49 protein-coding genes and 2 pseudogenes (1 of these 51 running past the window's edge) are annotated in these 57,671 nt (G+C 40.1%); 1 reads left to right on the forward strand and 50 read right to left on the reverse strand.

Features of this window, described 5'->3' with window-relative positions:
- Nucleotides 1–122 precede the first annotated feature (122 nt).
- From DW059_RS01820 to DW059_RS01980, 33 genes and pseudogenes are all read right to left on the reverse strand, one after another.
- Nucleotides 123–689, reverse strand: a complete 567-nt coding sequence (locus DW059_RS01820; protein ID WP_117697207.1) for a hypothetical protein — start codon at nt 687–689, stop codon at nt 123–125.
- A gap of 181 nt (nt 690–870) precedes the next feature.
- The gene (locus DW059_RS01825) at nt 871–2,910 is read right to left on the reverse strand and encodes a hypothetical protein (RefSeq protein WP_147326017.1); all 2,040 of its coding nucleotides are present in this window, start codon (nt 2,908–2,910) and stop codon (nt 871–873) included.
- 77 nt (nt 2,911–2,987) lie between these two features.
- Nucleotides 2,988–3,164, reverse strand: a complete 177-nt coding sequence (locus DW059_RS15855; RefSeq protein WP_158551931.1) for a hypothetical protein — start codon at nt 3,162–3,164, stop codon at nt 2,988–2,990.
- Between the two features lie 4 nt (nt 3,165–3,168).
- Complete coding sequence (locus tag DW059_RS01835; protein ID WP_158551964.1) at nt 3,169–5,796, reverse strand: GH36-type glycosyl hydrolase domain-containing protein; 2,628 nt, start codon at nt 5,794–5,796, stop codon at nt 3,169–3,171.
- A 124-nt stretch (nt 5,797–5,920) separates the two neighbouring features.
- The gene (locus DW059_RS01840) at nt 5,921–6,778 is read right to left on the reverse strand and encodes a carbohydrate ABC transporter permease (RefSeq protein ID WP_022243665.1); all 858 of its coding nucleotides are present in this window, start codon (nt 6,776–6,778) and stop codon (nt 5,921–5,923) included.
- Nucleotides 6,779–6,781: 3 nt separating this feature from the next.
- Nucleotides 6,782–7,669, reverse strand: a complete 888-nt coding sequence (locus DW059_RS01845) for a carbohydrate ABC transporter permease (protein WP_117697215.1) — start codon at nt 7,667–7,669, stop codon at nt 6,782–6,784.
- 55 nt (nt 7,670–7,724) lie between these two features.
- A complete protein-coding gene (locus DW059_RS01850; RefSeq protein WP_117697217.1) occupies nt 7,725–9,002 on the reverse strand; it encodes an extracellular solute-binding protein in 1,278 nt (425 codons plus the stop codon).
- 320 nt (nt 9,003–9,322) lie between these two features.
- Nucleotides 9,323–10,264, reverse strand: coding sequence for a helix-turn-helix domain-containing protein (locus DW059_RS01855; RefSeq protein WP_117697219.1), 942 nt, complete (start codon nt 10,262–10,264; stop codon nt 9,323–9,325).
- A gap of 28 nt (nt 10,265–10,292) precedes the next feature.
- Nucleotides 10,293–10,499: an HAD family hydrolase gene (locus DW059_RS16285; protein WP_242986057.1), complete on the reverse strand. Its 207-nt coding sequence runs from the start codon at nt 10,497–10,499 to the stop codon at nt 10,293–10,295.
- Nucleotides 10,476–10,999: pseudogene (locus DW059_RS01860) on the reverse strand (HAD family hydrolase); the annotation flags it as partial. The gene DW059_RS16285 and the pseudogene DW059_RS01860, both read right to left, overlap by 24 nt.
- A 32-nt stretch (nt 11,000–11,031) precedes the next feature.
- Entirely contained in the window at nt 11,032–12,423 is a 1,392-nt protein-coding gene (gene mgtE / locus DW059_RS01865; protein WP_117697221.1) for a magnesium transporter, read from the reverse strand.
- Between the two features lie 729 nt (nt 12,424–13,152).
- Nucleotides 13,153–13,716 carry a helix-turn-helix domain-containing protein gene (locus DW059_RS01875; protein ID WP_022243671.1) on the reverse strand — a complete coding sequence of 188 codons (564 nt, stop codon included), beginning with the start codon at nt 13,714–13,716 and terminating at the stop codon, nt 13,153–13,155.
- 109 nt (nt 13,717–13,825) lie between these two features.
- Nucleotides 13,826–15,009 (reverse strand): annotated as a pseudogene (locus DW059_RS01880) (iron-containing alcohol dehydrogenase).
- Nucleotides 15,010–15,095: 86 nt separating this feature from the next.
- Nucleotides 15,096–16,619 carry an APC family permease gene (locus tag DW059_RS01885; RefSeq protein ID WP_117697225.1) on the reverse strand — a complete coding sequence of 508 codons (1,524 nt, stop codon included), beginning with the start codon at nt 16,617–16,619 and terminating at the stop codon, nt 15,096–15,098.
- A gap of 12 nt (nt 16,620–16,631) precedes the next feature.
- The gene (locus DW059_RS01890) at nt 16,632–17,237 is read right to left on the reverse strand and encodes a cytidylate kinase-like family protein (protein WP_022243674.1); all 606 of its coding nucleotides are present in this window, start codon (nt 17,235–17,237) and stop codon (nt 16,632–16,634) included.
- Nucleotides 17,238–17,451: 214 nt separating this feature from the next.
- Nucleotides 17,452–18,669, reverse strand: coding sequence for an aspartate aminotransferase family protein (locus DW059_RS01895; RefSeq protein ID WP_117697227.1), 1,218 nt, complete (start codon nt 18,667–18,669; stop codon nt 17,452–17,454).
- Nucleotides 18,670–19,111: 442 nt separating this feature from the next.
- Nucleotides 19,112–20,056 carry a GTP-binding protein gene (locus tag DW059_RS01900; RefSeq protein WP_117697229.1) on the reverse strand — a complete coding sequence of 315 codons (945 nt, stop codon included), beginning with the start codon at nt 20,054–20,056 and terminating at the stop codon, nt 19,112–19,114.
- Nucleotides 20,057–20,073: 17 nt separating this feature from the next.
- A complete protein-coding gene (locus DW059_RS01905; RefSeq protein WP_117697231.1) occupies nt 20,074–22,683 on the reverse strand; it encodes an ATP-binding protein in 2,610 nt (869 codons plus the stop codon).
- 245 nt (nt 22,684–22,928) lie between these two features.
- Nucleotides 22,929–23,594, reverse strand: a complete 666-nt coding sequence (locus DW059_RS01910; protein ID WP_117697233.1) for a cytidylate kinase-like family protein — start codon at nt 23,592–23,594, stop codon at nt 22,929–22,931.
- A 15-nt stretch (nt 23,595–23,609) separates the two neighbouring features.
- Complete coding sequence (locus DW059_RS01915; RefSeq protein ID WP_022243679.1) at nt 23,610–24,350, reverse strand: amino acid ABC transporter ATP-binding protein; 741 nt, start codon at nt 24,348–24,350, stop codon at nt 23,610–23,612.
- 11 nt (nt 24,351–24,361) lie between these two features.
- Nucleotides 24,362–25,117 (reverse strand): amino acid ABC transporter permease, encoded by a 756-nt coding sequence (locus DW059_RS01920; RefSeq protein ID WP_022243680.1) that lies wholly within the window; start codon nt 25,115–25,117, stop codon nt 24,362–24,364.
- A gap of 49 nt (nt 25,118–25,166) precedes the next feature.
- Nucleotides 25,167–26,072 carry a transporter substrate-binding domain-containing protein gene (locus DW059_RS01925; protein ID WP_022243681.1) on the reverse strand — a complete coding sequence of 302 codons (906 nt, stop codon included), beginning with the start codon at nt 26,070–26,072 and terminating at the stop codon, nt 25,167–25,169.
- 181 nt (nt 26,073–26,253) lie between these two features.
- The gene (locus DW059_RS01930) at nt 26,254–27,108 is read right to left on the reverse strand and encodes a PucR family transcriptional regulator (protein WP_199534287.1); all 855 of its coding nucleotides are present in this window, start codon (nt 27,106–27,108) and stop codon (nt 26,254–26,256) included.
- Nucleotides 27,078–27,449, reverse strand: coding sequence for a PucR family transcriptional regulator ligand-binding domain-containing protein (locus DW059_RS16065; protein WP_199534288.1), 372 nt, complete (start codon nt 27,447–27,449; stop codon nt 27,078–27,080). Before DW059_RS16065 ends, DW059_RS01930 begins: the two co-directional genes overlap by 31 nt.
- A 107-nt stretch (nt 27,450–27,556) precedes the next feature.
- On the reverse strand, nt 27,557–28,744 hold the full coding sequence (gene tuf / locus DW059_RS01935; RefSeq protein ID WP_117697235.1) for an elongation factor Tu: 1,188 nt from the start codon (nt 28,742–28,744) through the stop codon (nt 27,557–27,559).
- 116 nt (nt 28,745–28,860) lie between these two features.
- Entirely contained in the window at nt 28,861–30,978 is a 2,118-nt protein-coding gene (fusA, locus tag DW059_RS01940; RefSeq protein WP_117697237.1) for an elongation factor G, read from the reverse strand.
- Nucleotides 30,979–31,028: 50 nt separating this feature from the next.
- On the reverse strand, nt 31,029–31,499 hold the full coding sequence (gene rpsG, locus DW059_RS01945) for a 30S ribosomal protein S7 (RefSeq protein ID WP_207659146.1): 471 nt from the start codon (nt 31,497–31,499) through the stop codon (nt 31,029–31,031).
- A gap of 191 nt (nt 31,500–31,690) precedes the next feature.
- A complete protein-coding gene (rpsL, locus tag DW059_RS01950) occupies nt 31,691–32,110 on the reverse strand; it encodes a 30S ribosomal protein S12 (protein ID WP_022242941.1) in 420 nt (139 codons plus the stop codon).
- A gap of 853 nt (nt 32,111–32,963) precedes the next feature.
- Entirely contained in the window at nt 32,964–33,518 is a 555-nt protein-coding gene (locus DW059_RS01960; RefSeq protein WP_117697243.1) for an acyltransferase, read from the reverse strand.
- Between the two features lie 36 nt (nt 33,519–33,554).
- Complete coding sequence (gene sfsA / locus DW059_RS01965) at nt 33,555–34,256, reverse strand: DNA/RNA nuclease SfsA (protein WP_117697245.1); 702 nt, start codon at nt 34,254–34,256, stop codon at nt 33,555–33,557.
- A gap of 28 nt (nt 34,257–34,284) precedes the next feature.
- Nucleotides 34,285–34,773, reverse strand: a complete 489-nt coding sequence (locus DW059_RS01970) for a GNAT family N-acetyltransferase (RefSeq protein WP_117697247.1) — start codon at nt 34,771–34,773, stop codon at nt 34,285–34,287.
- Nucleotides 34,774–35,011: 238 nt separating this feature from the next.
- Nucleotides 35,012–35,776 carry a hypothetical protein gene (locus DW059_RS01975; RefSeq protein ID WP_117697249.1) on the reverse strand — a complete coding sequence of 255 codons (765 nt, stop codon included), beginning with the start codon at nt 35,774–35,776 and terminating at the stop codon, nt 35,012–35,014.
- A gap of 139 nt (nt 35,777–35,915) precedes the next feature.
- The gene (locus DW059_RS01980) at nt 35,916–37,001 is read right to left on the reverse strand and encodes a serine/threonine-protein kinase (RefSeq protein ID WP_117697251.1); all 1,086 of its coding nucleotides are present in this window, start codon (nt 36,999–37,001) and stop codon (nt 35,916–35,918) included.
- A 91-nt stretch (nt 37,002–37,092) separates the two neighbouring features.
- On the opposite strand from DW059_RS01980, the gene DW059_RS01985 reads away from it, so the two are divergent.
- On the forward strand, nt 37,093–37,515 hold the full coding sequence (locus DW059_RS01985) for a hypothetical protein (RefSeq protein ID WP_117697253.1): 423 nt from the start codon (nt 37,093–37,095) through the stop codon (nt 37,513–37,515).
- Nucleotides 37,516–37,517: 2 nt separating this feature from the next.
- Here DW059_RS01985 and DW059_RS01990 read toward each other — a convergent pair whose 3' ends face one another.
- From DW059_RS01990 to rpoC, 17 genes are all read right to left on the reverse strand, one after another.
- Nucleotides 37,518–37,994: a PTS sugar transporter subunit IIA gene (locus tag DW059_RS01990; RefSeq protein ID WP_117697255.1), complete on the reverse strand. Its 477-nt coding sequence runs from the start codon at nt 37,992–37,994 to the stop codon at nt 37,518–37,520.
- Nucleotides 37,994–38,863: a PRD domain-containing protein gene (locus DW059_RS01995; RefSeq protein ID WP_117697257.1), complete on the reverse strand. Its 870-nt coding sequence runs from the start codon at nt 38,861–38,863 to the stop codon at nt 37,994–37,996. Before DW059_RS01995 ends, DW059_RS01990 begins: the two co-directional genes overlap by 1 nt.
- A 39-nt stretch (nt 38,864–38,902) precedes the next feature.
- A complete protein-coding gene (locus tag DW059_RS02000; RefSeq protein WP_117697259.1) occupies nt 38,903–39,853 on the reverse strand; it encodes a nuclear transport factor 2 family protein in 951 nt (316 codons plus the stop codon).
- On the reverse strand, nt 39,837–41,303 hold the full coding sequence (locus DW059_RS02005; RefSeq protein ID WP_117697261.1) for a glycoside hydrolase family 1 protein: 1,467 nt from the start codon (nt 41,301–41,303) through the stop codon (nt 39,837–39,839). The genes DW059_RS02000 and DW059_RS02005 overlap by 17 nt, the downstream gene beginning before the upstream one ends.
- The gene (locus DW059_RS02010) at nt 41,290–42,669 is read right to left on the reverse strand and encodes a PTS transporter subunit EIIC (protein WP_117697263.1); all 1,380 of its coding nucleotides are present in this window, start codon (nt 42,667–42,669) and stop codon (nt 41,290–41,292) included. Before DW059_RS02010 ends, DW059_RS02005 begins: the two co-directional genes overlap by 14 nt.
- Before the next feature lie 306 nt (nt 42,670–42,975).
- Nucleotides 42,976–44,124, reverse strand: a complete 1,149-nt coding sequence (locus tag DW059_RS02015) for a glycerate kinase family protein (RefSeq protein ID WP_117697265.1) — start codon at nt 44,122–44,124, stop codon at nt 42,976–42,978.
- A 92-nt stretch (nt 44,125–44,216) separates the two neighbouring features.
- A complete protein-coding gene (pgmB, locus tag DW059_RS02020) occupies nt 44,217–44,774 on the reverse strand; it encodes a beta-phosphoglucomutase (RefSeq protein ID WP_330408215.1) in 558 nt (185 codons plus the stop codon).
- Nucleotides 44,775–44,778: 4 nt separating this feature from the next.
- Nucleotides 44,779–47,085, reverse strand: coding sequence for a glycosyl hydrolase family 65 protein (locus DW059_RS02025; protein ID WP_117697267.1), 2,307 nt, complete (start codon nt 47,083–47,085; stop codon nt 44,779–44,781).
- Between the two features lie 9 nt (nt 47,086–47,094).
- Nucleotides 47,095–48,141 (reverse strand): Gfo/Idh/MocA family protein, encoded by a 1,047-nt coding sequence (locus DW059_RS02030; protein ID WP_117697269.1) that lies wholly within the window; start codon nt 48,139–48,141, stop codon nt 47,095–47,097.
- 34 nt (nt 48,142–48,175) lie between these two features.
- Entirely contained in the window at nt 48,176–48,967 is a 792-nt protein-coding gene (locus tag DW059_RS02035) for a sugar phosphate isomerase/epimerase family protein (protein WP_117697271.1), read from the reverse strand.
- Between the two features lie 32 nt (nt 48,968–48,999).
- Nucleotides 49,000–50,055: a zinc-dependent alcohol dehydrogenase gene (locus DW059_RS02040; protein ID WP_117697273.1), complete on the reverse strand. Its 1,056-nt coding sequence runs from the start codon at nt 50,053–50,055 to the stop codon at nt 49,000–49,002.
- Nucleotides 50,056–50,078: 23 nt separating this feature from the next.
- Nucleotides 50,079–50,933, reverse strand: coding sequence for a carbohydrate ABC transporter permease (locus DW059_RS02045; protein ID WP_242986059.1), 855 nt, complete (start codon nt 50,931–50,933; stop codon nt 50,079–50,081).
- The gene (locus DW059_RS02050) at nt 50,917–51,798 is read right to left on the reverse strand and encodes a carbohydrate ABC transporter permease (protein WP_117697421.1); all 882 of its coding nucleotides are present in this window, start codon (nt 51,796–51,798) and stop codon (nt 50,917–50,919) included. Before DW059_RS02050 ends, DW059_RS02045 begins: the two co-directional genes overlap by 17 nt.
- Nucleotides 51,799–51,877: 79 nt before the next feature.
- Nucleotides 51,878–53,212 carry an ABC transporter substrate-binding protein gene (locus DW059_RS02055; protein WP_117697275.1) on the reverse strand — a complete coding sequence of 445 codons (1,335 nt, stop codon included), beginning with the start codon at nt 53,210–53,212 and terminating at the stop codon, nt 51,878–51,880.
- The gene (locus DW059_RS02060; RefSeq protein ID WP_117697277.1) at nt 53,209–54,918 is read right to left on the reverse strand and encodes a sugar phosphorylase; all 1,710 of its coding nucleotides are present in this window, start codon (nt 54,916–54,918) and stop codon (nt 53,209–53,211) included. The genes DW059_RS02055 and DW059_RS02060 overlap by 4 nt, the downstream gene beginning before the upstream one ends.
- A 112-nt stretch (nt 54,919–55,030) precedes the next feature.
- A complete protein-coding gene (locus DW059_RS02065; protein WP_242986060.1) occupies nt 55,031–55,996 on the reverse strand; it encodes a LacI family DNA-binding transcriptional regulator in 966 nt (321 codons plus the stop codon).
- Nucleotides 55,997–56,300: 304 nt separating this feature from the next.
- Nucleotides 56,301–57,671, reverse strand: the end of a protein-coding gene (gene rpoC / locus DW059_RS02070) for a DNA-directed RNA polymerase subunit beta' (protein ID WP_117697278.1). 2,301 nt of this gene lie beyond the right edge of the window; the window shows 1,371 of its 3,672 coding nt (coding positions 2,302–3,672); its start codon lies off the right edge, out of view; its stop codon occupies nt 56,301–56,303.

Genomic DNA, 57,671 nt, shown 5'->3' on the forward strand with positions numbered 1-57,671 from the left:
GAGAACCCGCAAAAACATAGAGTTTATGCGGGTTTCCGGCGTTTTCTAATCCCTCAACCGACCTAAAATCATCTTGCGGCAGAGAGAAAAATTCTACTATTTTTTATTTATTTTCTTTCCATTCATTTCTCATTTACTGCTTTTCCCAGATGACGGGTCAGTAAATCAATCAGCCATGTCCTTTCTTCTGCCGACAATTTATCCTGTTTTACAAGAACATTTTCATTCGACAGATTCCTGATGCAGATGTAATTTCCATAGATTTCCCAATCCTTATAAAGTGTCCATGCAGTATTTCCTTCTGAAACTTCTGATTTTAAAAGAATTCCATCTTCACTGAAAGTATACTTCCGATAACCGGATTTTAGTTCTTTATCCATTGCTGTAACAGATTTCTTTAATACCGTCTTCTGCATCAGCTTGCTTCCTCCGCATATCATAAAAAGACTATATGCAGCCAGGAGTGAGCAAAGTACAACAAGCCTTGTATCGCTATTTGTTACTCTCCATATTATAATCAAAATACAAGCTACAATCAGAATTGAAAATTTTATTGCTTCCGCTTTTCTTTTCTTTCGATACTCCTTCGAATTCAAAGCGATTTCAAGCAGCGCGTCCCGCTCTTCTTTTCCGATTTCAATTTCACATTCCAACATCTCTGTTCCCCCATTTCTTTTTTCTAAAAACATTGTAATGAACACTGCTTATTCTGTCAAACACTATCGGTTGTTATCTTTGCTGTTCTGCTTTTGCACGAAACTCTGACTCCTTTTGAAATTCCGGGAGCACTGCTGATACTAATCGGCACGATACCGGCTTCTATAGAAAATGCCTCATAGACGCATAAAATGTCTATGAGGCATAATAACTTTACTCGGCAAATATCTGCTCAATTATTTTATCAAACTCTAATGTGTGATATCTTCTTTTTAATGAATCGAGATTGTAAAGTGCCTGACCATTTATCAGTCCATTACAAGTATCATTATCATCTCCTTTATTTTTTGCTACAGCTCCCGAAAATTCCAAATCATCTGTATCAGAAAGCCATAAGGATGTCAGAAATCCTTCACACTGAATTCCAGGCATTGTATATCCATACATTCTTTGTGGCATAGATAAACCGTGCTGCATTCCTAATGTTACAATTTTTCCCAATATAGCCAGTTTTTTATTTCTGCTATACTCTGCAATTCGCATTAAATCTGGTACGAATTCTACAAATTCATCGTCCACATAGCTACATCCCGGAATAACATCACACCCTGCCCAGCCAGTTGTTCCAAAATCATTCTTTCCAAGAAGTGTATTTTCATCAAACGGAATATCCCAAAGATAAGTCCATGATGCAAGAATCTGTGCTGCTGATTTTGCGCCATACAAATATCGTTCTTTTTTGGTAGTTTCATATGCCAACAACAATGTCCGCATATTATACATTACTCCAACAGCATCTATCTTTACAGACTTTTTATGCGTTGTATCATTTAATCCTCCCAGATATAAAACATCTTCTACATAATGTTCCATAATAAAATCAGCAGCTTTACACAATGCACTTCTATATTTCTCATTACCGGTGTATTCATGTACTAATGCTAATACTTCTCCCGGAAAAATTGTTCCTGACCCCTGCTCTATCACATTACTTCCAAACCATTCTTCCGGATATGTCATTGGAGTACCTTCCATCGTATATGCCCGATACCAGGAGCCATCTGTATTCTGAATTTCAATCATTTTATCACAAAATGCAACCACTACATCCAGCCAGTCTTTATGTAATGTTCCATTTTCCTTTTCCTCCAGAAAACAGAGCATTAAATAATACATAGCCTCCGTCATAGTCCGGCAATAATTTCCTTTTGTTCCTTTTAATTTTTCTGCAATTCCCATCATTGCACCTACGACCTGATTCCCCAGAAATTTTTCTAATTCTTTCCTGTTTTCCGAATACTGAAATGGCATTAATACGCCAGTCCACCAATAAACAAATTCTTCTTTTTCTACACTGTACATTGCATTCGGCAAACCACTTTCTGCAATACAGTGTTCCACAAAAAATTGTATTGTTTTTAATGCCCGTTCCCTATATTCTTCCTTTCCTGTTTCTTCTGCAGCCCGAAGCATTTCATAGCAAACCATAGTCTGATTTCCAGAAAATCCATATTCCAGTACATTCTGATTTCCATATTTTTCTCTTGGTGAGAAATGGCACACATAACCACAAGGATGATTTTTCTTTTCTGGAAAATCTCTAAAGCTATTGTGTAATAAGTCTCTTCTGTATGGTATTGTTTCTTCCAGACTAAATGGATGTCTGATATCATCATTAAGAATTCGTTCCATCTGAAATACGCTCGTCTTCCACGATGCTTCTGTCAGATTTTCAGCTTCTCCAAACTGCAGTATATATGAAACTTCCAATTCTTCTCCCTGTTTTATCTTTCGATATGCAGCCCACTCCGATCCATCTACATTTAAGCAAAATGAATTTCTCTCATAAAATGGATAATCACAACGTAACAAAAATTCTTCCATTCTATTTGCAGATGGTGCAATTCCCAGGGATCCAATATCTGTATTATGAACAAAATGCCTTTCTGCTATCTGTTTTCTGGTTATTGTAGTATCCACCTTTGGAATATCTGCCCGAATTAGTGAAATAAATTGCTTGTCATTTTTTGCAAATCCTGTCACTGACAAATTTGGATTTCTATCATCCTTATAATCCTGCTCAAAAGTTCCAAGATAATCATCCTGTCCATTCTGGTCTGTATCATTCTTATTATAAAAAGCACCCGGTATTACAAATTGATAATCGTCAAAATTTTTTGCATGTTTTGATTTACAATGGAATTCCGTAGATATCCGGATAGCAGTCTCTTTTTCTGCTGAAATACAGGCCACCTTTCTACTCAGTTTTATATTATTTGTATTTTGTTCCCACATATCAATAATATGAAATCTATTTTCTTTATTTACTTCTACGTCTGCTTCTGCAATATGAATGTTTTTTCACTTCTTATAACATCATACTTTGCTTTCTTATTTCTTTCCTTTAAAATCTGAATCTGAACCGGCCACGGTACTTCTATTTTTATTCCGTCCCTTTCTATTAAAACTTCATTTTTTTCTAATCCTACCGGAAATTTAAGTTCCATCACATCATCCCTTCCTTTCCACTAATTCGATACAAATTTGATTTTTTCTACCTGCTATAAGCTTTTCTTCCAGTTCAGCCTGATGTAGCACAACAGAGGTACTATTTATCTGATTCTTCCATACTTCTCCATTTATGCTAAGTTCTCCCAACTGATATTCTCCATAATCCAAATATTTTCTGTTATAAAAAGAAACACATACTTCTTTTTCCGCAAATAATGTGTCTACTGTTAAAACTTCACCGGAATCATACTGCTCCTTTACTAGTTTTGGTTCAATTAATAAGTCTCCAAGCTTTCCCCTCACACCATATACCTGTGTCAGCATTAGAAAAATTGTCCAGCTTCCTGCACCAGTAACATAAGAATACATTCCCCTTCCTCTGCTACTGATATACTCCGGCACACCAGGATATATTTGTGCTATTTGTGTATTTGTAGAAAGTTCATAAATAGATTTTATAATCTGATAACCTTCCCTTACATACCCTCTGCTATATAACGCATAAGCATACATAGTTGTCATATGGCTAAACATGCCACCATTTTCTTTTTCTCCATAAATAAGTGCAAATCCTCTTCCAAAATTCCAGGTATTATCTCCCAATGGTAACGTCAGCCTGATTCCTCCGGTATTTTTATCCGGAAGATAATTATTTACAGCATGGATTGTTTTTTGAACCTGTTCATCCGTCGCCGCCCCTGACATAATAGAAAAGGTCTGGGCTGTCAATCCAAATCGCAATTTTCCATCTCCAAGAATTCCATCAACTGCATTTCCATCATTGTTATAATAACCATTAAAAAAGCCTTCTTTTGATGATAATTCAATCCATTCATTTTCTCGGACCTGCTGCAATAATTGTTTTCCTTTCCAGCGCAACATATCTTTTAATTCTAAAACCGGTATTTTTTTCTTTTTTCCGCTTATTCCAAATCTTATGTGTTCATAATATTTCTTTAATACTTCCACTTCTTTTTGGGGTTCCTTTTCCTTTAATCCCTCAAGCAGTATTTCCATTTCTTCAAATACAGAAATCGTTTTTCGGTCTTCTTTCTCTATTTGAATCTCAAGTAAATCTGCTATATCACATATATTTTTTCCATAAAAAGCCGTAAATGGTATTGTTTCCCCTTTATCCGGAGCCATATCCAACTGATCATTCCAATCTCCATCTTCAAGCTTTATATTCCCGTGTTCTCCAATATTTAAGCTGCAAATTAAATTTTCTAAAAGTAAATGCTCTAATATTGTTCCGGTATAACATTCACCATCCTTTGTCTTTTGACTATTTCCATCTTCTTTTTTCCAATTTGTGTCAATCCTTTTCGCTCTTTCAATTTGTGCATCTTTCCAGTAAGACACTTCTTCATCTAAAATAGAAATATCTCCAGTTTGATTCATATATAACAACAGTGTAAATAATGGCCAGACACCATGATCCATCCAAACTCTGGATATTTTGTTTCTGTCTGCCTGAAAATTGCCCTCACCGTCCAAAATAATAGTTGCATTACTTCCATCCAGTCTGACACCTTTCATGTTATGAACAAAAACACTTCGAACCCGCATTGGATTTTGTAATAATAATGTCAGATAATCCTGCCACAAATCTCTCCACCCGCGACCACCTCTTCCATAATCATGATATGGAAGAAATGAACAACCATATATTTTTCTTAAAACAGGCTGTATACTTACCCACCTTAACCAGCCATCAAACTTATCTGAATTGCCTTGAAATTTTATCTTGTCAGCTTCTCCATTCCAATGCTCTTCATTTTGTTTCCACGCAGCTTCAACCTTTTCTTTACTGTTATACTTTTCAAACTCCTTGTTAAAATTTTCTTTTTCAGTAATTCCAGCGCAGATAATATATTCTTTTTTCTCGCCTGGTGCTAACCGTACCTTTGCAAAACGCATTGCGCCAATGCATTCCATACCATCTTTCCGATATGTCATATCATGTTCTGGTATACTATTTTCTACTACTGTTCCAGGCCAGTCCAATGTTCCTCCCTTTCCAATAAACTCCTCTACTGTAGGGAACATTTCTACTGCTGCCTGCCCGCTTTCATCTGATCCATATACAAAATAACTTGTATCATTCGGTTCATGACCTCTTTCATCATGGTGTATCGTTGGCTTTACAACAATCCCGTTTTCTTCCAATGTTATCCTCTGCATCAGTGATGTTGCATGTCTATGATCTCTTAAATTATCTGCCGATCGTCCAAAAATAGGAAATGCCGCTGTTGGCACAAATTCCAGAATTTCTGACCCGTAATTTTCCAGAATAACCCTGTTAATTTCTACTACATCCTCATTTGCCGGACAAAACGTTGTAAAAATACAGTTTAATTTCAATTCAGGGATTGCATAATACAAGCTGTGATATAGCAAACCGCACTCTATTTTATTCCATTTTTCTTCATCTTTAAAGCAATGCTCCGCTCTCTGTCTTGCAGAATTTCCCACCACAGAAAATGCTCCCTGCTCTTTTGTATAAACCCAGAAATTTCTTCCAGAACGATTATTATGTAAGTCCTCTACTGAAACTGGCAGATACAAAAATTCATTTTGATTCTTTTTGGCATCTCCATTTAAGCAGGGTGTCACCGATGCTTTCATTCCAGCCTCATTGCATATAGGAAAGTATAATTGATTTACTTCCCGGGCATTTTCACAAACAAAAGTCCCTTTTTTGTCAATAAAATTCCACTTAAATCCGTGTTCCATTCTTTACTCCTTTTTCTTAACCCTTAACCGCTCCTGCCGTTAATCCTCCTACAATATATCTTTGGAAAATTAGTGCTAATACCATTGGTACAACTGTAGCCAGCAATCCTGCAGTCATCATCATTCCATAATCAATTCCATACTTTGTTCCAAACTCTGATACCGCAACCGTTAATGTCTTCGAAGTTTTTGATGTAGTAAAAATTAATGCATACAGAAATTCATCCCATGCCATAAGGAATGCAAGAACACCTACTGCAACATATCCCGGCAATGCTGTCGGCATAATAATTTTCCAAAACACCTGATTCCAACTACAACCATCTACCCGTCCTGCTTCTTCAAGTTCAAATGGAACCGATTTAAAATATCCGTTCAAGACCCAGATTACATAGGCAAGAACTGCATTTGTATTAATTAATATTAATGTTCCCAAATGATCCAGCAACCCCATCCGGCTAATCATGATATAATACGGTATTACCAATGCAATTGGTGGTAGCAGCTGAAAAAACATTACTCCAAATAACATTGGTTTTTTCATTCGAAAGCGTAATCTTGCAAACGCATAGGATGCCACTGCACCTAATACAAGACTAATTACTGTTGTTGTACCCGCAACAATGCAACTGTTTTTTATTGCCATTCGGAATACTTCAACTTGTTTTGTTGGATTTTTATCCCACAATAACATTTTGTATCGTTCCCAGGTAATTGATGTAGGCAGTATTTTGTCACTACTTAACAATTCATTTTCTGATATGATACTGGATATAAACATCCAGATAATTGGCAATAGCGTCCAAAGAACCAATAATATCACTGCCAAATATAATAATATCCTTCCTATTCTTCTCTTTACCGTTCGATTCATATCTTAATCCTCCGTTTTTCCTGCTTTCAGGTAAAGAAGGCTCAATAACAATATAACAACTGCTATAATTACGCATATTGCCGAACCTTTACCATAATGTAAGTAATCAAAGATTTCATGATACGCATAAAAGCTTACTACCTGTGTACTGTCATTTGGTCCACCTGACGTCAACGAATATACAATATCAAAAACTCGAATCGTCTGAATTGTACGCAAAACAAGAACCACTATATACATTGGCCTTAATGCAGGAAAATACACTACTTTAAATCTCTGCCATGCATTTGCCCCGTCTATAATTGATGCCTCCTTTACATCATTAGACACGGTCTGGAGTCCTGCAAGCAGCATAATGATAACAAGTGGAAGCATCTTCCATGTATCTGATAATATAATCATATTAATTGCAAGCTTACCACTTCCAAGCCAGACTATATTTTCATCTATCAAATGTAATTTTAATAATACTTTATTCAAAATTCCTGCGTTCGCATTAAAAATCCATTTCCACAAATTTGCATTTACAATCGTTGGCACTGCCCATGGAATCAGAATAATTCCACGCACAAAGCCTCTTCCCTTAAAATTTTGATTCAGCAATAATGCTGTAAGTGTTCCCAATATAATCTGAATTATCACTGATACAACTGAAAAATATAAAGTAATTTTTAAAGAATTCCAAAATGCATGGGTACTCATAACTTCTGCATAATTCTTTAATCCAACAAATTTCGTTGCAAGACTACCTGGATTTACATCATTTAAGCTGAACCACAATGTAAACAAAACAGGAAATAATCCTAATCCCATGATAATCAGCATGGCCGGAGTAATCATTCCATAAGCAGTTCTTGCTTGTGATATACTTGATTTATTCTTCCTCTTCATATTCTTACCCTCATATTAAAAATGGCAGGCAGTTTACCTACCTGCCATTCTCTATTTAATTCACAAAACTTTCTGATACTTCTTCTGCCTGATTTAGTGCATCCTCTATTGAAGTTGAACCTGACAGTGCTGCTGAAAATAATGGTTGTACTGTATTAGACCACTCACTATAATCAGCAAGCTGAGGTCTTGGATGTGCTGTTGCAAACTGCGGATAAAACTTAGCCAGCTCTTCATGTTCAGCCACCAGATTCTCATCTTTATATAATGCATCAATTGTCGGCAGTACATTATAATTCTCATAAGCATATTTCTGAATATCCTCACTCGTAAATAACTCAATATATTTATATGCATACTCCGGATATTTTGAGGTAGATAATACTCCGAAGCCACCGCCACCAGTCACTGAAGCACTTTCTGCTTTATCAGTTCCAGGCATTAAACATACATCTACATTTCCTGCAACAGTAGAATTTTCCGGATTATTTGCATATCCATACACATAAGCCCAATTCATAACAAATGCTGTGTCTCCCGCCATGAACGGATCCAAACAATCTCTGTCCGTATAGGTAATTGATGCCGGATCTGCCCATCCATCCTGCATAGAATCATACATGAACTGTACTGCATTATTTGCACTTTCACTGTTAACGTCAAATGAACCGTCTTCTTTCTGCCACGTTCCACCAAAACTGTATATCATGGTTGTCAAATCGCAAATTAAACCTTCTGCCTGGGATGCTCCCCATGCAATACCATACTTGCAAATGCCTTTATCCATCATATCCTGAGACATTTCTTTTAATTCATCCCATGTTTTTGGTGGCTCCTCATATCCAGCATCCGCTAACATCTGCTTATTATAAAACATCCATTTTCCACCATTTGCAAACGGAATTGCTTCTGTTTTTCCATTATAAATCATCTGATTTAACGAACTCTCAATCAAACTGTTTTTTACATCTTCATCCATATATTCACTTAAGTCTATGGTTACTCCCTTACTTTCAAATTCTGCAACCCATGGAATATCTACATAGCAAACATCCGCATTGCCTCCACCGGTCCATGTTGTAGTAATTTTTTCGTGTGTACTATCATAGGACTGACAAATCAGATTTACTTTTACACCATACATTTCTTCGTACTTCTTTCCAGCATACTCATAAAGTCCTTCTTCGTCGGTTGTACAAATAACGCTAATGCTTTCCGGTTTATCTCCGGCTTCTGTTCCTGCTACTTTGTTATTTTCTGTTTCAGAGTTACCACAAGCTGTAATTGATACTGCCATTGTCATACACAAAAGTACTGCAACTAATCTCTTCATTCTTTTCCTCCTTTTACACTAATACTTTTTTGTTCTTCTCCCCTGGCGCCTTTTACTTTATTCTCCTTGCTTTTTGTAGTTTTAATATAACGATTTTATATTCATGATTCAATTTCATTCTTGCTTTATTTTTGCACTATTTTGCGTGAGACATTTTTAATTAAAAAAAGTAGTTTTAATATAACGATTTTATATTCATGATTCAATTTCATTCTTGCTTTATTTTTGCACTATTTTGCGTGAGACATTTTTAATTAAAAAAAGACGAAATATACTAATCACATTTTGTATATTTCGTCTCCTTTATATACTACTATATTTTAAATTCTGGAATGATGATAACCCTCACAGTTTAATTCTTCATTTCCACTTATTTTACGGTATCTGCTTGGTCCCATAGAATATACTTCCTTAAACTTCCGGTTAAAATAGCTCAATCCTGAGAAACCAGATTCATATGCCACTTCACTGATGGGGAGTTTTGTGGAAAGCAATAATTTTTCTGCAGATTTTAATCGGATATGATTTAAATACTCTACAAATGTATAATCTGTTGCCTGTTTAAACACTCTGCAAAATGTATACATACTCATGCAACACAATTCTGCTACATTTTGTAACTCTATATGATTTTGATAATTTTCTTCTATGTAAGACAACGCAGGTCTGATTTTTTCCAAGGCTATCATAACTTCTGTCGCAGGTCTTCTGGCACAAATATAATCATTTCGCATAAAGTATACCATTAGTTCCATAATATACGCAGGTATCCGAATCTCATATCCCAAAATCTTCTTTTTATATTCTCCCTCTATTTTCCACATAATGGATTCTACTTTTTTACTTCTCAAATTAAAATGTCCAACTTTTCGAAACGGATCTAATAATATACTTGGAATGTGTTGATATTCCTTTGCCACAGAAAAATAGGGTAAAACAGGTTCCATTTGAAACTGTAACAACAATATTTTATGTCGCTTTGTAATTTTTTCCGTTTCATGTGGTTCTTCCCCAGAAATGACCGTGATGTCGCCTGGTCTTGAAATAATCTTCTCCCCACCAAATCTTACATATGCTTCACCCTCTAACTGGCACAAAATTTCCCATGAATGATGCCAGTGCATCGCACACCCCGCTAAAGTATAAATTCCTGCTGAGAACGGTAATTTTGCCTCTTCAATATAAAAAAGCTCCGAAGAGTGAAACTTATTTGCAGTTGATATGGGCTCTTTGATTTTTATAATTTCTTTCCTGTCTTCCATTTTCTCCTGTTAATCTCTCCCATCCAAGCTATAATTTTTTTGTCAAATCCACCAATTTTTCTACTCTGTAATCTGCCTGCTGCTCTAACTCTCTTAATTTTTCATTGGTTATGGCATCTTCCGGATGATACCAACAGGTTTTAAGTCCTGCAGCATGCCCTCCTGCAATATCTGCTGTCAGGGAATCACCTATCATCAGGCATTCTTCCGGTTCAATTCCAGGCAATTCTTCCATACATTTTTCAAAAAAACGAGGCTCGGTTTCTCTACGCCAACCTTTTCCGAAACAAAGCAATGTGTAAAATATTTACGCATGCCGCCTCGTTCCAGGCGGTTTAGCTGCTGCTCATACGGTCCGTTGCTTGCTGCACAGAATATGTATTTTCCTGCTAAAGCTTCCAATGTTTCCAATGCACCGCTCACCGGCACTGCACTATTATGAAGATAGCTTCGGAACACATGCTCCATTGCCACACCATCGGCTTTTAATCCCAGCCGTTTTAATATAATCTGCCAGCGGACATAGGGAAGGTCTTCCCTTGATAATTCACCCTTTTCGATTTTGTCCCAGATAATATGATTTTCTTCCTGAAAAACATTAAACATTTCCGGTTTAAACTCCAGCCCCAAATCTGCAAATGCCTGTTTCATGGAATCTTCTGCTCCCGCATCAAAATCAAGCAGTGTATTATCAATATCCCAAAAAAGGACTTTTATATTCTGGATTTTATTCATCCTTTATTTCCTCATCATCCTAAGGTTTTATGCTATGCAAAATGCAATACATCTATCAACAGCAGCCAGACTAATCCATAATAGGTTACTACTGCTACCAGGTCATTAATTGTGGTAATCAATGGGCCGGATGCCACTGCCGGATCAATCTTAATCTTATGAAAAAGCATTGGAATCAATGTTCCCACAAGGCTTGATATTACCATTGCTATCATCAGTGCAAGACCCACGCATCCTGAAATAATAAACGCATGAATCACCGGATTATTCTTTAACAGCCAGACATATAATCCGATAAAGGAAAATGCCAGTATCCCCAGAAAAAGTCCGTTCATAAATCCAACACGCATTTCCTTTCCTACCAGATGACGCTTCTGTTTTGACGTAAGATTTTCATCTACCAGTACACGAATGGTTACAGCCAGCGACTGTGTTCCGACATTTCCTGCCATGTCAAGTATCAGCGACTGGAAACACATGACAATTGGAATTACGGCTACAACGGTCTCAAAAATTCCAACTACAGAAGATACGCCCATGCCAAGTACCAGCAAGATAATCAGCCATGGCAGACGTTTCTTCATACTCTCTATCAGCGTTTCCTGTAAATCTTCTTCGGCGGTCAGACCTGCTAACTTTGCGTAGTCATCACCCATCTCATCATCCACAACTTCTACGATATCCTGAGATGTGATAACACCTAAGATTTCATCATTTTCATCCAGTACCGGAATGGAGTCCTCTGCATAGTCCTTCATTCGCTCAATACATTCACTAATCTGTTCATGATCACGCAAATACGGATAGGATGTGCTGATGATATCTTCCAGTGCATTATTTTCACGAGCAATGATTAAGTCCTTTAAATCGATGGCTCCATAGAATTTGCCAGCTTCATCAGTAACATAAACTGTCAAAATGTTATCATTTTCTCCCGCCTGACGAATCAGCTCCCGCATAGCCTGCCGGATGGTAAGATCATTCTTAATCACAATGAAGTTCGTAGTCATCTTGCTACCAATTTCGTCATCCTCATAGGACTGAATCATCTTAATGTCATGACTGGATTCTTCATCCAGCAACTCTACCAGCTGTGCCTGCTTGGAATCATCCAGTTCGTCTAAGACATCTACCGCATCATCGGAGTCCATGTAGGAAATAACCCGTGCCGCTTTATCCAGATCCAATTCATTCAGATATAGATCCGGGTCATCAATATAAGTAAAGATTTCCGCAACCTGTTCCGCTCCCAGGATTGGGTACAATCTCTTTCGTTCTTCTTCATCCAGACGCACAAATGCATCCGCAATATCATTTTCATGATAATCGGATAATTTATCCCGCAATTCCTCATTACTCTTTGTACTGCGGATAATCTCTATTAACTCTTCTACATAATTCTGCTCTTTTAATTTCTCGTCCACTGCTTCTGCCTCCTTACATCATTTTCCTGCAGCAGCAGCACAGATGATACCCTCACAATTACAGGAAACACACAGCGCATTTCCAGCGTAAAAAGAGCAATTGTCCTGTCTGGATTCTTATCAGAAATCCATGGCCAATTGCGCCAAAATCATCTTCTGTCTGCTACCGCAGATACTACTTCGCCCAGTACTGTCGCAACTGTCCATGCATTTCACCTCCTGATTCATTCTCTTTTTCCATTCTAATCCTCGGAATGAATCAAGTCAAGATTTGCTTTGTCTGATATTTGTATAATATATATTTTTATTCTATTTCTTCCATAAATATTCCAGGCAATTGTGAATGAGGGATTGAAAAAGATTTTGAGCAAAAAATTTTGAGGCTTTCCATGTACAGCTGATTTTCTTAGATGTGAAATGCCAACAGTTCTTAGAATGCGGGTTTTTCTTGCTGGTAAACTGTCTTTCCGGTTGCTTTGTCAGAATCTCTGCACTGTCCGTCGAGAACAGATGCCACATAATGCCTGCAAGGGGCACTTATCAGGCATCTGTACTTCGACGAACCGTGCAGTTATTCTGGCAAACATTGGAAAGACTGTTTTTATGACCAAAAGAAAAACACGCATTTTAGAACTGTGGTATTTCATCATCTGAAAATCAACGTACATGAAATACCTCAAAATTCCTTTACTCCAAATATTCTACCTCTTTCGCAATTGCCTGCTATATTTATCGAATATTTGTATAGTCTAAGAAAAAGCACATACAGCTTGCCCGCTCACTTCCTTCATTCCGGTAAATGTGCGGCTGGTCTGTTTCAAATTTGTAGACCTGACTCTTTTCCACCTTCTGGCTGTGGTCATGGCATTCTATGGTCAGCGCGCCGTCAATTACCGTAATATATTCTCTCGTCCGCTCGCCGTGGCTTCCACTGGTGTATACACCGCCCGGCTCTACGTCAATCCGGTAGATTTCTACGGACTGGGAGTCCTCAAATGGAAAGCAGGTAAAGACCTTATACTGTCCCTCCAGTTCCTTGGTTGGAATCATTTCTTCCGGCTTCACCAGACAGAAATCCACACGGGGAGCTTCAATCAAAGTCTGAAATTCAATCCGCAGTCCGCTTGTAATCTTTCCAAGCACACCCAATGATGGATTTGCCGTTCCCTTTTCAATCTGTGCCAGCATACTCTTACTTACACCGGTCTGCTCTGCCACCTGATCAAGACTCATTCCCTTGGACTGACGCAGTCTCTTTAAATTTTCCGATACATTGTGTGACAGGTAATCCATACATTTTCCTCTCTTTCCATTTGAAACTTCCACTTCAAATTTTTTACATCAAACTTTTCGCATCAAATTTTTATGATATTAACTGATGTTTTTGATAAAGATATCTGTTTTACAGTGCCTTGCGGTATAACATTTCTATATCACACTGACGGGATGACCGTGGGTTCACTGCAATATTGCCGCTCTTCATGGCATCTGCTGCCATTGCTTCTATTTTCTCTTCGATGGTCTCCCGGCTGATGCTTCCTGTTTTGCCTGCCTGATTGATGGCTTCCGTAAGATTTGCCGGAATTCCGATGGCTTTGCATAAGGAACGGATGGCATCCACTAACATCATCGGTTCAAATTCATCTTCATAGGCCTGAATTTCACTGATGTAGTTATAAATTTTATAATACCTTCCATGGTCAGCTAAGGCATTATACTCCGCTACTACCGGAAGCAATACTGCATTGGCAACTCCGTGTGGCACATCAAAAAATGCACTGACCGGATGGCTCATGGCATGTACATTTCCAAGTCTTGCAAAAGAAAATGCAATTCCAGCAAACAGTGAGCCTACCATCATTGCCTCTGCTGCCTTCACATCGGTGCGGTTTGCCACAAATCTCCGGATATTTTCTCCGATGAGCTCCATTGCTTTTTCTGCCATGGCATCGGAAAATGGAGAAGCCGCAGTTGAAATATACGCCTCTTCTGCATGGATAAATGCATCAATTCCGCAGGCTGCCGCCACACTGACTGGTGCCGTTGTAATCAGGTCTGCGTCCAGAATAGCATATGCCGGCAGCAGTTCATAAGAAAATACCGTCAGTTTATAGTCTCTGCTGTGGTCTGTAATTACAGAAAATGCTGTTACCTCAGAACCGGTTCCTGCTGTAGTCGGTAGTGCCACCAATGGAATAATTTTGCCCGGCACTTTATGTGCCCCTTCGTATTCGGTAATGCTTCCACCGTATTTTGCTACTACACCGACTGCCTTTGCTACATCCATCGGAGAACCGCCGCCAAAAGCTACGATAAAGTCTGCCCCGGAAGCCTGAAATGCTTCTGTCGCTGCTTCCACGGTTGTAACGGAAGGATTTCCTTCGATATCCGTAAAGTCATCCACCAAAATTCCTTCGGCTCTTAAAGATTCTGCAGCTTTCTCCACCAGTCCCATCTTCTTAAGATGCGGTCCGGATATGATAAACGCATGCTTTCCACCCATTTTTTTGCAACTTCCGGAAGTTTTGCCATAGAGCCTCTTCCTACGATAATATTCTGTGGTACTGAAAAATTAAATTCGTTCATAGCTTTTCCTCTCATTTTCTGTCGGTATTTTCAGAACTTACTACTCGACTTTTCTATATTCTGCTTTCTTCACTCTATACATTCCATTATCCTGCCATCCGCGCCAATACACGGTCGATTGCCACATCGATTACCTGATCCAGCTCCACATCATCTGCCTCCGGCATCAATGTTGCTGCATCTTCATCTGAAATAAGCTGTACCAGACTGCCAAAGGACTCTTTGTATTTCTTTTTACAGATTGCAAAGAATACAACTCCAAGCAAGCTCCAGGCTCCAACCATCAACCACTCCGGAAGAATCAGGCTGCCGCCGGTTCCCGGAATGCAGTACATGCATACCATAAATCCTGACATTAAAACTGCCATTACACCCACAAATTTATAACCAGGCACTTTATACGGACGAGGCATATCCGGTTCTTTCTTTCTTAAAATCAGAAATGAAATGGATACCATACAATAGGCAAGACAGCATCCAAAGTTACCTGCATCACAAATCCATACCATCATGACACGTCCCGCAAACGGTGCTAACATCGTAAGAATTCCCATCAGGATTAATGCATTTAACGGGGTCTTATGCTTTGGATGAAGTTTTGCAAAAGTTCTTGGAATCATATAGGATTCTGCCATGGAATATAAAGCACGGGAACCACCAATCATAAAGGAATTCCAGGAAGTAATGATTCCGCACATTCCACCAACAATAATTACTTTTGCCATGACCGATGTTTTAAACGCTACTGCCATGGCATCTGCGGTTACAAGACCGGTTCCTGTCTGTGATGCTGCAATGGCATCCGGCTTTAATACCAGACCTACTGCAATGATAACCAGCGAGTAAAACAGCACTGCCAGTACAACAGATAATATCAGCATTTTTCCAATTTTCTTCGGTGGAACATTGATTTCCTCTGCCGCCTGTGGGATAACATCAAATCCGATAAAATAAAATGGAGATAACACCGCAACACTGAGTACTGCCTTGATTCCACCTCCGGTTGATGTGCCGGCAAACATCTGTCCGTTAAGATTATCCACACTTCCGTTGATGACGGATGCAACAATCAATAAAATTCCTGCTCCACCAATGATAATAGTAAGAATGGTCTGTAAAATAGCTGCTGTTTTGGCTCCAAAAATGTTTATTATCATAATTAAAAATGCAACGATAATTGCTACAATCAGCCAGGAAGCATAGATATCAAATCCAGCTACCGTATAAAGATATCCCTTTAAAAATCCCGGCCAGAGATAAGTCAGAATCGTTGGAAATGCACATGCTTCAAAGCAGGTAACTCCGACATATCCCAGGACGATTGCCCATGTACAGATAAAGGAACCATTTGAGCCCATTGCACGGTAACTGAACACATGCTCACCACCGCACTGTGGCATGGCTGCTGTAAGTTCTGCATAAGTCAATCCCACAAAGAATATCATGATTCCACCAAGAACAAATCCGATAGCCGCTCCAAGAACTCCGCCTTTCTGAATCCAGCCACCGGAGGATACGACCCAGCCCCATCCAATCATGGCACCAAATGCAATGACAAGAATATCCCAGGCATTAAATACTTTATTGAATTCTGTTTTCTTCTGTTCCATATTTACTACCTCCTATTCCTGAAATACTTTTCCAGCTACTTCTTCAATCAACTGTGCAGTTCCATCCACACCCAGCAAATCGCTGTTAATCAGCATATCCCTGTTATGTCTGTCTCCACGATTGCTTCCGGTCAGTGCCATATGTCTTTTGTGATAACGTTTATCTTTTTCCACAATCAGCAATTTTGCATCATCTGCCGAAAGATTGTGGCTTTCCATTACATTCTTTATCCGTATTTCATCCGGTGCATAAATGAAAATGCGTAATATTGGTTTTTGTTCTTTTAAAATATAATCAGCAGAACGTCCTATAATCACACAGGACTCTCTTGCTGCGAGTTTTCGAATAATTGTTTTCTGGACGTGAATTGCACGTTCTGTCAAATCAGCGTATTTGGAGAAAGAACCCCTGACATCACCTTCTGCTCCTTTACCGGCAATGGTCACTCCTTCTTCTACCTTTTCCATAATATCTTTGGGAATTCCTACTTCTTTGATAATCTCATCTACCGTTTCACGGTCATAAAACTTGATGCCTAAATCCTGTGCAACCTTTTTCCCAATCTGATTTCCTTTTGCGCCATATTCGCATCCTATTGTAATAACAAGATGTTCCATTTTGCTTCCCTTCCTTAATGTATATACATACGTTTTTCTCATCCATACGAACCTGCCACTGGCAGCTTCGTATGGATGCCTGGCAACTATCTGCATAAAAAAGACGAGGGCACACTTATTTTCTGTGACATCCTCGTCTTTTCTATTTCTTATTTTTTTATCTTTCTGTTATTCTTCCGGTGCCCGGTTTGAAGGACACGGATTCCTAAATTTCTTACTTTTCCAGTGATTTTACCGTTTCTTCAATGATTGCATATGCCTTGTCGCATTCTTCTGCGGATACGATAAGTGGCGGCACCATACGAATGACATGTGCACCGATAGCTGTAATCAGAAGCTTTCTGTCTAAGCAGCCATGTTTTACATCTACACCGGAAATGGTATCATCAAATTCTACACCAACTAATAAGCCCTGATGTCTTACTTCTTTGACATGCGGTAATTTTTCTAATTTTGCTGAGAAATAATCTCCCATCTTCTTTGCATTTCCAGCCAGGTCATTGTCTAAGAGCTCTCCTACCTCAGCCAAAGCTGCTGCACAGCTGATTGGATGTCCACCAAAGGTTGTTCCATGGGAACCAGGAGTAAATGCTTTAGCGACCTCTTCCGTTGCACAGATTGCACCGATTGGCATTCCGCCGCCAAGACCTTTTGCCATGGATACGATATCCGGTTTTACACCATAATTCATATAGGACATTACCGCACCGGTTCTGCACCATCCGGTCTGTACCTCATCTAATAATAAGAGCATTCCTTTTTCATCACAAAACTCTCTTAAGCCTTTCATGAATTCCATGGTTGCCGGATGTACTCCGCCTTCACCCTGTACCGGTTCAATCATGATTGCGATTGTATTTTCGGTACATGCATTTTTAAATGCCTCCAGGTCATTGTATGGTGCATAGGAGAATCCGTAAGTCATTGGTCCGAATCCTACCTGGCAGCCATTTCCCGGCTGACCGGTTGCTGACATTGCTCCAAATGTTCTTCCGTGGAATCCCATTTTAGCAGTTACGATATGATATTTATTTGGACCGTATTTTTCAATTCCATATTTACGAGCCATTTTAATCATTGCTTCGTTTGCTTCTGTTCCGGAGTTCTGATAAAAAATTTTATCCATGCCAATGGTCTTACAAACTTTTTCTGCTAACAGTGCCTGTGGAATGGTATATGGATAGTTGAAGGTATGCATGATATCATCTACCTGATCTTTGACTGCTGCTACTACCTTCGGGTTACGGTTTCCTGCATTGTTAACAGCGATTCCTGCATAGAAGTCAAGATATGGTGTTCCTTTCTCATCATAGAGGTACATGCCCTCTGCTGTCTCAGCCAGAAAATCAAAACGCTCATATGTTTCAATCATATATTTATTTACTTTATCTTTAATGTCCTGTACGCTTAATCCTGTGTCTTTTAATTTCATAATTGAATCCTCCTTGACATATTCTTTACTCTTTTTTTGTTTTCTCTTTAAACCGGTTTGTTTTGTTCAATCGACGGAACAATGAATGTGCCCCGGCACATTCTCGCGCCTGCGTCGGTCGCTTGCGACATCTACCTTATACGCCGCAGTGCGCATCCTCGCGGAGCGTTTTTTACTTTACAGGAAAGCAATTTCCTGTAAAGTAAAAAAGGCACTTACCGATTGGTAAGCGCCTCGCTTTTGTTTGTCTATTATTTTGAACAGTTATACAATATCACGTCTTTTTTGCCCTGTCAATATTTTTTTACAAAAAGTCGCATTTTCCTGTTTTTTCTGCTTTTTTCAGTCTGTTCGTTAGAATTAATAGGATATATTGTGTTACTTTGTGTATTATATTGTACATTTGTATTATTCATTCGTACACTATAGTATCGTTTTATCTTTATACACTCTCCGCTCCGATATATGCTTCGATTCTATCCCGCTGCAAATGCTCTCCGATTACAATAATGACTTCCTGACCTTCCTGAATCGGTTCCATCCGCACTCCGTTGTGGGTAGCATTGAGTTGTATCCAAGAATTATCTTCTGCTTTTATAAATCCCTTAATCCGAAATACTGCTCCGCAGGAGCTGTCTTCTAAGATTTCTTTTGCGACCTTCTGCAATTTTTCTGCCGTCATAGGTACATTCATAAAATACTGTGACTCAAAGCCGGAGTGTTCCTCCAGATCCATTTTCTCATAATTTTCCATTACATAGCCACTGCTCATAATCCGATGCAAATCTTCCGAAGTAAGCTGCGGTGTACTCTTACGCAGAATCTCTTTTCCCAGTCTTCTCTTACAGTGAATCTTCTCCAAGGCTTCGTTGATGTGTGCAACCGTTGCATCCATTTCTTCTTCTGTAGCTTCATCGGCATGGCTTAATAGAATGCAGCCTGCATCTGCCACCTCTGATGCCAGAATAAAATCTGCCTCATCGGACAGCTCTTTTTCCAGCTTGGCATCTACGATTGCAATTACATTTCCAATCTCATACCACTGATCCAGCGGTTCTTCCCGCAATGCATCAAAGAATTCGTCCACATCAAAAATTCCGGATGGCTCCACCAGCACCCTGTCATATCCGCACATGCCCATGGCGATTAGCTTTGTCTTAAAACGTCTTCTGTGGCAGTCCTTATCACAGCCTCCGGCTACCATTTCCAGCTCACAGCTATCTCCCATCAAATCCTGCAGCAGCATCATGTCCACATTTACTGCGCCATAGTCATTCTCCAAGATTCCAATATTCATGCCCTGTTTCATCAGATACTGGGCATATTTTCTTATAAATGTTGTTTTACCGGAACCTAAAAAGCCGGTAATTAAGTCGATTTTTACCATGTTTGTCTTCCTCCTTCTCAGACATCCCGCTCCAGCCGCCGCAAGAGCTCCTGGTATGCCTCCATTACTTTATCATGATGACTTCGGATATAATCCGTATCCGGAATGTCATGATTCTTGATGGCATACTCTAATCCCTTAAACTGTTCGGACAACTCCATGGCACCGATATTTGCGGACGTATTTTTCAGTCCATGCACATGAATCTGATACTGCACCCAGTCTTTTTCTTCATAATCCTGCTGCAGGGTATCCACCATCTCATCTTTCAGATAAACTTTTAATATCTTAAAATAAAAATCTTCGTCTTCCATGCATACGGACATTCCCTGCTCGGTGTCAAGGTATGGAAAACGCTCCTGTAATAATTTCTTATTTTCTTCTGCTCCACCGTCAGAATTTTTCTTTTCCACTGCCTCTGTCTGCTTATCCGCCAGAAAACGTTCCAGTATCTTCCACATCTTCTCTTCGAAAATCGGTTTGGAAATATAACCTGCAAATCCATGCTGCAGATACATTTCTTTTGCTCCTTTTACCGCATTGGCTGTCATGGCAATTACCGGTGTAGTTTTATTCTGATGATTCATTCGCTTCATTTCTTCAAAGGTAGCAATGCCATCCATATCCGGCATCATCTGATCCATGAAAATAAGATCATAGTGCTGCTCTTTCATCAGAGTCAGCCCGTCTTCTCCACTGCCTGCCACATCCACGATTGCACCAGTCTGCAGCAGCATCTCTTTTGCCACAATGCGGTTCATTTCCATATCGTCTACCACAAGGATATGCGTGCCAGCAAACTGAGGTACCGGCATCATAGCACCGACAGAAAGCTCATAGTTTTCGAAAATCTGCTTCATATCACCAATGCCATCTTCGCAGATGACCTTCTGCGGTATGATTGCCGTAAATGTTGAGCCTTCACCATACTGGCTTTCTACCAGCACTTCTCCGTGCATCATATCTACCAGACGTTTCGTCAGGCTCAGTCCCAGTCCGGTTCCCTCGATATTGCGGTTCTTATGCTCTTCTAATCTTGTGAAATTCTGGAAAAGGTTCTCCATATCCTTCTTCTGGATTCCAATTCCGCTGTCCTTTACATCGATACGCAGGTTGATATTTTCCTCGTCTATCCTGCTATAAGAAATTTTTAAAATTACATAACCACGCTTGGTATATTTTACCGCATTGGACAGGAAATTATTTACTATCTGGCGGATACGGACATCATCCCCATATAAAATGGATGGAAGATTCTCATCAATTTCCATATACAGATTCAGATTCTTTTTCTTGCAGTTAGAGGCAACTATCGTATAGCAGTCGTTAATGAGGGAAGCCAGCTCATAACCCTCGCAAAGCAGCTCCATCTTTCCTGATTCAATTTTGGAAATGTCCAAAATGTCATTTACAATGGCAAGCAGAGTTCTGCTGGCCCGCTGCATATTTCCTGCATACTCTGCAATCTTCTCTCTTGGCAGTGTATCAATCTGCCGGAGCAGGAGACTGTTCATTCCCATAATACCGTTGATTGGCGTACGGATTTCATGGGACATATTCGTAAGGAAATCGGTCTTCGCCCGGTCTGACACCCGTAGCCGCTCTAAAAGTCCTTCTTCGTAAGTAATATCCACCAGTGTTACGATAGTGTTCTGCATCTCGCCATATTCATCGCAGACCATCGAAGAAGTTACCGATAAAATCTGATTGCCCTGCAGGCATTTCACCTTGCAATGCTCTAATTTTCCCTGATAAAGCTGTTCTGCAAATTCTTCCTTATTGCCCTCGCAGGTTACCAGTTCTTCAAAAGGCTGTTCCACATCTGCACCAAACAACACTTCTGCATTTGTATTATGTAAAATATGTGTTCTCTGATAATCATATACCATCACACCATAGTCAATCTGATTAAACAGATAATCTGAAACTGTTAATTTTGATATTCCAAAAGTATCATACCGGATACTAAAAAATACAGTCATTAAAAATGAAACTGTTACACCATAAACCGAACTGGGATAAGATTTAATTCCATAAAATGGCAACACCGTATCCGGAATTGCCGAAAGAAGCATAATTGTATTTCCCAGAATGATATATGCCACATATTTTCTCTGACTTTTACGCATAATTTTCTTCGACCAATATAATACAATATAGATGCAGCACAAAAAGCAAAGCATAATATACATCCAGTGATAAAACACGCTGCCATGAAATTCTGTGGTAAAACAGGTTCTTCCATTGACCCTGTAAAAATGGCGGATCCGTATACTTCCAAAAGAAACACCATCCACCAGAGATGTCAGTATTCCTAATCCAACCATCAGGCCATATCCCTTTATTTTTACACCAGTCAGACACGCCACATAAATTACAATCGCAATGACATATAAATTAAAGCCCACAATTGTCATGCAAAAGAAATCCTGTGCCAATCTGTCATCTGTACAATTTCCATACAATGCTGAACCCAGTGCCCAGATTCCTCCTCCTATTCCCAGAAGCAGGATACAAATCCGCCCCTTGTTTTTCGTATTATTAATAAAAAAGTAAAAGATGCCAACGCCAATACATATAGTTGCACATGCCACCAAAAGCACTGTTGTAATCATTCCTGCTTCCATCAATTTTTCTCCCGAGTTGTTTTACTTCATTATATATAAAATCCAGTTTATTCGCAATAAAACAATCCCTGTGGAAGCTGCCACCAGCATTTTCTTATTGCCGCAAAAAAGCAGGAGCTCCGTTCCAGTTCCGGTGTTCCTGCTTTTTTCTGTCTTTTTCTAATTTTCCAACTCTGTTCCTACTTTGAACTTTTATTTTGAACTTTTATTTCAAACTTTTTACTTCAAACTCTTATCCCAAACTCTTATTTTAATTCTCCTGCCGGATGTATCATATCCGGTGTAATCAGCCCTTTGATAATCAGGTACTGCTCAATCGTTTTTACACAGTTCTGCACGCCAACCCGCTCACTGTTTAATGTCATGTCATAATTGACCGGGTTTGTCCAGTAATTTCCATGGGTGTAATATTCATAATAATCTGCCCGGAATTTATCCGTCCGCTCTATGGTTGCATTAGCGACCTCTTCGCTCACGCCCATATTTTCCATGGTACGGTTCACACAGAATGCTCTCGGTGCTTCAATATAAATACTCACCACATTTGGCTTGCCCTTCAGTACATAGTCGGCACATTTTCCGACAATGACGCAGGACTCTTTTTCTGCCAGATCTTTAATAATTTCACTCTGATATTCAAACAGCTTGTCATCCGATACGAATTTTTCATTTCTGGAAATGTAACGTCTTGACCGTGGCAGTCCTCTTAAAAAGCTGGAAAATCCACTGGTCTCCCTCATTTTTTCATTTACTTCCTGAAAAATATTCTCATCCAGTCCACTGAGCTGGCTTGCCAGTGTTAAGATTCGGTTTTCATAACAGTGAATACCTAACTCCTTTGCCAGCTGGGAAGCAATCGCCTTTCCGCCTGTTCCGAATCCTCTTGCAAAGGTTATTACAAAATTCTCCATATTTTCTGTCCTCCTTTAACCTGCTAAATAACGACTTAAGAATTCCCGTGTTCTCGGATTCTTCGGATTGGTAAACAGTTCGGATGGAGCTGCATCCTCTGCCACATAGCCGGAATCCATGAAAATGGTTCTGGTGGACACATCCCTTGCAAATGCCATCTCATGAGTAACAATAATCATTGTAAGTCCCGTCTTGGCAAGCTCTTTCATAACATTTAATACTTCTCCTACCATTTCCGGGTCCAGTGCAGAAGTCGGCTCATCGAAAAGAAGTACTTCCGGATTCATGCAAAGAGACCTTGCAATGGCAACCCTCTGTTTCTGTCCTCCGGAAAGCTGTGATGGTTTTGCATTGATATAAGGAGCCATTCCTACATCCTTTAAATGTGTGATTGCCCGGTTAAATGCCTCTTCTTTGGAAATATGAAGCACCTTTCTGGTGCAGAGCATGCAGTTCTGCAATACAGTCATATTGTTAAATAGGTTAAAGGACTGAAATACCATTCCCACCCTGGAGCGGTATTCATTGATGTCCTTCTGTACATTCCGGACTTCCTTATCATGGTAAAGGATTTTACCGGAGGTCTGCCGCTCCAGTTTATTGATACACCGCAGCAGCGTTGACTTTCCGGAACCGGAAGAACCCACTATACAGATAATTTCTCCTGCTTCTATATCAATATCTATTTTTCTTAAAACCTCATGATTCCCAAATGATTTGCTCAAATCCTTAATTGAAATTACTGTCTCTCCCATATCCGTTCCTCCTACTGATTATCCATATACTCAATTGCCAGTGCGTAATCTGTCTTGCCCTGCATTTTCTTTTCAATAAATTTGAAAATCTTATCAAAGACAAAGCACAATACAAAGTAAATCACTGCAATTACCAGGTATGACTCGAAGTATTTGTAATAATTTCCTCCAACTGTTTTTGCAGCCATGAAAAGTTCCTGTACTGCAATTACATTTAATACGGATGTCATTTTCAGGTTTGTCAGGAATGTATTTGCCATCTCCGGGATAATATTTTTAAATGCCTGTGGCAATACCACATACAACATTGTCTTAAATGGCGACATCCCCATTGCCCATGCGCCTTCACGCTGGCCCATATCAATGGAGCCGATTCCGGCACGTACTGTCTCACCCATGTAAGCTCCGGTATTTAATACCGTTACCACAATACCTGCAAATACCGGTGTCATTTCTACTCCCAGCATTTTTATTCCATAGTATACAATCATTGCCTGAACAATCATTGGAGTGTCACGGAAGATTTCCACATATACGGTAAAAATGATTTTCAAAAGCCGCATCAGAAGCTTCTTGAAAACATTATCACCCTCGCTGATTTTTGCATCATTTACAAGTCCGACAATATAGCCTAACACAAAACCAACCAGCGTTCCGATTACAGCAATTTCCAGCGTAAGCCAGGTTCCTTTGATAAACATACTTGCATATTTCTGGGCTAAAAATATCATCCACTCTAACGAATTACTCGGATTTTCTACTAACATATTTCTCTACCTCACTTTATCTGTTACTCAGCTCACGCTGGAAATATTTCTAGTTTGCTGCCGGCTGCTGTGTCAGAACAGTATCCATCAGCTCATCCATTTTGGCTTTATCATTCCAGCCAATGGCATCCATAGCATCCTGGATTTTATCTCTTAATGCGGTATCATCTTTTCTGGTAGCGATACATACATTTACCATTTCATCATCACCGGTGAAAGAATCATCTGCATCTAACTGAATAATCACAAGATCATCATTGGTAAGTGCTGCTGACTGTGCGGTTGGCAAATCTACGACACATACATCTGCAACACCATTGGATATTGCCATGAAACATTCGGATGTTGTCTCATAATTTCCTGACTGCTCTGCACCTTCAATCTGGTCCAAAAGAGGTACCCAGCCGGTTCCTAACTGTGTTGTTACTTTACATCCGGTTCCTGCCAGATCAGAAAGTCCTTTTACATTTTCATAAGCACTTCCCTTTTTTACTACGATACAGTTATCTCTGTAATAATATGGTTCTGTAAATGAATAAGAAGCTTCTCTTTCTGCAGTTTTTCCCATTCCTGCAATGATTACATCATAATCTCCTGCATCTAATGAGATTCCAATGGAAGACCATTCTACTTTATGAACCTCTAAATCCATTCCCATCTCATCAGCAAGCTTCTGGGCTACTGCCACATCATATCCATATGCATAATAGTCAGATCCATAAATCGGAACCGCCTTGCTTCCATCCGGTGTTGTATCACTGTCCTGTGTCCAGTTAAATGGAGCATATGCACATTCCATTCCAACTCTTAATACATTCTTATCAGATGTCTCTGCTGTCTCTGAGGTTTTCACATCTGTATCGGATGTTTTTGTATCTGATGAACCACATCCTGCCAATGTAGATATTGCCATAACTCCTGTCAGTACCAATGCTAATAATTTTCTTTTATTCATAATATGTTCCTCCTTAAATGCAAATGTGAAGCCGACTTTTTGTTTCTCTAGAGTATCAAAAAAGACGCTTGAGATTTCTTTCTCTCAAAGCGTCTTTGCTGATAGACAGTATAGTATACTTTCTTTTTCTTCTTTTCAACTTTCAAATTGCACAATTTGATTGTGCATTTTGCACAGTATCTTAATTAAACATCAATCTTTTTACCAGAATACAGTTTACAATATCGAGATATTCCATGGAATCTTCCAGGTCAACCTCCAGTATTTCTTCTATCTTCTTCAGGCGGTACTGCAGGGAATTCCGATGGATATACAAAGCCTCTGCTGTCTTTCCCACATTAAATCCACTCATATAATATGCCAGCAGTGTCTCCACCAGAAATGCCCCATTGGTCTGGTCATACATCTCAAGCTTCTTTAATTTGTCATTGCAGTAGTCCAATATCTCCTGCTGATTTCCATTGTTAAACATATATTTATAAATGCCCATGGAACTGGCACTAAGCACTTTTTTATTAGTAGGATTCGGCAGATAATCTTTCTTTGGAATCAGATTTTTTGCTTCCTGATAGCTCTTGCCAAATTCAGACGGATTCGTATAGGCTGCGCCCAAAATACAGGTACTGTGTATCAGCCCAGCGAACTGCGGGCGGCTGTCCAGTTTCTTTAGCAATTGTTCAATCTGCCGTTCTGTCTCCTTATCCTCCGTTGCCTCAAACAGCAGCACAAATTTATTTAAGAAACGCATATACATCGGACGATTTTCCATATGCATTACTTCCCGGTTCAGACAGTCCGTATAATAGAGATAAGTATGCTCATCCTGCTCCAGGTTAATTCCATATTTCCGGTCAATTACAATGATTCCAACACGATATGCCCGGTCGAAAGCCAGTCCAAACTGGCTGGATATTTTTTCAATATATTTATCATTTACTTCATATCCAAACAGCAGATTATATAAATAGTCCCCGGTACGCTTATTTGTAATATTGGTTTCCAGTATCAGCTGCCCGATACTCTGTGCAATATCCACGAGGTTGCGCCTTCCCAGCGGACATAGAACAGTGGCAATTTCAATTCAACCGCCTTGTCTATCATTTTCTGTGGAATCTTCTCCCGGTCATCCACAATCGATATTGCAAGCCCGGAAATTCCCAATGCATTCAGTTCTACCATTGTTTCAAAGGTCTTCTCGATGTCAAACCTCAGATAATCCACTACAATCAGTGCGAAGTTGCCAGGATTCATATGATCTTCATATGGCTTCGTCTGCACAAAATATGTCCAGGACACCACTCTGTCCAGTCCCACTTCCCCTGTCAGCAGTTCTACTCCATCCAGATCCAAATTATTGACGTCTCTACAAGTAACCATAATGTCTCCCTCTGTTGGTTGTGTGCAAGTTGCAAAAAACCCGGAGAAGTGCGAACACTCTCCGGGTTAATTTTACTTATTTTAGCAATTCATTGCAAGAGCAAAGATTACTCGATAACTGTAGCAACACGTCCTGAACCTACTGTTCTACCACCTTCACGAATAGCGAAAGTAAGACCCTGCTCCATAGCTACTGGATGAATCAGTTCGATAGTCATTTCTACGTTATCACCAGGCATACACATCTCTGTACCTGCTGGTAATTCACAAACACCAGTTACGTCAGTTGTTCTGAAGTAGAACTGTGGTCTGTAGTTATTGAAGAAAGGTGTATGACGTCCACCTTCATCTTTTGTTAAAACGTAAACCTGAGCTGTGAATTTTCTGTGGCAAGTAACAGTACCTGGTTTAGCAAGAACCTGTCCACGAACGATCTGGTCACGGTTAACACCACGAAGAAGTGCACCGATGTTATCACCAGCCTGAGCCTCGTCTAACTGTTTACGGAACATCTCGATACCAGTTACAACTGTCTTCTGAACATCTTCCTTAACACCAAGGATTTCAAGTTCGTCATTCAGATGTAATGTTCCTCTTTCTACTCTACCTGTTGCAACAGTACCACGACCTGTGATTGTGAATACGTCCTCAACTGGCATTAAGAAAGGTTTATCTGTATCACGCTGTGGATCTGGGATATAGCTATCTACAGTATCCATTAATTCCATGATCTTGTCGCCCCATGGTCCGTTAGGATCTTCAAGAGCTTTAAGAGCAGAACCCTGGATGATTGGGCAGCCTTCAAAACCATATTCCTCTAACTGCTCTGTAACTTCCATTTCTACTAACTCAATTAACTCTGGGTCGTCTACCATATCACATTTGTTTAAGAAAACAACGATGTAAGGTACACCTACCTGACGAGACAGAAGGATGTGCTCCTTTGTCTGAGCCATAACACCATCAGTTGCAGCAACAACAAGGATAGCGCCGTCCATCTGAGCTGCTCCGGTAATCATGTTCTTTACGTAGTCAGCATGTCCAGGACAGTCAACGTGTGCGTAATGTCTCTTCTCTGTTTCATACTCAACGTGAGCTGTAGAGATAGTGATACCTCTTTCTCTCTCTTCTGGAGCTTTATCGATGTTAGCGAAATCTGTAGCTGTATTACCTGCAACTCTTGCTGCTAAAACTGCTGTAATAGCTGCTGTTAAAGTTGTTTTACCATGGTCTACGTGACCAATGGTTCCGATATTACAATGTGGTTTGGTTCTTTCAAACTTAGCTTTTGCCATTTTAAAACGTCCTCCTTAATTTTATGCCCTTTCTGGGCGCTTATTTTTACATTTTAATAAGTCACTCGGCTATTTCTGATTATATAAAAAACTTGCGAGTTTTTCAAGCATTTTTATTATTTTGCTTTAGATGCAACAATCTTGTCCTGTACAGACTTCGGAACCTGCTCATATTTCTCGAAGAACATTGAGTAGTTACCACGTCCCTGAGTTCTGGAACGTAAGTCTGTTGAGTATCCAAACATCTCAGCAAGTGGAACATATGCTTTAACCATTTTTCCACCACCGATGTCATCCATACCTTCGATACGTCCACGACGAGAGTTAATGTCACCAATAACATCTCCCATGTACTCTTCCGGCATAGTAACTTCAACTTTCATGATTGGCTCAAGAATTACAGGAGCTGCTTTTGCCATAGCCTCTTTGAAAGCCATGGATCCGGCAATGTGGAATGCCATCTCAGATGAATCGACCTCATGGTAAGATCCATCATATACGGTAGCATGAACACCTACTACTGGGAATCCTGCAAGGATACCAGCTTTGGTAGCTTCTTCGATACCTTCGCCTACTGCAGGGATGTATTCCTTAGGAATAGCACCACCAACAACTGCAGAATCAAACTTGAAGAGTTCATCTCCGTTAGCATCCATCGGCTCGAATTTAACTTTACAGTGTCCGTACTGTCCACGTCCACCAGACTGTTTTGCATATTTGTATTCCTGATCAACTGGCTTTGTAAATGTCTCTTTGTAAGCAACCTGTGGAGCACCTACGTTTGCTTCTACGTGGAATTCACGAAGCAGACGGTCAACGATGATTTCCAGATGGAGCTCACCCATACCAGCGATGATGGTCTGTCCTGTTTCTGTATTTGTATGAGCACGGAAAGTAGGATCTTCTTCTGCAAGTTTTGCAAGAGCTTCACCCATCTTACCCTGTCCAGCTTTTGTCTTAGGCTCGATAGCAAGCTCGATAACTGGCTCTGGGAATTCCATGGACTCTAAGATAACCGGATGCTGTTCATCACAGATGGTATCACCAGTAGTTGTAAACTTAAATCCAACGGCTGCTGCAATATCTCCAGAGTAAACTTTTTCAAGCTCTGCTCTCTTGTTTGCATGCATCTGAAGGATACGGCCTACACGTTCTTTTTTATCTTTTGTTGCATTCAGTACGTAAGATCCTGAGTTCATTACACCAGAGTAAACACGGAAGAATGCAAGTTTTCCTACGAATGGGTCAGTCATAATCTTGAATGCAAGAGCGGAGAATGGTTCATCATCAGATGAATGTCTCTCTACTTCATTTCCTTCAAGGTCAACACCCTTAATAGCTGGGATGTCTGTTGGAGCTGGCATATATTCTACGATAGCATCCAATAATTTCTGAACACCCTTGTTACGGTAAGCAGAACCACAACATACCGGAACTGCTGTACACTCGCAGGTACCTTTTCTGAGGGCAGCCTTCATATCTTCAACAGATGGCTCTTCTCCCTCTAAATACTGCATCATAAGGTCGTCATCTAACTCACAGATTTTCTCAACCAGTTCGGTATGATATAATTCTGCGTCGTCTTTCATATCGTCCGGAATGTCTGTTACGGAGATATCATCTCCCTTATCATCATTGTAGATGTAAGCTTTCATTTCAAACAAATCGATAATTCCCTTGAAATCATCTTCTTTACCGATTGGTAACTGAAGAACGATTGCATTTTTACCTAATCTTGTACGAATCTGATCTACAGCTCCGTAGAAGTTTGCACCTAAGATATCCATTTTGTTAATGAATGCCATTCTAGGTACGTTGTATGTGTCAGCCTGACGCCATACATTTTCTGACTGAGGCTCTACTCCACCTTTTGCGCAGAACACGCCGACAGCGCCGTCCAGTACACGAAGTGAACGCTCAACCTCAACCGTAAAGTCTACGTGTCCAGGAGTATCAATGATATTGATACGATGCTCTAAAGCACCTTTCTTTGGCTTTGTAAACTCTTCCAAAGTCCAGTGACATGTCGTAGCGGCTGAAGTAATGGTAATACCTCTTTCCTGCTCCTGCTCCATCCAGTCCATGGTAGCAGTACCTTCATGAGTATCACCAATCTTATAGTTAACACCGGTATAATAAAGGATACGCTCTGTCAACGTTGTTTTACCAGCATCGATGTGCGCCATAATACCAATGTTTCTGGTTCTCTCTAACGGATATTCTCTTCCAGCCAAGGTTTTTTCCTCCTAATTTTCTTAACCGAAAAAATATGCTCTCGTTCTGATTAGAAACGATAGTGTGCGAAAGCTTTGTTTGCTTCTGCCATCTTGTGCATATCTTCTTTTTTCTTTACAGATGCACCAGTATTGTTTGCTGCATCCATGATCTCATTTGCCAGTCTTTCTTCCATTGTCTTCTCGCCTCTCTTGCGTGAAAACAGTGTAAGCCAACGAAGAGCCAGAGCCTGACGACGGTCCGGTCTAACTTCGATAGGTACCTGGTAAGTTGCTCCACCGATACGTCTAGCCTTTACCTCAAGTACTGGCATAACGTTGTTCATAGCTTCCTCGAATACTTCAAGAGCTGGTCTCTCAGTCTTCTCTGCAACTCTGTCAAATGCACCGTATACAATCTTCTGTGCAATACCTTTCTTACCATCTAACATAATGTTGTTGATAAGCTTGGTAACCACTTTGTTATTGTACATCGGATCTGCTAATACGTCTCTTTTCTGAGTATGTCCTTTACGTGGCACGTTACTTCCCTCCTTAATCATGTTTTGCATCACAGGTCATTGTGCCTGTCATGTAGTATTTGTTTCGATTAATTCAACGGTACTCACATGTGTCTCTCTAAAATGTGTTCGTGCGGAAATATATCGTATGTGACAATAATTCCAACACTTACCTTTAGCTCTGTTTGTGATACTATTGGTGTGCGCTAAGCTTATTTAGCGTCTTTTGGTCTCTTAGCGCCGTATTTGGAACGAGCCTGTTTTCTGTTAGCGACTCCTGCTGTATCAAGAGTTCCACGGATAATATGGTATCTTGTACCTGGTAAGTCCTTAACACGACCACCACGGATAAGAACAACGCTATGTTCCTGTAAGTTGTGTCCCTCTCCTGGAATGTAGCTTGTTACTTCGATTCCGTTGGAAAGACGTACTCTGGCGATCTTTCTAAGAGCTGAGTTAGGTTTTTTAGGTGTAGCTGTCTTAACAGCGGTACAAACACCTCTCTTCTGAGGAGCAGAAGTATCAGTTGCTTTCTTCTTTAAAGAATTGTAGCCCTTCTGAAGTGCAGGTGCAGTAGACTTCTTAACAGATGTCTGACGTCCTTTTCTTACTAACTGGTTAAATGTTGGCATTATTTTCACCTCCTGTGCTATTATTTGATAAATGTGCATTTGTATGCACACTAATTCAGTATATAAGCCGATTCGCCACTTGTCAAGCAAATTTTTCGTGTAAGCTACGAGCCAGAGAAAAAAAGAAGGCTTTCAGCTGTTCAAATTTATTTGATAACGGCTGAAAGCTTTCTTTTTGATGTGGCGACAGCCACGACTGAGATGGAGCGCAGCGGAATCGAAGTTCTCTGGCTCGCTGGCTGGGGCTTTCTGATGATGTGGCGACAGCCACGACTGAGATGGAGCGTCAGCGGAATCGAAGTTGCGGTTCTCGTTCTTATGCCTGAATCTTTCCGTTCATGTGGCGACAGCCACGACTGAGATGGAGCGTCAGCGGAATCGAAGTTCTCTGGCTCGCCGGCTGGGGCTTTCTGATGACGTGGCGACAGCCACGACTGAGATGGAGCGCAGCGGAATTGAAGTGGCATCTTTTCACACTAAATGCAGCAACATATTCCTTTTAGTATGATTTTTCCGCAACTTTTCTTACTTTTCTCATACTAAATCTGTCTTTATCTTCTTTTAAGTATGATTTTTCTGCTTTATAGCTTACTTTTCAAGAGATTTTCCCTCATTTTTCATACCATTTCTTCTATATTATTAGCGTTAGTATGATATTTCTGTTAACCAACTATTTTTCAGCTATCATTCTTCCTCCTAATTATGCTGCTTCTCAGTAAAAAATGTCATCGAAGCGTAGTACCCTTTTCCCGACTATGTAGCCCGGTTGCGATGGGAACCCACCATTACAATATTGAAGCGCAGCACTCTTTTCCTGGCTATATATTGCCTGCCATCCCATAAAATCTATTCCTTATATCTCTTCGAAACGGCTGGCATCCAGATACTTTATTACCCTTGCCGGATTTCCGACTGCGACTGCATAGTCCGGCACATCTTTTGTCACTACTGATGCTGCCCCGACGATGGCATGTTTTCCAATGCTTACCCCCGGCAGGATGCTTGCGCCCGCGCCAATCCATGCGGCTTTTTTAATTAGCACCGGCTTGCAGGTCAGTATCGACAAATCATAAGGATCATGATTATTCGAAATCAGCTGGACATTAGCTGCAATCTGCACGCCATCCTCTATGGCGATTCCACCACGTGCCATTGCCAGCAGCCCAGAATTAATATAAACATTTTTTCCAATTTTCATGGTACTGACACAGGCACCACTGATTGGTGCTGCAACGTAGCTTCCCTCTCCAAGGTTCTCTCCAAACAATTCTTTTAAAAGTGTCTGATATTCTTCCGTAAAAGGCATCGTATGGTTCATTTGAAACATAATCTGCGCCGCCCTTACATTTTCTTCCCGGTCTTTTGGATTTGGTATTCTCATATCAACTCTTACTTCTTTGCAATCCATTCGCCGTATTCTCCTTAATTATTCTTCCTTTGGCAATTAACCATTTGAATGCAATCGTGTGTCCGCTGTTTCTGCACGCTGAGCCCAGTCTTTCACGCTGAGGCCGTCCTTTTCTACTTTACACATAAGAAACCATATCTTTACGCCTGCTGCACCTGCCTCTTCCAATGCTTTTCCAAACTCAGGATGGGTCATTACATTTGCCCGCACTTCTTCCACACCTTCCATCTGAATTACAAATGCCAATATACATTCATAGCCAGCCTTCCTTGCTTCTGCCAGCTCCCGCAAATGTTTCACGCCACGTTCCGTCGGTGCATCCGGGAAATAACCAATGCCATCACGTTCCAAAGTACAGCCCTTTACTTCCATTAAATATTCCTGCTGTCCTTTTTTCATATAAAAATCTATCCTGGAATTTCCATATTTATATTCCGGTCTGATCAAATCAAACGATTGTGTCTCAAGCCATTCTTTTGCCACCTTGTTAGGCGCCTGACTATCTATATTAATAAGCCCGAAATTTTCTTTATATACAGCAATCAGATCATATGCTGTCTTTCGTTTTGGATTGTCTGCCACTTCCAGATAGACCGCTGCATCCGGAAGCAGCAGTTCCTTGCAGCGCCCGGTATTTTTTACATGCACCGTCTGAAGTTCTCCATCAATTTTAACATGCGCAATAAAACGGTTGGGACGGTCTACAAATTTTCCCTCTACCACTTTTTGATATTTCATTTTCTATATCCTCTGATTCCTGTTTATCTTATTTTTGAAAAGTCAGACGCATCTGGTTCCAGACCACATCACCATGAGTGGATTCTGAAATGCCTTCATTTTCAAATCCAAATTTTGCATAGTAATGTATCAGCTTATCCTTGCAGGTCAGCACCAGCCCTTTTCTTCCCTGGGCTTTCGCATCCGCAATAGCTCTTTTTAATAACTGTTCTGCACGACCGTGTCTTCGGTATGCAGGAATGGTATTCACACCGAAAATCATCTGCCAGTCCCCCTGCTCCTCATGCAGGTCTGCCTTTTCATACATTTCATCTGTAAGGTCTTTCTGATTAGTCACCATGCCATCAACAAATGCCACCAGATGTCCCCCATCGAACATCAGCCAGAAATGGTCTTTATAATATTTTAAACGTTCTGCGAATTCTTCCCTCGTTGCTGCTTCTGCCGGTGGAAAACATTCTGTCTCCACTGCTGTAATTGCATCAATATCTTCCATCTGCGCGGTACGGATTGTCATTTTGTGTACTCCTTTTATAACTCTTTATAACTTTTTAATTCTTTTATAACCTTTTATAACTTTCTCTTATTGTATAATCCCTTATGATTTTTCTCAAGAGACGAATTCCAGTTCTCGTAGTATTTCCTGTGAAACAGGAAAAGCACAACAGCCTTGTCCTTTATCAAAGACATTTTCCGTTGTGCTCTTCTGTTCTGTTTTTTATTATACTTTTCTGTTCTGTTTTCTGAAATCCAAACTATTCTTTCACTGGCACCAGGCGAATGTTTACTCCGCTCACCTTCAATTCCACGCCATCACTCAGTTCCACATTTTTCACTTCTGGTGTATAAAGACCATTTCCATCGTCTACTCCAAACATCTCATTCATTCCACCATCATATAAATTTGATGTGCTGACGTTTCCGGTTCCATCCACAGCTGTTACGGTATACGTTCCTGCCGGGAAATCTGTGCCTGCCGTATAATTGCCACTGCCTAATTCCACTGCCGCTGATTCATCATATTCTCTTCCACTCATGCCTCCGGTTACTTCTGTATAGCTGACCTGTACTACTACATCTCCTGAAATCTTAAGTTCCACGTTTTCCTTTATTTTCAATCCATTAAAAAAGGATTCATAAAGTCCGTTCCCATCATCCACGCCAAACATTGCATTGATGCCGCCATTAAACATATTACTGCTGCTGACATTTCCATTTCCGCTTACTGCTGTCAGATTGCACTTACCAACTGGAAGGTCAACACCTGCTGTGTAATGTCCTGCTCCAAGGGTATAGTCCGTCTCGATTTGTGATAAATCTTCTTCCGGAGCATCTTCCTTCCCAGCATCTTTATCAGTATCTTTGCTCTTGCCGCTCTCTGCCTGTTCTGTGTCTGTAACAGAATTCTTATCCGAATCCTTCTTGCTGCTTCCACCGCCTGCTGCAATTGCAAATACGACTACAACGATAATTACCCAGAACCACCATTTCTTATAAATTGGTTTCTTTACTTTTTCCATCTTATGCCTCCCGTTTTCATAAATCTTATGTATGAGACAATCATATATGAGTCGGAAGGTTTTGTGGTATGCTGACGGCATACATTTTTAAATCGTTTTTATGTCAATCATTTTCCTGTCTCTTCCTGCCAGGCAATTTCTATTGTGGTGTCAGCCCAAGCAGCGTAAATTTTACATAATTTTCCAGTAGCATTCCAAAATAGAAAAGGATAAGTGCCAGGATAATCCGGATGATTATCCGTACCGGTTTCTGAAGCGAACGGATTCCCGGGACTTTGGTATCCCACAGCAGGAAATTGAATCCCACCGCGCAGGACAGCCATGCATAGATAAGTACCGCAATTGCTTCCAGTCCAAAAGCGGCCGGCGTTTTACCATACATCATCATAAACTGTATACTGCCTATAATCAGAAACAGATAAATAAAAACTGCCAGTATCTCTTTCCAGACAACTCCGGTCCGGAAGCCCGGAAGAATCGTCTGCTTCCCCTGGGGCATTTGTCTCTCCGGTTTAAATGCCAGCCTGAGTTCACTGACACTCTGGTAGCGGTTCTGTGGGTCAATCTCTATGCACTTTTTTATGATACCCTGGAATGGTTTTTTCCCTGTCAGCCGTACATTCGGCAGCACGCCCTCTAACATCACATTCATCAGAACACCCACTGCATAAATATCTGCCGTTGCATCTGTCTGAAGGAAACCATACTGTTCCGGAGATGCAAAGCCAGCCGTTCCAAGAATCGTTGTGTCTGCATTCCGGTTCATTTTCCATTGCCGAGAAATGTCAAAATCCAGTAATTTTACAACTCCATCTGTGGAAATCAATATATTTTTCGGTGAAATATCCCGATGTACAATTCCCTGTGCATGAATCTGCTCCAGCACCTCCAACAGCTGCTGTGCATAATTTCCGACAAGTTCCGGCGGCATTGTCCCATATCGCCGCAATTTTTCATCCAGTGTTTCTCCGCTGATATATTCTTCTAATATCACGCCCACATCCTGCTGCTCTTTGCAGCTTATGATTCTTACAAGATGTGGACTTTGCAGGTTCTGTAATTTACAATAAATGGGAATATTTTCTTTCTTTATAATTTTTTGAACCAGAATCCTTCCCGTGGAAGTGTCCTGCACCAGCTGCGTCTGATAAGGCATCTTACCTCCCAATATCGTCAATGGCACCTGCTGTTTTCTTTGAAACTCCTGGTATAATTTTTCGCTCATTGCTGTCAGACTCCCTTTTTCTCTTGCATTTTTATCTTCTGCATTCTATGATAATCAATATCACTATAGCAGAAATGGGTGGATTCGCCAAATGAAAAAATCAACGCAGGAACTTTTAGATATTTTAAAAAATACGCCTTCCTTCTCCGATTATACCGAGCAGGAAGAACCAGAGCTGGTACAGGTCTCTGTTTCCGATTATCTCAATCAGCTGATTCATACAAAAAATCAAGACCTGCCTTCTCTCATTCGGAAAAGCGGTCTTGACCGTAACTACTGTTATCAGATTTTTGATGGACGCAAGCGTCCTTCCAGAGACAAAGTGCTTGCTCTCTGCTTTGCCATGCATTTATCCTTTACGGAAGTACAGAATCTTTTAAAAGCCACCGGATATCCCATTCTCTATGCCCGTATAGAACGGGACAGCGCGATTATCTTTTCCCTGCAGCGGAACTGTGCACTCTCAGATGTAAATGAATTACTGTATGAATTAGGATATAAGGAACTCGCCTGAAATTATTTTCTTACTTCGCCCAGCAAAGCTGTGGCAGGAAATGTTTTTCCTGTTTCAAAATAAATTTCATTAAATTCAGCAGCATTGGTGACAACCAATGCGGTAACTGTAGAAAATCCTTTTAATTTCACAAATTCCAGATCACAGCTTATAAGTTTCTGTCCCTTTGTTACCTTGTTCCCTTCTTTTGCAAATACTTCAAAGCCCTGTCCATTCAGTTCCACTGTATCCATACCTATATGAATCAGCAGTTCTGCACCCTTTGGTGTCTCTATTCCAATGGCATGTCCAGTTTCTGCCACAGAAACGATTTTACCATCTGCCGGTGCATAAACGGTGCCATCTTCCGGGCAGATACCACATCCTGTTCCCAGCATTCCTTCTGCAAATATTGCATCCGGAATCTGTGCCTGTTCGATATATTTTCCATTCATCGGAGCAAATATTTCTTCTCCACTTTCTTTTTTCTTAAAAAACATTATCTATTTCCTTTCCCATCCTCTGTTTCTTCTGCACATTTTTCCTTACTGCAAATCCGGTTTACATGCAGAATCAGATACATTTTTTCCTCTTCTGTTACTTCACAATCTAATTTCTGATTCAGATATTCTATAATACAGTCCACACATCTGGAAATATCCGCAAACTCTTCCCTGAGATTCTGATACAGTGTGATATTATCCGTATCAATATATTGTTTACTGCAAATCCGGTCCAAAAGATATTTTATATGAGTTGCAAATCTGGCATAATCAAAGGATTCTTTATTTACCACGATATGAAGCTCCTTTTCTATAATCCGGCCGATATCCTTCAATACGCCTTCGAAGTCAATCTTATCCGTTCCATTTGTCTTCTGCTCGGATGTAATCTTTGCACTTATGATAGACATGGCAATTCCTGATAATTCATTTCTTTTTAATTTCACATGAAATACTTTGTCCATTTGTGCCACAATATACCGGCTCAATTTCATTTCCATGGGATACTGCTGCTCCATGTCATAAATAAGCGGCATCTCAATATAAATTTTCTTCCTCTCCCGCTCCATTGCAAATGCCAGATGGTCCGCCAGTGTCAGCACAAGATTTGGATTTAAATCATAATCCAGCTTGCTCTGTACCACCGGCAGTATTTTCATTGTAAATTCTATGATATCCATCGGCAGTTCATTCATCAGTCCCATGTACTGTGCGCTGATATTGTAAAATGTCCTGTCTATATTTTCCAGTTTTATCTCATATGGCATCTGTGGAAATCCAATTCCCTTTCCAAAAGCAATTAATTCACAACCATTCCCATCTTTACATACTGCTACATTATTATTGATTTTCTTAATTGCAAGCATCGCTTTTTCCTCCACATGAGTTTTCTCTATTATACTACGTTACTGATAGTATCTTCCATCATCTTTTTCACCAAATACACCAATATTATAATCGATTCCTGTTACCAACCACCTGCCATCCTCTTTTTTCAGGTGCCACAGGTAGTCTACCGAATAAAACATAGTATCAATATTACCAGCATGGGTAAATTTTGTGCCGATTCTGTGCGGTTCATACCGCCATACCACCATTTCTGCTTCATTGCCGGTTTGCTTTATCGACACAATCTTTCCCACATGCGACATACTGTTTTCCTTTTTCCGCTTTCCCTGCAGCATAGTGAGCAGTTCCTTTTTTCCTTCAAAGGAGTTTCCCGGTATATTCGACTGAATCGTCTCTGTCATAACCGATGCTGTAATCTCAAAGTCATCCTCATCAATCCCCCATGCATACCGGCAGAACAGATCTGCAATCTTTTCTTCCTCTGTCCAGTCTTCCCCATTGTCCATTACCCGCCATGGTGCTTCCTCTTTTGAAATAACAGGATGTTTTTTATAGCCGGTCCAGATATCATAATCAATTAACTTCCACCATCCACGGACAAAGGATGTATTTCCGCATTCCATATCATGGCAGTATTTCAGACTACTCATTTTCCATATCGCATCTTCCTTTATCCAGTTTATCAGATAGTGTCCGCCAAATGTAAACCAGTGTAAATAATAATCTTCCTTCACTCCCACTGTTGCAATCACATATGCCGACTGCACCGCCTGATCCTTTTCCTGAAAAATACATGTATTGTAAATCCGGTACCGGCTGAAATCCAGCTTTGGTCCTCTCCAGACCAATTTCTCTTTGACTGCATCAAATCCCTCCGCATCTCCAACCGTTTCCGACTGCATTCTGCAATCTTTGGCAATGACCACCTCCCAGAACTTCGCATCATTCTTTTCCAGACCCTGGACAAAATATTCAAACTGTTGCTTTATTTTATCTCTTTCTCTCATATGATAAACTCTCTTTTCCCCCGCTTTCTATAACCTGACGGTACCAGTAATAAGATTCTTTTGGAATTCTCTTTCCACTTCCATTTCCTTTGTTATCAAAGTCTACATAAATAATTCCATAGCGTTTATCCATTTCACCTGTACTCACACCTACTAAATCTATACATCCCCACGCCGTATAAGCCTTCACATCCGCACCATCTTCCAGTGCTTCTTTTACGGCATTTATATGTTCCTTTAAATAGGCAATGCGGTAGGTATCCTGAATTTTTCCATTTTCTATATGGTCTCGTGCTCCCAGACCATTTTCCAATACCATAAGCGGGACTTCATACCTTCCATACAATTCATTCAAAGCAATCCGAAGTCCCTCTGCATCAATCTGCCAGCCCCACTCACTTTGTTTTAAATATGGATTCTTCACTCCTACCATCAGGTTTCCCATGGAGGACTCCAATCCCTGCTGTCCACTGATACAATTCGAAAAATAATAACTGAATCCACAAAAATCGGCTGTTCCTTTCTGCAAAAGTTCTTCCTCTTCTTTACTGCATGTTATCGAAATCTTATTTTTCCGGAAAAACTTTTTCATATACCATGGATACTTTCCTTTTAACCGCACATCCAGGCAAAAGAGATTGTGAATCTTATGATGCTCCTGTGCCATTCTTACATCCTCCGGTCTGCAGGAATAAGGATAGGTACAGTAATAGGCAATCATTGTACCAACCCTGATATGTGGATATTTTTCATGTGCATATGCACTTACCCATGCTGCCGCAAGAAACTGGTGATGCAAACACCGGTATCTTCTTTCCATGTCATCCTGTTCCGGTAAAATATTGCATCCTTCTTTTTCGATTATTCCACCGCCAAATACTGTTCCAAGCGGCAGTGTCAGGCAGTTTATCTCATTAAAAGGAATCCAGTAAACCACCAGATCTGCATATTCATCGATTATGGTTTTTGCATATTTTTCATATAGCGGGATCAGCTTTGGATTACTCCAGCCTTCATATTTCATTGCAAGTGCCAATGGCAGATCATAATGCAGAATTGTAACTATCGGCTCTATCTTATATTTTCTGCAGGTTTCAAACACGCTTCTATAGTAGTCTAAGCCTGCCTGATTCGGAGTTTCTTCCTCTCCCGTTGGGAATATTCTTGTCCACGCAACAGACATCCGGAAACATCGAAATCCTGCTTCTGCAAATAATTTGATATCTTCTTCATAATGCTCATAAAAATGATTTCCATAATGAGATGGATAAATATATTTTTTATCTAAGGAGGGGAAGCATTTTCTCCCCTCCTCCTTATCTCCCAATGCCATACAGTCTGCTATGCTGGCTCCTTTTCCATTTACATTCCAGCCGCCTTCTGTCTGACACGCTGAAACAGCACCACCCCACAGAAAATCATCTGGAAAGCTTCCTTTATCTTGCTGCATCCTTTCTCTCTCCTTTACCAAATCCAAACACTGCCATCAAAATAAATCCTGCGACCATACTTACTGCTGCTGCCAGTAAATAGAATCCAAATGTATCTGAAAAATATCCGGATAATCCTAAAATTCCTGCATTGACAAATCCCATTGCCTTACATCCGAAAATTCCCATTATCATACCGCCCAGGGCTCCGGCAATACCAATCACTGCATAAGAACGTTTATATTTCATACATACGCCAAAGAGAATCGGCTCTGTCACTCCGGCAAGTAATGCGGTAATTCCGCTTGCTCCTGCAAGAGATTTTACTTCCTTGTCTTTGCTTCTGAACCAGATAGCAAATGCCACTCCAATCTGTGCATAACAGGTTGCACTCATAAATGCCAATACCGGGTCAGCTCCCATATTTGTAAAATTCAACATGATAATAGGTACCAGTGCCATATGTACACCAAGAATAGTCAGATATCCAACAGTTCCACCTACCAGAATTCCAAACAAAACTGCATTGGTATCATTCAGCCAGTTACTTGCCTTTCCAATCAGATTGGACAATTCACTGGATGCCGGGCCAATTACCAATACACTCAATACCACCATAACAAAAATGGTAATCAGTGGCACAAATAATAACTGGATTGATTTGGGAATAAACCTCTTCAGTAATTTTTCCAGCTGAGCCTGTATAGGTACTATAATTAATGCTGGTATAATCATGGAAGAATATGTTATTACCGTTAACGGCAGTCCAAATAATGTTAATGGGTCTTCTGCTCCTGCCAGTGCCGTAAAATTCGGTTCCATCAACGCTCCCATGATAACCATTGCAACAACAATATTTGCTTTTAAATATTTTGCTGTATTATATGCAATTAAAAGCGGTATAAAATAAAATACTGCATTTCCTGCTGCTGACAATACAGCATACGTTGCGCTGGTTGCATCCAGCCAGCCTAAATAAGTAAACAAGGACAGGAATCCCTTTAACATACCGGAACCAACCAGTGCCGGAACCAATGGTATGAATGCATTGCTGATATAATCTAATATCTGCTGTCCGATTTTTTTCTTTTCTCCAGCCTCTTCTCCATCTGTAATATCTAATTCTGTAGTTTTGATATTTGCAATTTTGCAGACACAGTCATAGACATCATTCACATCTTTTCCAATGATTACCTGAAATTGTCCTCCTGCATTTTTTATGCCCAGTACTCCCTGTAATGCCTCTATTTCCTCTGCTTTCACCAGGCTGGTATCTTTTAATGTAAACCGCAGTCTGGTCATACAATGTGTGCAATTACTTATATTTGCTGCTCCCCCTATTCTTTCCAGTATTTCTTCCGCTATTTTTTCAAATTTACTCTGCATATGAAACACTCTCCTTTCTGCTGCCTCGTTTTATAACAATCATTTTTAACAAAAAATACCCAAAACACATAGCACGCGCTTTACTATGTCCTTTGGGTAATGCTCCTGTTTCCAGGATAACAATCCTCTCGGAAATTTCCATTTGCTGCAACAAAAAAGCTCCTCTTTGGCACCATACAACGAAAAGCTGTACAAGTAATGCCTCCAAGGAGTTACAATCTTGTTCTCAATTGATATATTTATGGTACCATGCAAATCCAGCAATTACAAGCCGTAATATTTGCCAAATTATACCGGAAAATTTCGTCACTTCTGACAATTTCCAATCACCCGGAATACCTGCTCTGCCGTATAGCTCATATTCTCATATGCCACAGTCTTCTGCATGGCTTCTTCCAATGTCATCACACCCGGCAAAATTGGAAATGCTCCATCGATAAGCTGCATATCATCCTGCACTTTCCGGACGCCCTGCGGTTCAATGCTTCCGGCAAATACCAGTACCATGCAGCCCTTTTCTTTTGCCCGCTTTGCAATTCCAACCGGCGCTTTTCCCATAGCAGTCTGTCCGTCAAATCTTCCTTCTCCGGTCACTACGATATCGGCTTCACTTAATTCTTTCTCCGGCAATACCGCATCTAATACTATCTCTACGCCCGGACGTAAATCCCCGCCCAGATAGGATGCAAATGCAAAGCCCAGTCCGCCTGCTGCTCCGGCTCCCGGCATGTTCCGGTTGTCTACTCCTAAAGCCTTTTCTGATACATCAGCAAAATGAGATAACGCCTCATCCAGTTTTACCAGCATTGCTTCATCTGCACCCTTCTGTGGTGCAAACACAGCGCTGGCACCTGTTGTGCCACATAATGGATTTGTCACATCACAGGCTATTTCAAAGGTACATTCTTTCAGCCTCTTATCCAACGCCTCCGTATCTATCGTTTCCAGGTCTTTCAGTTCTTTTGCTCCAAATCCTATTTCGATTCCATCTTTTTTATAAAAATGACAGCCTAATGCCTGCAGCATTCCGGAACCGCCATCATTGGTGGCACTGCCGCCAATTCCAACGATAAACTTACGGCAGCCTCTGTCCATGGCATGGCTTATCAGTTCCCCCACACCATAAGTAGTGGTTTCCATTGGATTTCGTTTATCCACCGGCACCAGTGGCAGACCAGCTGCTTCTGCCATTTCTATTACAGCAGTTTTGTCCGGAAGAATCCCATAGACCGCCTTTACTTTCTGACCAAGTGGTCCTGTCACTTCTGCTTTTTCCAATCTGCCATTCAGACCGCTTGTCAGCGCAGATACTGTTCCTTCGCCACCGTCTGCTACCGGCTTTATAATTATTTCTGCTTCAGGCATCGCCCTCTTTATTCCTTCTTCTGCGGCTTTTCCCGCCTCTAAGGAACTTAAACTGCCTTTTAATGAATCTATTGCTACGATTACTTTCATTGGATTTTCCTCATTTGCTTATTCTACTACCTGAAGTATGTCACAAAAATCATGAATTGAAAAGTCTGAAATATTACATTTCGCAGCACTGCCTATGCAATTGCCACCATTCCGGCTGCTTTTGCTGCCTGTATACCAGCCTCTGCATCTTCTACCACATAACAGAGTTCCGGTCTCACCAACAGCATATCTGCTGCCTTCAAAAAAACTTCCGGATTCGGTTTGGAATGCTGTAATCCATTTCCGTCTGAAATTGCATCAAAATATCCCGTCAATGCCGTTCTCTCCAGAATATATTTTGCATTTTTGCTGGAGGAACCGACCGCAAGAAGATAACCCATACTTTTTAACCGTGATAACGCTTCCCTTACTTCAGCTTTCACATCCTGTGGAGTCATCTGTGATAATAACCGGCGGTATATTTCATTTTTCTTTTCTGCCATATGCTCCTTCTCTTCATTGGTGTAAGTCTTATCTGAGTCTTCTAATACAATCTCAAGACTCTCCATACGGCTGATTCCACGCAGTCTGTCATTTTTCTTTTCATCAAACGGAAGATTTAATTCATCTGCAAGACTTTTCCATGCCTGATAATGATACTGGTCTGTATGCACCAATACTCCATCCAGATCAAATATGATTGCCTTCATATCCTTATTCCTTTCCATATTTCAAATGCAGGTCATCTTTCAGAATATATTTTTTTCCCTGGACTTTTATGGTTACCGGTTCCTTGCTTTTTCCGCTGTTACATAAATGGAGCGAAATATTTTCTTTATCCATAAAGCAGTCCATTTTTTGTCCTTGCACCATAACAGAAAATTTTATGGAATTCCAGTGTTCCAAAAGATGTGGAGCTAATATAATACCATCTTCATCACAGGATACTCCTGCAAATCCTGCAATAACACATTTCCAGATTCCGCCTAAGGATGCTGCATGAATACCATCTACAGAATCCTGCGGGTTGTCGCATAAATCCGTTTCCAATGCCTTGGCAAAAAATCTTTCTGCCATCTCCATCTCCCCTATTTCTGCGCAAATCTGTGCATGGGCGCAATAACTTAAGGAGGAATCATGCAAAGTCCTTTTTTCATAAAACAGAACATTTTTCTTTACAACATCTGCTGGAAACAGTCCCGGAAAAAGTGTAAACAGCATTACTAAATCTGCCTGTTTCAATACCTGCATATCTACCACTTCATCTCTGGAATAATCCAGCAAAACGGATTGTTTCACAGGTGATTGTCTGTATTTTTCAATATCCTTTAATTCTTCTTTGCCAAGAAATGCATCATCTTGCGGAATAATTCCATTTTTATCCGGCTTTGGAAGGTAAATGTGTTCCAGAAAATACTGCCACTTTTCCTGCATGACTTTCAGGGTTCCATTTTCCTTCATCTTTTTAACATATGGACTATCCAATGCTTCCTTGGATGCTTTCAGGGCAAGTTTTACATTATATGCCGCCATATAATTGGTATAAGCATTATTATCAATATGCTCATTATATTCATCCGGTCCGATGATATTGAGAATTTCCAGTCTTTCATTCCGTTCTTCTGCTCTGGACACCCAGAAATTTGCTGTTTCACAAAGTATTTCTGTTCCATACTGATTCAAAAACTCCCTGTCATTACTCCAATAATAATAACGGCTTATTGCAAATGCAATATCTGCGGTTACATGATGCTCTTTGATACCCGACCATACTTTATTTGCCTTACCGGTATGTATATTTAACGCTGCATAAAGCGGTGTTTCTTCAAAGCCATCCTTTGCACATTCCCAGGGATACATAAATCCCTGAAAGCCATAATCTTCTGCTTTTCTTTTTGCACCGGCTTTTCCTCTATAGCGGTACTCCAATAACTTTCTTGCCGCCTCCGGAAACTCAGCGACAAAAAATGGCAGGATGAACAATTCTGTATCCCAGAATACATGTCCTTTATAACCTTCACCGGTTAACCCTTTTGCCCCTATGCTATACCGGTTGGTATAAGCCGGATCCATGCCATACATCTGATACTGTGCAAATGCAATTCCTGCCTTTTCCTGCAGACTGGCTCCATCAATTTCAATTGCAGCTCTTTGGCAGAACCCTTCCATACTTTTTTTCTGGTTTGCTATTGCCTGCTCATATCCACGCTTTAACTGCTGCTGTATTTTTTCTAATTTTTCTTCCAGAACATCTTTACATTCTGCGGAATCTTCCTGTATATGAGAAATCCGAAACAGAGTTATCGCATCTCCCTTTTCCATTAAGATGCTGTTTTTGGCGTAGATACTGCGTCTCTTTAAATGATAGGAGCAGTCCTGCTGTTCCTGATTTTTTTCAAAACAGGTTCCTGTCAGTATTTCCAGTCCATCATCCTGCAGTGCGCCATGATATGCCATAATCTCTTTTCCATAGACTCTGCATTCTGTTTTTTGAAAATGAGAAGTTCCGGAATTGGTTATCTGTCCATTAATTCCATATTCAAATGTAACTGTTGTCTTATTTCCATCCAGCAATGTTACTTCTGTCTTATGGTAAAACAGGGTTTTGTCAAAATCTGTTGCAAAACGTTTTGACCGGAGCAGGAAACGTAGTCCGTTTTGTGTCCGGAACAGAATATTTATCCGCAGTTCCCCGGTATAAAGATTTAATTTTCTTTGAAATTCCTCTACCCGGACATTGTCAAGGTTCACTGTCTCTCCCTGTATATATATGCCTAATTCTACCACATCAGGACAGTTCACAAGTTCTGTTACTTCACCATCCTGTGCCTTTTGGTATAATCCGCTCACAAACATACCGGGAGTTGCATCAATGCCTCTCAACTCCAGCATTGCCCTGACTCCAAAGTGACCATTGCTCTGTGCAAATACTGATTCTGTTTTTGCTATGTAACGTCTGTTATAATGCTCTTCCGCCAGCCAAAGTCCCTCTTTATTTTCAATTGGTTGATAATAGAACATACTCCACTCCTATTCTTCCAGCATGACAGGTTCTCCACTCTCCGCTGAACGATACAATGCATCGATTAATCTCTGCACATAATAGCCTTGTTCTGCTGTTGCCAGCAATTTTTCTTCCCCTCTTACCGCCTTTATAAAATTATATAAAGCCTTTGTATGAAGCTCCATTTCTTCTATAAACGGATAGGATGTATTGCTCATTTCTTCTCCCTGATAACTTTCCAGTGGGAAAAGTGATAGTCCGCTCTTTTCTCCACAAAGTTCAACATTCCGCTTATCCTTTTCTTTTATATTTAATGCAAAAGCTGTCTCCAGCTGCATAACTCTTCCATCTGTAAAACTGATGAACCCAAACAAACTGTCTTCCACACTATATTTATCCGGATTCCATTCTCCCATAATTCCTTTTCTTCCAGTCTTTCCGATTTTGTCAAAACTGCCGGCACACACATATGCTATTTCCGGATAATCCAGAAGATAACATGCAAGATCTAACATATGGGCTCCAATATCAATGAGCGGCCCACCGCCCTGCATTTCACGATTGGTAAAACATCCCCATCCCGGGATTCCTCTTCTGCGCACCCAGGAAGCTTTGGTATAATACACTGTTCCCAAGTCACCTTTATCAATTTTCTCTTTGGCAATTGCTGTATTTCTTCCTTGCCGGAAATGAAAATCGTAGGTAAGAAGCAATCCATTCTTTTCTGCAAGCTGGCACATTTCCAAAGCTTCCTTTGGGTTCATTGCAGGAGGTTTCTCACAAAATACATGACAGCCGGCATTTAAAGCTTCTATTGTCAGTGGATAGTGAAATTTATTTGGAACACAAATGCTCACTACATCCGGTTTTACTTCCCGAAGCATTCTGGTGCTGTCCTGATAATATGCAGGAATATCAAAATCCTCTGCAAGCCTTTGTGCAGCTGCCTCATTTGCATCACTTACTGCCACGATTTCCACATTTTCCATTGAACGGTATGCCGGAATATGGGAAGTTCTTGCAATCTGACCTGATCCTATAATTGCGGCTCGAATTACTTTCTTTTCTTCCATTCTCTTTCTTCCCTTCTGTCATGTATATCTGTCTTTAAATAAACTGTTTCATATAAGTTACTGATTTCTGATATGCTTCCAGTGGATTCTCTCCACGGATTCTTCCTTCATTTACTACAGCACCATCAAATCCGATTTCTTTTAATGTCTGCATATGACGTTTAAAATCAATAGAACCGGTACCCGGCTGATAACGATGATTTTCTGCAATATGTACATGACCGATATAATCTTTGTATTTTCTTAAGGTCTCAGAAATATCATCCTCTTCAATGGACATATGATAAAAATCTGCTGTAATCTGGACATTTTTGAAATGTCCCATGTCAATCATGTCTACACCGTCTTTGGTCGTATTTAACATATGATCCTGGTAACGGTTTAACGGTTCAAGATAAATTTTCACACCATATTCTCCGGCTACCGGATCCAGTTCTTTCAGGGAATCCTGGATGGCTTTTACATCACCTTCATGACTTCTTGGTGAAACCATAGGTGGCAGACGATAGGTAAACATACCCCATGCTGCCGGAACAACAACGCCTGTTCCACCTACTTCTGCAATATTCTTTAAAATAACTTTCAAATCTGCAATTCCATTGAGACGACGCTCTTCTATAAAGTCACCAATCCAGCCACGATATCCACCGCATGCAGAAGATACCGGAAGTCCTGACTCTTTGATTGCCTCTTTTAATTCATCCTTCTGTTCCATCAGAACTTTTCCATCGATTTCAAAGCATTCGAATCCCATTTCTTTTGCAAATGTAAGTTTCCCAACTAAATCTTCTGGAAAAAAGTCTCTATCCTGTGTTCCAAGTAACATATTCTGTTCCTCCTTTTCAATAAAGCCCTTTGTTATTTAAATGTTACACCAAGCTTGATGCTCTTATCCGGTTCTCTGTCTACATATCTGCAGAATCCTTCTGCACTTTCTTCAAATGAAATAATCGGATATACAATATCACGGCAATCTAAATATCCATTCATCAGCATATTCCATACCACATCTTCAATTCTCTTTCTTGTCCATCTTGGATATTCTGGCAATGGCTCTGAGCAGGCTCTGGAAAATACAATTTTTGCCTGATTAAAATGACCTTCCTGTCCTAACCAGAGACCTGCCGGAAATGGTTTTGCAAATGCTGCATAGGCAATGGTTCCATTGTATGCAACTCCTTTTAATGCGGACTGTAATGCCTGCATGCTTCCACTGGTTTCAATAATTCCATCTGCACCCATTTTTCCGGTTGCTTTTTTAATTTCATAACCAACATCACACTGTGTCGGATCAAAGGTGAAATGAGCGCCCATTTTCTTTGCTACTTCTCTACGATGTTCAATCGGGTCTACACCAATTACAACTGCTGCACCAGCTTTTACTGCAAGCTGTAATGCAATCAGACCAATTGCGCCAAGACCAATAACTGCTACACAGTCTCCCGGTCTTACTTCCGCATCACGGACCGATGCCAAAGCAAACTGAGCAGGGTCATAGCATACTGCATTTGCTGCAGAATCTGTCGGTTTCATTTTACGGAGCTTATAATTATTAACTGCTTTTACAATCTGGGTCTCCTTAATCTGTCCATAAGAACATACTCTGTCACCTACTTTATATTCAGTAACATCTGCTCCTGCTTCGATAATGGTTCCAACAAACATATTTCCAAGTGGTAAATCACCAAAGACAATTCCTCTTGGTTCATCTTTATCTCTTTGTACAAACATTCTCCACTCATCATCAAATTTTCCATCAATAAAAGGTGTGGTTCCACGAAAATCTGCCAGCTCTGTTCCATGCTTTGGGGCTGCAAACTCAACCTTTACCTTTACTTCGTCTGATGCGATTGGTCTGTCTTCATACTCTACCAGTTTTGCCTCTCTTGGGGCTGTTGCGACTAATTTTTTCATATTAATATTCTCCTTTTCCTATATTAACCTTTCACGCCGCCTTCGGTTGCGCCGCTCTTTATGAGGTTCTGACTAAATGCATACATAATTACAATCGGCAGTGAAGTTACAAGCGATGCTGCCATCATTCTGCCCCAGATATAATCCGGTGTATTAAACAGTGAATTCAATCCGATTGTAATCGTCAATTTATCCGGTGAATCTAAGAATATGGATGCAAATAATACATCATTCCATGCAATCATAAACGCATATACAAATACGGAAATCAGACCCGGAATAGATAACGGTGTCATAATGCGGAAAATAATGCCCATTCGCGACAAACCATCTACCCTTCCTGCCTCTTCCAGCTCATATGGCACAGTTTCAAAATAACTTCGTGTCATGTAAATAGCTGTCGGCAATGTCTGGATAATCATACAGATAATTACCGCTTCCCTTGTATTTCGTAATCCGATAGATGCAAGCATCTTATATAATGGTACAATCAATAAAATTCCGGAAAACATATATACAAAGAAAAACATTTCTGTCATTACATTTTTCCCTTTAAAGCGAAGTCTTGCCAGTGCATAGCCTCCCAAGATTCCAAGGAACACTACCAGCACTGATGTAATCAACGCTATGTACATACTGTTTTTAAAATACTTCATAAACGGAAAAATACTCTCATTAAATATGTCTGCAAAATGCTTTAATGTAAAACTTCTTGGTATTATTGTCGGTGGATATCCAATTGTCTCTGAAGTTTCTTTCAGAGAGATGCTCAGCATCATAATCATTGGAAATACTAATACCGCCAGAACTGCAATGAGTATTACATAAAAGACGATATTCTTACGAATTTTTCTCGCATTCCTATTCCTCTTTCTCACTGCGGAGCACCACCTTTCTAACCATTATTACACATGCAAATATCAGTACAAACAACAGTAATGATATTGCAGCTGCCTTTCCAAAATCATGTGTTGCAAATGCCATGTCATACAGATATACACCGATAACATCTACCTGTTTCGTCAACAGATATACTTCTGCATAAATATAGAAAACCCAGATGATACGCAGGCTTACTACGGTAACCATTGTTGATTTTAATGCCGGGTATGTTACCACCTTAAACTTCTGCCATGCTGTTGCTCCATCTATATCTGCTGCTTCATACAATGATTTATCAATGGTCTGAAGAATTGCAGTAAAAGAAAGATATGCATATGGGAAGAAGCGCCAGATACAAAACAGTGCAGCCAGTATAAAAGCACTGACCGGCTGGTCAAACCAAAGCGGCACCTCTTTTGCAAGATGTAACACATCCACCACAATATAATTTATAATTCCATAAATATTATTGAACATATAACGCCAGGCAAAAATCAGACACACCGACGGAATTACATAAGACAATATTATTAAAGAATTTACCAGTTTTTTACCTACAAATTTACGGTTCAAAAAGCACGCCATTGCAAGTCCAACTACCGTACTAAGTACAACTACTACAAATGTAAACACAAGTGTTGTAATTACACTGTGATAAAAGGATGGATCCGTTAATACAGATATATAATTATCTAATCCCACAAATACAGAAGGCTTACGTGGGTTTACCGGAACGTCCAGAACACTGATATAAATGTTATAAAGCATTGGATAGCCAATTAATGCTGCCAGCAGAATCAAACTTGGGGCTAACAGCAGATATGCAAATTTTGTATCGCTTAATGCTCTTCTTTTCCTCATCTTTTCTACCTCATTTATCGGGAAAGTGTTGACATTTCCGGGGCACATAATAACCTGTGCCCCTTCCATGTCTTTCTTCTTATTTCAGCATTGTTTCAACTTCTGCCTGAGCATTTGTCAGCTCTGTCTGAGAGTCACTTCCCTGTACTACTACGTTATTAATCATCTTGCTTAAAATTCCTTTGTTGGTAACATCACCCATTACCATGTAATTTTTACCATCTACACATCCAAATAACTGAAGATTATCAAATGCTACTCCAACTTCATCTAAGAGATGTGCCAGTGGGACAATTGCTTCGTTCTCTTTGTATGCTGCATCTTCTGCTACTTCACTTAATACCGGCTGGATTCCGCCAGGAGCCATCAGAAGCCAGGATTCATTGTTTTCTTTTTCCAACATGAAGGAAACAAATTTCTCTGCTGCTGCTTTCTCTGCATCACTTAATCCGGAAGCAATGGATAATACGATAACGCAACCATATGCTGCCTGCTGTGTCTTATTTGGTAATGCCAGTTCTACATCATCCAGGAAACCTGCTTCCTGAACAGCACTTAAAATATAAGTAGAATACAGGCATAATGGTGCATTCTGATTTATAAATGCATCTTTTACATCTGCAACTTCAGTAGAACCCGGCATAGAATAAGATGAAAGCTCTTTATAGAAATCTAATGCTTCTTTCATTTCCGGTGTATCAATGGTTACATTTCCATCTGCATCAAATACATTTGCTCCATTGGAAATTGCGAACTGTGAAAATACCTGTTCACTAAATGCAGATTCTGATGTAGGTAATGCAATTCCGTACTGTTTGTTGTCCGGATCATAAAATGCTTTTGCAATTTCTAATACATCATCCCAGTTCTGAGGTACATCAAATCCTTTTTCCTTTAACATTGCTGTATTACACCAGATTCCCTGTACCCATCCGGAAACAGGAACTCCAACATAGTCATTTCCATCTTCTGTTTTAATTACGTTTAATGCTCCATCAAAGAAAGCATCTTCACCTTTTCCGTCAATAACCTCTTTATTTGCTTCCAAATCAATAAAATCATTCGTTACACTTGTCTTTGCCTGATCCTGTGAGAATTCCATAACTGCCGGAAGTACACCGGTTCCACCAAGGGATGTGATTTTTGTATCATAATCATCCTCATTTGTAGGCATCTGTTCTACCTTAATTCCAGGATTCTCTGCTTCAAACTCTTCAATCAGTTTTGCAATTACATCCTGTCTTTCCTGCTCTACCTGCATATGCATAAACTGGATAGTAACCTCTTCTCCTGCATCTGCTGTCGTATCTGTTCCTTTTTCAGAATTTCCATTTCCTGAATTGCTGCCGCAGCCAGCCAATGTTCCAACGGTCATTGCTGCTACTAACATCATGCTTAAAATTTTCTTCTTCATATTCCTTCTCCTTTTCCTTTATTGTGTGAGTTATTTTCCAGAATCCATGCTGCTTCATAGCCAGAAAGTACAAGTGTTCCTTTTATCTCCTTACCGGTCAGAAGATTTTTTCCACTCACTTCATTCTCACCACTCTGCCACACTTCCTCTGAAATATTAATATATATGGTAAGCCGTTCTTCCTCCGTAAATCTTCTGATGTGAAAGACCTTGGAAGAAGTCTGGATTACTTCCTGTTTTGCCTCCGGTGCAAATGCCGGATGTTCTTTCCGGATATTAATTCTCCGGATTAGTTCTTCGAATATTTTCTTCCGGTTTGTTTCTTCTGTAAGCTGTCTCTCCAGCCAGCTTACGTCCATCTGTTCCCGGTTTATTCTTCTGTAAATTCCAGATACTGCCTTATCATAATAATCATTTCTGGAACCCAGAAGACTATGAATATAAATTGCAGGAAGTCCCTGCATACTAAGTAAAATTGTTTCTGCTGCAAGAAATCTTTTTATTCTGATCTCATCTGGATCTTCCGGAGAGGCAAGTGCATCCTGATAATTGATATTTAATTCATATGGACTTTTTGTTCCGTCTCCATTATCTTTATAAGAGACTTCTCCACCATTCCGAAGAGTTGCCTCAACCATAAGCTGAATTTCTTTCTTCGTTAATATTCCCTCTACCGGACGGACACCAATTCCATCATGGGAACTCAAGAAATTAAAATAGGTACATCCCACCGGTGGTTCCGATAAATTTTTTGCCCATTCTGTTAATTTTTCAGAGTTCCCTGTAAGAATCGAAAACATAACCAATGGTGGCAGTGGAAACTGGTATACCATATGTGCTTCTTTTTCGCCCTCACCAAAATAACTGATATTTTCTTTATGAGGCACATTTGTCTCCGTAATAATCAATGTTCCCGGTGCTGCTTCATCTAAAATTTTGCGGAAACTCTGCACCACCTTATGTGTCTGTGGAAGATGCATACATGTTGTTCCAAGTTCTTTCCACAAAAAACCAATTGCATCCAGCCGAATCATTCTTGCACCATTCTGTGTATAGTACAAAAGAATAGATAAGATTTCTTTGTATAAATCAATACTCTGATAATTTAAGTCAATCTGATCTGTGCTAAACGTTGTCCAATAGCTCTTTTTCCCTTCCTTAGTGTCAAATTCTGTCAGCAAAGGAAGTGCTCTTGGTCTGGTCACTTTGCTGTAATCAGCTTTTGGATCTGCTTCTATAAAAAAGTCTTTATATGGTTTTTCTCCTTTTAAACATTTTTGAAACCATTCATTTGATTTTGAACAGTGATTAATTACTGCATCAAACATTAAATCATACGATTCACCAAGTCTGTTTACATCTTCCCAGTCACCCAGTGCCGGATTTACTTTTCTGTAATCGCTCACCGAAAAGCCATCATCTGATGTATAGGGAAACATCGGCAGAATATGTACTATACTGATAGCATCCGCTACATGCTTTTTCAAAAAATCATTTAATACTTTAAGTCCCGGTTCTTCTTTATCTGTGATAGAATCACCATAAGTAATCAGAACTGCGTCTTTCTGTGTAAGCCATTGCTTTGTATTCTTCTGCGGACTATTTTTTATCAATTCATCCACATCCTTCAACAGCTGTTCTGCTTCCTTTTCTCCATATATCTGTCTATATAATTCTCTTAATTCTTTTTCCAGTTCCTGTCTCATAATTTTCTCCTATGTATCAGGTTGTTAAACAATTTTGTCATTTGTTGACAACGTTGTCATTTTATGCTAAAAAAATAATTTTTTCTGCCGGAGATTTCTCCCCGGCTTCGTATTAAGTTGACTCTCTTTCTAATACTTCAGGCTGGAACTCTATTACTTTTCCACCTTCTATTTTTTCACCTCTAATTAATTTTACCAGCCGGTCAATACACTCTTTTGCCAATTGTTCAAAATTCTGATCAATTGTTGATATTCTTGGATAATAATATTTTCCAATCGGAATATTGTCTACACCTAATACCGCAACATCTTCTGGAATCCTCAGCCCATGTTCATGTATTGCCTGATAAACACCGAGTGCTCTTTCATCTCCTGATATGAAGAAAGCGTCCACATTTCCCTCTGCCAGCAATTCATTGGCTTTTTCATACGCAAGCTGTATGGAATTTACACCAGAATAAACTCTGTATTTTCCCTCTTTTCCTTTTACGGAATCTTCAAATCCTTTTATACGGTTCTGTGTAGATAAGAACTTTGCTTCTCCGACCAAAAATGCTATATTGCGGTATCTGCAGCCAGTCAGATATTCACCGCCTTTATATCCTACCTGATAGTTATCCAGACTGACGGCGTAGGTCTCATCATCATCCGGTTCTCCAAACATTACATACGGAATATTGTGTTCCCGGAAATATACTGCCCTCGGGTCACTGTGTACATTTTCCAGCAGGATTGCGCCATCTGCCATTCCATTTGCCAGCAGAGTAAATCCGTCTGTATCATCATCAATACACCTTGTACTGTTAGATGGTGACATCACAACCTTCATTCCACTTTCTTTTGCATAGCGGAAAAGGTATTTCAGCATCAAAGTATGCCAGTTGCTCAAATGTTCTTCTCCATGCCGGTCGGTAAATATCATGATTATATTGGTTTTCTGTCCTTTCAATCCCCGGGCAAACATATTTACCTGATATCCCGTTTCCTTAATTGCATCTAATACTTTTTTTCGGGTGCGCTCCGATACATTAGAGTCCTGATTTACAACTCTTGATACTGTTTTTACGGAACTCCACACATATCCGCCACATCCACTATTGTTACATTACTTGATTTCTTCTTATTGTCTTTCGTTGTCATATGCACTTTTCACAACCCATCTTTCTTTGTCTTACGTTGTCATTATACATAATGTTAGTGATTTCGTCAACATCTCTCTTCATGAAATTATACACAAAATGTATTTTTTATTTTTGTTCAATCTATCCAATTTTATATCTTCATCCGGTGAATCTATTCTTATATATGTCAGAAAGGGAAACTCCGGCCTATTAAGCCAGAGCTTCCCTTCCATTAGCTCTGCCAGTTCACAGAACTGACTCTTATTCTTCTGTAGAAGCAGTTACTTCTTCTTTTGCTTCTGTCTCTTCGATTTCATCTGTCACAGGTGCTTCATCGAATCCGTCAAAATCATCAAAGGAGAGTTCTTCCTCTTCGTTTACATCTGTGTTCAGTTTGATGTTACGATAACGCTTCATACCAGTACCAGCCGGAATCAGCTTACCGATAATTACGTTCTCTTTCAGACCAATCAATGGGTCAATCTTGCCCTTGATAGCTGCTTCTGTCAGAACCTTAGTTGTCTCCTGGAAGGATGCTGCTGATAAGAAGGAGTTGGTTGCCAAAGATGCTTTGGTAATACCAAGTAATACCTGTTTACCTTCTGCCGGCTCTTTGCCTTCTTCCTCTAACTGCTCATTCATCTCTTCGTAATCCAGATTATCTACTAATGTTCCTGGCAGGAACTCAGAATCTCCGTTATTTTCAATACGAATCTTCTTTAACATCTGACGAACGATAACCTCAATATGTTTATCATTAATCTCAACACCCTGCAGACGGTATACACGCTGTACTTCCTGAATCAGGTAATCCTGTACGGCACGTACGCCCTTAATCTTAAGGATATCGTGTGGATTTACAGAACCTTCGGTCAGTTCATCACCAGCCTCTAATACTGCGCCATCCATAATCTTAATTCTGGAACCGTAAGGAATCAGATAAGTCTTAGTCTCACCTGTTTCATTGTTTGTTACAATGATCTCACGTTTCTTCTTGGTATCTTTAATGGTTGCAACACCACCAAATTCTGTGATAATTGCAAGTCCCTTAGGCTTTCTTGCCTCAAACAGCTCCTCGACACGAGGAAGACCCTGTGTAATATCGTCACCGGCAACACCACCGTTGTGGAATGTTCTCATGGTAAGCTGTGTACCAGGTTCTCCGATAGACTGAGCTGCGATAATACCAACTGCTTCACCAACCTGTACTGCCTGACCGGTAGCCATATTGCTTCCATAACATTTTGCACAAACTCCGATGTGGGAACGGCAGGTAAGAATGGTACGGATTTTAACCTTGGTTAATGGCTCTCCATTCTCATCTACACCCTTACTCATAATTGCTGCAGCACGTTTTGGTGTAATCATATGGTTTGCTTTTACAAGCACATTACCATCTTTATCGCAAATTGTCTCACAGGAGAATCTTCCTGTAATACGCTCTTCAAGACTTTCGATTTCTTCTTTTCCATCCATGAATGCTTTGACATACATACCAGGAATCTCTCTTCCTGTGCCTGCGCAGCAATCAGATTCACGGACAATCAGGTCCTGTGATACGTCTACCAGACGTCTGGTTAAGTAACCGGAATCGGCAGTACGTAACGCAGTATCGGACATACCTTTTCGGGC

It is taken from the genome of Roseburia sp. AF42-8 (assembly GCF_003435965.1).
GTDB lineage: Bacteria > Bacillota > Clostridia > Lachnospirales > Lachnospiraceae > Roseburia_C > Roseburia_C amylophila.

Excerpts from the sequence above, each read along its gene's own strand:
- DW059_RS01910 (WP_117697233.1), bottom strand. The coding sequence starts at position 23,594 with ATGGAGAATTTTGTAATAACCTTTGCAAGAGGATTCGGAACAGGCGGA.
- DW059_RS02025 (WP_117697267.1), bottom strand. The coding sequence starts at position 47,085 with ATGTTCTATTATCAACCAATTGAAAATAAAGAGGGACTTTGGCTGGCG.
- DW059_RS01875 (WP_022243671.1), bottom strand. The coding sequence starts at position 13,716 with ATGGATTACCTGTCACACAATGTATCGGAAAATTTAAAGAGACTGCGT.
- DW059_RS02000 (WP_117697259.1), bottom strand. The coding sequence starts at position 39,853 with ATGAGAGAAAGAGATAAAATAAAGCAACAGTTTGAATATTTTGTCCAG.
- DW059_RS01920 (WP_022243680.1), bottom strand. The coding sequence starts at position 25,117 with ATGTTAGTAGAAAATCCGAGTAATTCGTTAGAGTGGATGATATTTTTA.
- DW059_RS01840 (WP_022243665.1), bottom strand. The coding sequence starts at position 6,778 with ATGAATCGAACGGTAAAGAGAAGAATAGGAAGGATATTATTATATTTG.
- DW059_RS01980 (WP_117697251.1), bottom strand. The coding sequence starts at position 37,001 with ATGAGCGAAAAATTATACCAGGAGTTTCAAAGAAAACAGCAGGTGCCA.
- DW059_RS01835 (WP_158551964.1), bottom strand. The coding sequence starts at position 5,796 with ATGAAAGCATCGGTGACACCCTGCTTAAATGGAGATGCCAAAAAGAAT.
- DW059_RS01900 (WP_117697229.1), bottom strand. The coding sequence starts at position 20,056 with ATGGTAAAAATCGACTTAATTACCGGCTTTTTAGGTTCCGGTAAAACA.
- DW059_RS02050 (WP_117697421.1), bottom strand. The coding sequence starts at position 51,798 with ATGAGGAAAAGAAGAGCATTAAGCGATACAAAATTTGCATATCTGCTG.
- sfsA (WP_117697245.1), bottom strand. The coding sequence starts at position 34,256 with ATGAAATATCAAAAAGTGGTAGAGGGAAAATTTGTAGACCGTCCCAAC.
- DW059_RS16065 (WP_199534288.1), bottom strand. The coding sequence starts at position 27,449 with ATGGTTACTTGTAGAGACGTCAATAATTTGGATCTGGATGGAGTAGAA.
- DW059_RS02040 (WP_117697273.1), bottom strand. The coding sequence starts at position 50,055 with ATGAAAAAATTAGTCGCAACAGCCCCAAGAGAGGCAAAACTGGTAGAG.
- DW059_RS01895 (WP_117697227.1), bottom strand. The coding sequence starts at position 18,669 with ATGAAATTAAAAGACACAGGATTAAGCGTACAGGACATTAAAGATAAA.
- DW059_RS15855 (WP_158551931.1), bottom strand. The coding sequence starts at position 3,164 with ATGGAACTTAAATTTCCGGTAGGATTAGAAAAAAATGAAGTTTTAATA.
- tuf (WP_117697235.1), bottom strand. The coding sequence starts at position 28,744 with ATGGCAAAAGCTAAGTTTGAAAGAACCAAACCACATTGTAATATCGGA.
- DW059_RS01855 (WP_117697219.1), bottom strand. The coding sequence starts at position 10,264 with ATGGAAGACAGGAAAGAAATTATAAAAATCAAAGAGCCCATATCAACT.
- DW059_RS01820 (WP_117697207.1), bottom strand. The coding sequence starts at position 689 with ATGTTTTTAGAAAAAAGAAATGGGGGAACAGAGATGTTGGAATGTGAA.
- DW059_RS02010 (WP_117697263.1), bottom strand. The coding sequence starts at position 42,669 with ATGCAGAGTAAATTTGAAAAAATAGCGGAAGAAATACTGGAAAGAATA.
- DW059_RS01915 (WP_022243679.1), bottom strand. The coding sequence starts at position 24,350 with ATGGGAGAGACAGTAATTTCAATTAAGGATTTGAGCAAATCATTTGGG.
- DW059_RS01905 (WP_117697231.1), bottom strand. The coding sequence starts at position 22,683 with ATGGAAGCAGGAATGATTACAACAGTGCTTTTGGTGGCATGTGCAACT.
- DW059_RS01885 (WP_117697225.1), bottom strand. The coding sequence starts at position 16,619 with ATGGAACAGAAGAAAACAGAATTCAATAAAGTATTTAATGCCTGGGAT.
- DW059_RS02035 (WP_117697271.1), bottom strand. The coding sequence starts at position 48,967 with ATGTTACTTGGAACACAGGATAGAGACTTTTTTCCAGAAGATTTAGTT.
- DW059_RS01890 (WP_022243674.1), bottom strand. The coding sequence starts at position 17,237 with ATGGAACATCTTGTTATTACAATAGGATGCGAATATGGCGCAAAAGGA.
- DW059_RS02055 (WP_117697275.1), bottom strand. The coding sequence starts at position 53,212 with ATGAAGAAGAAAATTTTAAGCATGATGTTAGTAGCAGCAATGACCGTT.
- DW059_RS02030 (WP_117697269.1), bottom strand. The coding sequence starts at position 48,141 with ATGGAAGAAAAGAAAGTAATTCGAGCCGCAATTATAGGATCAGGTCAG.
- DW059_RS16285 (WP_242986057.1), bottom strand. The coding sequence starts at position 10,499 with ATGGAAGAATTGCCTGGAATTGAACCGGAAGAATGCCTGATGATAGGT.
- DW059_RS01985 (WP_117697253.1), top strand. The coding sequence starts at position 37,093 with ATGAAAAAATCAACGCAGGAACTTTTAGATATTTTAAAAAATACGCCT.
- DW059_RS01845 (WP_117697215.1), bottom strand. The coding sequence starts at position 7,669 with ATGAAGAGGAAGAATAAATCAAGTATATCACAAGCAAGAACTGCTTAT.
- DW059_RS01995 (WP_117697257.1), bottom strand. The coding sequence starts at position 38,863 with ATGCTTGCAATTAAGAAAATCAATAATAATGTAGCAGTATGTAAAGAT.
- DW059_RS01925 (WP_022243681.1), bottom strand. The coding sequence starts at position 26,072 with ATGAATAAAAGAAAATTATTAGCATTGGTACTGACAGGAGTTATGGCA.
- DW059_RS01990 (WP_117697255.1), bottom strand. The coding sequence starts at position 37,994 with ATGTTTTTTAAGAAAAAAGAAAGTGGAGAAGAAATATTTGCTCCGATG.
- DW059_RS02005 (WP_117697261.1), bottom strand. The coding sequence starts at position 41,303 with ATGCAGCAAGATAAAGGAAGCTTTCCAGATGATTTTCTGTGGGGTGGT.
- DW059_RS01960 (WP_117697243.1), bottom strand. The coding sequence starts at position 33,518 with ATGGATTGCAAAGAAGTAAGAGTTGATATGAGAATACCAAATCCAAAA.
- DW059_RS02060 (WP_117697277.1), bottom strand. The coding sequence starts at position 54,918 with ATGAGACAGGAACTGGAAAAAGAATTAAGAGAATTATATAGACAGATA.
- DW059_RS02015 (WP_117697265.1), bottom strand. The coding sequence starts at position 44,124 with ATGAAAGTAATCGTAGCAATAGATTCATTAAAAGGCAGTTTAAGTTCC.
- DW059_RS01970 (WP_117697247.1), bottom strand. The coding sequence starts at position 34,773 with ATGACAATCCGTACCGCGCAGATGGAAGATATTGATGCAATTACAGCA.
- DW059_RS01850 (WP_117697217.1), bottom strand. The coding sequence starts at position 9,002 with ATGAAGAGATTAGTTGCAGTACTTTTGTGTATGACAATGGCAGTATCA.
- rpsL (WP_022242941.1), bottom strand. The coding sequence starts at position 32,110 with ATGCCAACATTTAACCAGTTAGTAAGAAAAGGACGTCAGACATCTGTT.
- pgmB (WP_330408215.1), bottom strand. The coding sequence starts at position 44,774 with ATGAAGGCAATCATATTTGATCTGGATGGAGTATTGGTGCATACAGAC.
- DW059_RS01975 (WP_117697249.1), bottom strand. The coding sequence starts at position 35,776 with ATGGAAAAAGTAAAGAAACCAATTTATAAGAAATGGTGGTTCTGGGTA.